This window comes from Arthrobacter sp. B0427-1-12, assembly GCF_059092905.1.
The window spans coordinates 1-45,869 of the sequence record NZ_JBNHIC010000033.1 but is presented as its reverse complement, the minus strand read 5'-3'; the positions used below and the strand labels follow the sequence as shown (position 1 = coordinate 45,869).

Genomic DNA, 45,869 nt, shown 5'->3' with positions numbered 1-45,869 from the left:
TCGGCCGCCAACACCGGTCCACCACGCCGCCAGGCGGAGGATTTCAAATGAGGCAACGTATACCGCTACGCGGAGGTTTTCTATGAGTCAACGCGGGCTCTTGACTCCAGCGTGGACAGGACTACTCTCCAAACACCGGCTGAAAGGAACAGCGCCATGACCGCTGACGAGGAGTGGGAGGACATCACTGTTGTCCGGGTGTTCGACGCACCGCGGGAGAGCGTGTTCAGGGCCTTCATCGATCCGGACCTGGCTGCACAGTGGTTCGGGCCGGACGGCAGCCGGGTGCCGCGCGAATCCGTGGAGATCAATCCCCGGCCGGGCGGGCACCACCGGATCCAGCTGTACATGGCGGAAGAGCCCCAGGTCCGCCGCGAACTCGACGCCACCTACACAGAGGTGGCGGAAAACGAGGTCCTGGCCTGGGACGAATCGTGGGCCGGACCCGGGCACGAGCAGGGCGGCATTACGAAATCCCGCTTCGAATTCACGGAGCACGGGGGCAGGACCCGGCTGGAACTGAGGAGCGGACCGTACCCCAGGAACATGGCGGACTGGGCGCGGGCGCAGTGGGAGAGTTCCTTTACCCGGCTCGAAACCCTGCTGGCAGGGTAGGGCGTTGCCTAGACTGAAGCCGTACGCGATCGAATCGAGGAGGACATCTTGGCTGAGAAGACCCCGCACCAGAACGTGACTTTCCCATCCGCCGGCGAACAGGCCCACGGCTACCTGGCCCTCCCAGAGTCCGGCAAGGGCCCGGGCATCATTGTCATCCAGGAATGGTGGGGCCTGACGGACCACATCCGGGACGTGGCCGACCGGCTGGCGGCCCAGGGATTCGTGGCGCTGGCGCCGGACCTGTTCGGCGGCTGGATCACCCACGACGGCGACGAGGCCGGCGAAATGATGTCCAAGCTTCCGGAGGAGGAAGGCGCGCGGCTGCTGGCCGGCGCGGTGGACTACCTGCTGGCCAGCGACGCGGTGACCAGCGAAACCGTGGGCGCCATCGGTTTCTGCATGGGCGGCGGTTTCGTGCTGTCGCTGGCGGCGCAGCAGGGCGAGCGGATCAGCGCCGCCGTACCGTTCTATGGCGTCGGCCAGGGGGTGCCGGATTCCTACGAGGGCGTGCGCGCCGCGATCCAGGGCCATTACGGCGAGCAGGATGGGTTCTACCCGGTGGAGCAGGCCAAGGCGCAGGAGGAGCAGATCCGCAAGGAGTCCGGCGCCGAGGTCGAGTTCTTCTACTACGACGCCCCGCATGCCTTCCACAATGACGAAAACCCGCAGGGCAACTACCGCCCGGAGGAAGCCAAGCTCGCCTGGAGCCGAGCCGTGGATTTCCTGAAGGCCAAGGTGCGCTGACCGGTCGCGGGGCCTGCTGCATGGCACGATGGTGCCATGCAGCAGGCCCAACACTCCCGGATCCGCCCATGAGCCGGACCGTCACGGCCCGGAAGCGGCGGATCGGCATTCTGGCGTTCGACGGGGTTAAACTGCTCGATGTTGCGGGCCCGGCCGAGGCTTTCAACGAGGCCAAGCTGCTGGGTGCCGACTACGAGCTGGTCTTCCTCTCCCCGGACGGGCGCGACGTAACGTCATCCGTGGGCATGACCGTCTCCGTGGCCGCAGCTGCAGCGGACCCGGATTCCTTTGACACCGTCCTCGTGGCCGGAGGCGACAGCCTGCCGCTGGGGATGGTCTCCGAAGAGCTGGTGGAGGCGGCGCGGCACCTCTCCCGGCACACCAGACGCATGGCGTCCGTCTGCACCGGCGCTTTCGTCCTTGCGGAGGCCGGCCTGCTGGAGGGCCGCCGCGCCACCACGCACTGGCAGCACACCGAGGAGCTGGCCCGGCGCCACCGAAGTATCCAAGTGCAGCCGGACGCCATCTTCATCAAGGACGGAGGCCTCTACACTTCGGCCGGAGTAACGGCGGGTATCGATCTTGCCCTGGCCCTGATCGAGGAGGACTGCGGCGCCGATCTGGCACGGAACGCGGCGCGTTCGCTGGTGGTGTACATGCAGCGCTCCGGCGGCCAGTCCCAGTTCTCCGCGCCGCTGCATGGAACGGCGCCGCCCGGTTCGCCCCTGCGGCTGGTCCTGGACACCATCCGTGCCGATCCGGCGGCCCCGCATGCGGTCACGGAACTGGCGGAGTCGGCCCATCTGAGTACCAGGCATCTGACCCGGCTGTTCCGCCAGGAGCTGGGAACTACGCCGCGCAGCTACATAGCGCTCGTCCGGTTCGACACGGCCCGGGCCCTGCTGGACGCCGGGTACAGCATTTCCGAGGCGGCGCAGCGGTCCGGCTTCGGAAACCCCGAGGCCCTCCGGCGGTCCTTCGTGGCACACATTGGCTTGCCGCCGTCGAAATACCAGCGGCGGTTCGGCTCTACTGCGTCGGGAAACGGGATCGGTCCCGGCCCGGATGTCCGGATCTGAGGGAAAGCCGTCCGTCCCGGCGGTGCCTGACGGGGCCAGCCCGGGAAAGGATGGAGGGTAGAGCCAGAACCATGTGCTCGCTGAGACGAAGGAGCTTTCCATGACAGAGGTAATCGCCGGCATCGCCATCCCCGACACCAAGCTGGTCGCGGACGCCACGGAATTGGTGCAGAAGGCCACCGATGACCTGCTGTTCCACCACTCGCGGCGCGTCTTCCTGTTCGGCTCGCTGCAGGGCCGGCGCCTCGGGCTGACCGTAGATCCCGAACTGCTGTACGTCGGCGCGCTGTTCCACGACCTGGGGCTGACCGAGAGCTACGGCAGCCAGGACCTGCGGTTCGAAGTCGACGGCGCCAACGCGGCCAAGAGCTTCCTGCTGGACCACGGGCTGTCTGAAGCGGATGCGGCGAAGGTCTGGACCGCCGTCGCACTCCACACCACCCCGGGCGTGCCCGAATTCATGGAGCCGGAGATTGCTTTGGTGACAGCCGGCGTCGAAACCGATGTGCTCGGAATCGGTTACCGGGACCTGGATCCCGCCGATATCGCAGAGGTCACGCAGGCCCACCCGCGACCGGACTTCAAGCGGCGCATCCTGCAGGCGTTCACCGATGGCAACCGGCACCGCCCGGAGACGACGTTCGGCAACGTCAACGCCGATGTCCTGGAACACTTCTGCCCGGGCTTCCAGCGCACGGACTTCGTGGAAGTCATCAAGAATTCGGACTGGGCCGAATAGCAGCACAGACCGGCACCGCTGGAAAGCGAACGACGGCGGCTCCTCAGGTTCCGTGGCAGCAGGAACCGGAGGGGCCGCCGTCGTCAGTGTCCGTCAGGCGGGGCGGATGTTTTCCGCCTGGAGTCCTTTCGGGCCGGTGGCGACGTCGAACTCGACGCGCTGGTTCTCCTCCAGGGAGCGGTATCCGCTGGCCGTGATGGCGGAGAAATGGGCGAAAACGTCAGGGCCGCCGTCGTCGGGAGTAATGAATCCGAAGCCTTTGTCCGCGTTGAACCACTTGACTGTACCTGTTGCCATGTCTGCATCCTTCTTGACGCCGCCGGACCCCGCATCTGGAGGTCCTGTCCGCCGTCATAGGACAGGCTATTGCCGACCGCGGCGCCCGGCAATAGTCCGCCGCAGATCCCCGGCGAAAAACAGGCTGGCCCCGGCTTTGGTGAGCCGGGGCCAGCCTGTTTCAGCGGACTTGGAAGCTTAGAACTTCGCGTCGAACCGGTAGATGAAGGCCGCGATGGCGTCGCGGTTCACCGCGGTGACCGGACGGTAGCTGCCGTCGTCCCAGCCGGTGGTGATCTCCTGCTCCGCCAGCCAGGCGATCTCCTTGTAGAACTGGGTCTGCGGGGTGACGTCCGTGAAGGGCGAAACCTCCGGCGCGGTGTATTCCGGGCCGCCGGCCAGCCGGTACAGGAAGGCTGCCACAGCGTCGCGGTTCACCGAATCCCACGGACGGAACGTGCCGTCTTCCCAGCCGGTGGTGATCTCCTGCTCGGCCAGCCAGGCGATCTCCTTGTAGTACTGGGTCTGCGGGGTCACGTCGGAGAACGGCGAGACCTCCGGAGCCGTGTACTCGGGGCTGCCGGCCAGCCGGTACAGGAAGGCGGCCATGGCGTCACGGTCGATCGGCTGCCACGGACGGAACGTGCCGTCCGCCCAGCCGGTCGTGATGCCCTTGGCGGCGAGCCAGGAGATCTCGTCCTCGAACTGGGTTCCGGCCGGAACATCGGCGAACTTCGGTGCCACCGTGGTAGGGATGACCGCCGTGGTGTTGGACGCGGAGGCGACCAGGTAGAGGCTGCCGCCGTCGGCCGTTTCCGGTACCGTCACGTTCACGTCCGCGGCGCCTTCAGCGACCGCGGCGGTGCCCAGGGAGATGTCCTCACCCTCGGCGGGCCGGTAGAACACCTCGACGGAGGTATTGGCCGGGCTGCCCAGGGAGGTCAGGTCCAGCTTGGAGGCCCGGAAGCTGACTTCCTGGCCGGCCACGGCGATTTCCGGAGCTCCGGTGATTGCCACACCGCGGCGCTCGAAGTTCGGCTCCAGGCCCGGGTTGTCCGTCAGGAAGGTGACCCAGGCATCCCGGTCGATCAGGCCGGAGTCCTTGGTGTCCGTGCCTTCAGTGAAGACGCGGAAGTTGTCCCCGCCCTGGGCCAGGAAGCTGAACGTGCCGATCCGGTAGCTTTCCGCAGGATCCAGCGGTTCGCCGTCGACAGTCACGGAGGTGATGTGGCTGCCCAGCGGAGCGTCCGGGTCATAGGTGTAGGAGACGTTCTGGGACAGGCCCAGGTTCAGGAACGGGCGGCTGGGGATGGTGCCGTCCGCGTTTGTCTGCCACTGCTGTTCCAGCAGGGTCTTGAACTGGGCTCCGGTCAGGGTGGTGGTCCAGAGGTTGTTCACGAACGGCAGGACCGCGTTGGCCTCGGCGTAGGTAACCACACCGTCCGGGGCGTGCAGCAGTTCGGCGCGCAGGCCGCCGGGGTTGACGACGCCGATCTGGGCGCCGCCACGCTCCGGCGCGGACAGGGAGCTGACGAGGGAATCGGCTACTAGGTTGCCCAAGGTGGATTCGGAGCTGCGGTCGTCCCGCTTGTCGCCGACGAAGGCGGTGGTGATGTCCGCCGAAACGGTGCCCACCGGCTGTTCGCCGACTTCCTCGGCGGTGGCCAGGGCGGCATCCACGATGGTCTTGACCGTGGCCACGGCCGGGAAGGCCGTCACCAGGGATTCGGCGCTCTCCGTGGTCCGGGCGACGTTCGCCGCCGTGTGGGCCACCAGGTCGTTGGTCTCGGTGTCGATGGTCAGTTCGATCTGGCCGATGTTCTCGCCGTAGCTGCCGGTCTGGACGATCGGGCGGGTGCGCTCCGGGGCGCCGGGAACCGGCACGCTCCACGCGTACTGCTTGTGCGTATGGCCGGTGAAGATGGCGTCGACCTCAGCGGAGGTCTGCGTGACGATCTCGGCGAACGCGCCGCCGTCGGTGATCTCCTCCTCGGGAGTGGAACCGTCCGGGGTGCCTTCGCCGGCGCCTTCGTGGTATTCGGCGACGATGACGTCGGCCAGATCCTGCGACTCGATTTCGGCAGCCACGCGGTTCACGGCCTCGACCGGATCGCCGAAGTCCACGGTAGCGATGCCGCCGGGGCTGACCAGCGACGCGGTTTCCTGGGTGACGGCGCCGATGACGGCGACCTTCACTCCGTTGACATCGAAGATCTCGTACTCGTCCAGGACCGGGGTCGTGGTGCCCTTTTCATAGACGTTGGCGCCCAGGTACGCGAAGTCTGCGTTGGGCTCCTCCGCGCCGATGATGCGGTCGGTCAGGTCGGACAGGCCGGTGTCGAATTCGTGGTTGCCCACAGCCGAGGCCTGCAGGCCCAGCGCGTTCAGCACGTCGATGGTCGGCTGGTCCTGCTGGATCGAGGAGGCGAAGACGGAGGCACCCACGTTGTCACCGGCGGACAGCAGCAGGCTGCTGCCCTCGGGGGCACCGGCCTTGAGCTGTTCGATGGTGCCCGCGAAGTTCACGGTGTTCGAGTCGATGCGGCCGTGGAAGTCATTGATGTTCAGCAGGTTGACTTCCGCAGTGGTTTCCGCGGCTCCGCCGAGGTTCAGCCCGACCAGGATCGGGTCGTGGTCGCTGGACCGGTACGCATCCGCCGTGTAGAAGTTGGTGGCGTTGTAGTTGTACCGGCTGTATTCCAGCGCGATGGACTCAACGGAGTTGATGTTCCAGATGTCGGCGCCGGTCACAGTGGCGTCGGCACCGGGGGAAGCCAGGATGTGGTCCAGCGAGCCGACCATGCCGCCGAAGGCATAGCTGTGCTTGCCGGTCTTGGCGCCCTGGTTGACGTAGCCGGCCTCCTCGAGGACCCGCATCGGATCCTCGGCGGCGTAGGCGTTGAAGTCGCCCATCAGGAAGACCTTGTCGGTTCCCTGCCGCTCCTGTTCGGCGTCGGCGAATTCCACCAGCGCCTCAGCCTGGGCTGTGCGGGCCAGGTTGGAGTTGCCCTGTCCCTGGTCGGTATCCTCCGGCGTCGCGGGGGAGCCCTTGGACTTGAAGTGGTTGACGATCGCGATGAACTTGTCCTCGTCACCGGCGCCGGCGGGCTTGAAGGCCTGGGCCAGTGGCTGGCGGGCGATGCCGGTGAAGGCCTCGTGGTCCAGGATGACGGACTCGCCTACCGGTTCCACAGCGTTCTTCTTGTAGATGAAGGCGGTGCGGATCACGTCCTCATCGGCGGGCAGCACGGCGGGGGAGCGGACATAGTCCCAGGTGCCGGGGGCGGCAGCGTTCAGCGCGTCGGTCAGGGCGGCGAGCGCCATGTCGCGGTCCTTGCCGAACGTCGCCGAGTTCTCGATCTCCTCGAGGGAGACGACGTCGGCGCCGAGGCTGTTGATTGCGGCGACGATCTTGTCCTGCTGGCGCTGCAGGTTCTCGGCGTTGGCCGCGCCGCGGGCGTCACAGCCGCTCTTGACGGTGATCGGATTGTTCTCGCGGTCCGTGTAGAAGGTGCAGCCGGTGAGCTGGTCGCCGGTGGTTGCGAAGTAGTTCAGCACGTTGAAGCTGGCCAGCTTGACGTTGCCGCCGACGTTGGCCGGAGCCGCCGTGCGGGTGTCGTTGAAGAATGCGGGCTGGACCGTCCCGGCGTTCGCCGGGGTCAGCTCCGCCAGCGGCTGGAACCGCCACTCGTCGTAGCGGAAGTCGAGAACGACGCCGGCAGTAAAGTCCGCTTCCGAACCTACCCGGACGTGATGCTCACCGGTGAGGTACGGCAGCGGCTTGTTCTTGTTGGCGTTGTTCATGAAGTTGGTGGTGGCACCGTCGTCGAGCGTGACGGCGCGCGCCTCATTGTCGGCGACCACGGCATCGTGCTCCGGGGTGCCAGGCAGACCGGCGACGGTCGGCTGGAGCAGCGCCGGGCCGTTGGCGGCCAGACCGATCTCGCCGTACTGGTTCAGTCCGTAGTTGTCGGAGACCGTGTACGAACCCTGCGGGTCGAGGAGCATACCCTCCAGGGCCTCACGCTCGGTGTCGGTGTCCGGGAACTCGACCGTGGCTGCCTTGACCTCTTCGGCTGCCTCATCCAGCTTGGTCAAGCCGCCGGCGGCGACGCTGAGCTGGGTCAGGCCGTAGTACTCGCCGACCGTGCCGGTGACCTCGACGTAGTCGCCGGTCTGGACTTCGCCGACCGTGTCCTTGGAGTAGACGAAGATGCCATGGGACGCGGCGTGCGACTCCAGGTCACCACCGGTGCCCGGGGTCTGGATGTAGTAGCCGTTGAAGCCACCGGTCGGGTAAGCGGCCGTGACCTTGCCGCGCGTGGTGACCGTGGTGTTCAGCAGTGGGCTGGCATCTCCGGTGCCCTGGATCTCGGCGATCGCGGTGACGTCCGCCGGGGTGGTCGGCTCAGCTGTCGGTTCTGCCGTAGGTTCCGCGGTCGGTTCAGCCGTGGGGTCCGCGGTCGGCTCTTCCGTCGGCTCCGGGGCCGGCTCGGCTGCGGAGTTCTCCGGGGTGATCTCCGGGCTGAGGGAGAAGTCTGCCTGGTTGTTATCTGTGTCCGCGAAATCGGTGCGGTTCAGGGACCGGACATCCTGGTTATTGTCCGGCGACTTGGCCGCTACGGTTTCGAACGTGTTGGACGTGCCGTAGCCCAGCAGGTCCACCACGCTTGGGTGCATGACAACGGAACCGATGCCCAGGTCAGCCACGGCCGCGGCCTGGTTGGACAGGACCAGCGTGCCCTTGGTGCCGGAGGGGCTGAGCGAAGTGACGGCGTCGGGGGCCGGCAGCTCGGCACCCGTGTCGCCGTTGCTGTTCAGCTGGACCAGGAAGGTCTCGTTCGCTGGAATGGTGCCTTCCAGCGGTGCTACGCCATTGGGTGCAGATGCGCCCTCGGCGGAACGGTACTGCAAGGACCAACCGGCCAGGTCCACCGGTGCGCCGGTGGTGTTGTACAGTTCGACGAACTTGTTCTTGAAGGCCGCGCCGGCGCTGCCGCCGGACAGATACGCCTCATTGATGATGATGCCGGAGCCGGCGGGTGCCGCGGTCCCGGTTGCCGCTGCAGGTAACGCGCTGATCGGAGCGGCCATCAGGCCGCACGACAGGGCTGTCACCAGCAGGGGCTTCCATGACGGATATGTCATTTCAGAAGTACTCCCCCTGGAGATGGCTCAAGTTGAGCCTCGAATGGATTGGTGAACCGGCCGGCGGCGCTAGCTAAATGATCGCCGCTCAGAAAGATCCCGACCAGAGCCAATCACCGGCAGATGAACGGATGTTGACCGAGTGTTTAACGGGGCCGTGGGCAGGCTGTTGGGCTGGTCACGTCCGGGCGGACCTTATTGGTATAGGCAATGAGAAATTCCTCATCGGCACCTCATCTGTTTCTCACTCCGACCTGCGAAAAATGATGCAGGAACACAAGGAAGCAAGGACCCGGGAAGCCTGAGGGCTCCGCAGCGATGGGAAGCCGGCACTGCATCCAAGGACCTGACCAAGTGCCGGAACGGGCACGCAGAAACCAGTGATAGGACAGGACAATGAAAAACGCGACCAAGAAGCTCATGGGGTCAGCGGCTCTGGCAGGGGTACTGCTGGCCGGAGCACTCGGCGGCAGCAGCGCCGCCATGGCCAAGGGCGGCCTCGACGACGGATTGGAACCCGGTGACGACCATGGTGTGCATGCGCCGGGCCACGTTGATCCCGGCGAAGTGCTGGCCAAGCATGGCGCGGATGACCTGATTCCGGAGGCTCCGCACCTGGAAGGCGCGGATGACGGCGTCGTCGTGCTGGCCAAGCATGGCGCGGATGATCTGATTCCGGAGGCTCCGCACCTGGAAGGCGCGGATGACTTCCTGATCTAGGATCAGCTGAAGCCGGATCATAACGACGGCGGTGCCTTAGGTTCCCTTTTCCTCGGAACCTGAGGCACCGCCGTCGTGGGTTACGAGGCCTTGGCCTGGACGACACCGGGATAGTGGGCCCAGCCGCCGTGGTCGACGTCCAGGACGGCGCCGTCCTCGCCATAGCAGATATTGACCGGTTCGCCGCAGTGTTCGCAGTCCGCATCCGGACAGACGTCCCGCAGGTCCCCGGCGTAGGCGTGGGCGAAGCTCCGCTCCCACTCGTCCACCTTGCACATGGCCCAGGCATCGCCCTGGTCGGCGAGCATGGTGAGTTCCTCGATGGAATAGCGCCGGCCGGGTTCCGGGTGGAGGCGGCTGCCGCGTACCGAACCGTTGGTGATCGTGCTCATATCCTCACGGTAGCTTCCGCCGGTGACGGTATTCGGGAAGCGACCCGGAGTGTGTGCCATTGCTTTCAGTTGGCCGGGAGCGAAGAATGGCCCATGGTGGGCTCCGGGCCATCAGCACTTCCCCAAACGGCAGCAGCACCTGCAGCGGAAGGAAAGCAGCATGCGCGCAATCGTGTTCGAAGACTGGAAGAAGTTCCCCGTTCTCAAGGACGTCGAGCGACCCAAGCCGGGCCCCGGCGAAGTCCTGCTCAAGGTGGCCGGTGCCGGCGCCTGCCACTCGGATGTGGCCATCTACAAGGAATTCGACGAGGGCATGCCCGGCGCCCAGAAGCCGGCATTCACGCTGGGCCATGAAAACTCGGGCTGGGTGGAGGAACTGGGCGACGGCGTCGAGGGCGTCAAAATCGGCGACGCCTACCTGGTCTACGGTCCCGTCGGCTGCGGCCGGTGCAAAGCCTGTTCGCGAGGCCAGGACACCTACTGCGAAAACGTCGCGCAGATGCCGTACCTGGGCATCGGCCTGGGGCGCGACGGCGGCATGGCGGAGTACGTGGCCGTCCCCGTCCGCAACCTGGTGCCGCTGGGCGATGCCGATCCGATCGCCGCCGCTCCGCTTTCCGACGCCGGCCTGACGCCCTACCACGCCATCAAACAGGCGCTGCCGCACCTGGCCGGCGGCGGCAGGTCCGCGCTGGTCATTGGCCTGGGCGGTCTGGGCCAGATCGGCGTGCAGATCCTCAAGGCACTGACCGGCGCCACGATTATCGCCACCGATATGAAGGAGGAGGCGATGAAGAAGGCCGAGGCTGCCGGTGCCTTGACCGTTCCCGGCGGCGACGGCCAGATCGAGCAGATCAGGGAACTGACCGGCGGCCGCGGCGTAGACGCCGCCTTCGACTTCGTCGGTGCGGCGCCGACCCTCAAGACCGCAACCTCAGTGATGGCGCAGGGGTCGCGGCTGACCGTCGTCGGAATCGCCGGCGGCACGCATGAGTGGAGCTTCTTCAATACCCCTTACGAATCGCTGATCACCAACACTTACTGGGGCACCATCGAGGACCTGCACGAGGTTGTCGCGATGTACAAGGCCGGCCAGATCAAACCGGAGATCGAAACCTTCCCACTGGAGGACGGGCTTGAGGCCTACCGCAGGCTGGAAGCCGGGGAGCTCTCCGGCCGCGGGGTCGTAGTGCCGCACGGCGCCTGAGAAGCCGTCCCCTACGGTTTCGGCCCCCGCAGCTTCTCCATATCGCGGCGGTCCTTCTTGGTAGGCCGTCCGGTGCCGCGGTCCCGCTGCGGCAGGCCGAGCGCGGGCATCGGCGGGCGCTCCGGAGTGCGGTCGGTGAAGCAGTGGGAGGCTGCCTCGGCCCCGACGCGCTTGGCGATCAGGCGGCGGACCTCGAGGATGCGTTCGAAGCCGGGCTGCCGGACCCGAATGGTGTCGCCGGGCACCACGGTCTGGGAGGCCTTGGCCGGGTTGCCGTTGAGGCGCACATGTCCGGCGCGGCAGGCTGCCGTCGCTGCTGACCGGGTCTTGTAGGCGCGGATCGCCCACAGCCAGGCATCGATGCGGACGGTCGCGGGAGGGGAGGGCAGGTTCGTCATGGCTGCCAAAGAGTATAGTGCCAGGGCCGCGGATCACGTTTTTCCGCGGATCTAGGATGGTCCTATGGATCTGGCCGCTGCCGCCGCCGAACTTTACGCCCTGCCGCCCGGGGAGTTCATCGCTGCGCGGAAGGACAAGGCCAAGGCCGCCAAAGTAGAGGGGGATGCCGAGGCCGCCCGGCAGATCGGCCGTTTGCCCAAGCCGAACGCCGCTGCGTGGGCGGTGAACATGCTTGCCCGGCACCGTCCCGGGGAAATCGCCGCCGCCTTGGAACTGGGCGAATCTTTCCGCCGGGCCCAGAAGGAGGGGGACGCCCCGGCGCTCCGGGACCTTGGCGGGCAGCGGCACCAGGTGCTGGCCGACGTCGTCCGTTCCGGGCGGGACCTGGCCGGTGAACTTGGCAACGCCCTCAGCGACGCGGCGGCCACCGACCTGGAACAGACTCTGCGTGCGGCCATCAGCGATCCGGCTGCGGCGGCCGCCGTCCGCAGCGGGCTGCTGGTGCGGGGGCTGTTCACCAGCGGATTGGAGCCGGTGGACCTGTCCGGAGCGGTTGCCGTCCCGGCGAGGGCAGATGCTGACGTCCCGACGCAGGTTAGGAGCCGCGCTGCACCGGACCGCAAAGCAGCCGAGGACCGGAAAGCTGAGGAAGAGCGGCGCCGCCGCGAACAGGCACAGGCCGACCTCGACGACGCCGAGCTCGGTCTGCGGCAGGCAGAGGCGGACGTGTCGGACGCCGAGCAGCAGCTACGCGAAGCGGAATCCAGGCGCGGGGAGATTTCCGCTGAGCTCGAGCGGCTGAAGGACCGGATCGAGGACCTGGAACGGGAGCGGTCGGCGGCCGCGAAGGACATCAGGTACGCCGAACGCAGCCGCGAACTGGCCCGCCGCCTGGCCGACCAGGAGCGGCGGGCAGTCCAGCGGGCGCGGGAGCAGCTGGAAAAGCTGGGGTAAGCGTTCGACGCCGGGACCAGCCATGGTGATCCCTTTCACATGATGGGACAGTAGTAGGGTATTTCCCCACTTCTAAGGAGACATCGATGTCATCCTCGGCCCAGGTCCCGGCGGGAAGTACTGCACCTCCCCCAGAGGCCAGGAAGAAGAAGGACAGGACCCATGTCCTCTATATAACGGTGATCGCCGCCGTCGTGCTGGGTGCCGTGCTGGGGCTGCTGGCGCCCGGCTTCGCCCGGGCGCTGGAGCCGCTGGGCGACGGCTTCATCGCGCTGATCAAGATGATGATTGCCCCGATCATCTTCTGCACCATCGTGCTGGGCGTCGGATCGATCGCCAAAGCGGCCACCGTTGGCAAGGTCGGCGGTCTGGCGCTGGGCTACTTCATGTTGATGTCCACGTTTGCACTGGCCATCGGGCTCATTGTTGGCAACCTCGTTGAACCGGGCCAGGGGCTCAACCTTCAGGGCGGCACCTTTGAAGGCGGAGGCGAAAGCGAAGCCGCGGGAACCTCCGAGTTCATCCTCGGCATCATCCCCACCACCCTGCTGTCCTCGCTGACCTCCGGGAGTATCCTGCAGACCCTGTTCGTGGCACTGCTGGTCGGCTTCGCCCTCCAGCGGATGGGCCGCTCGGGCGTACCGATCCTGAAGGCGATCGGATCCTTCCAGACGCTCGTGTTCCGGATCCTGGCCATGATCATGTGGCTGGCTCCGATCGGAGCCTTCGGCGCCATTGCCGCCGTCGTTGGCCAAACAGGCATCCAGGCGATCATCAGCCTGGCGACCCTCATGCTGGCCTTCTACATCACCTGTGCCGTCTTCATTGTGGTGGTGCTGGGAACCCTGCTTAAGTTCGTCACCGGGGTCAATATCTTCCGGTTGATGAGGTATCTGGCCCGTGAATACCTGCTCATCTTCTCCACTTCATCCTCCGAGGTCGCGCTGCCGCGGCTGATCGCCAAGATGGAGCACCTGGGTGTCGCGAAGCCGGTGGTCGGCGTCACCGTGCCGACGGGGTATTCCTTCAACCTGGACGGCACTGCCATCTACCTGACGATGGCGGCGCTGTTCGTCGCGGAGGCCCTGGGCACGCCACTGTCCCTGGGTGAGCAGATCTCGCTGCTGGTGTTCATGATCATCGCGTCCAAGGGTGCCGCCGGCGTCACCGGCGCCGGCCTGGCCACCCTGGCCGGCGGCCTGCAGTCGCACCGGCCGGACCTGGTGGACGGAGTTGGCCTGATCGTCGGGATCGACCGCTTCATGTCCGAGGCCCGCGCGCTGACCAACTTCACTGGCAACGCCGTGGCCACACTGCTGATCGGCACCTGGACCAAGGAAGTCGACCGCGGCCAGGTGGAGCGGGTCCTGTCCGGAGCCTTCCCGTTCGACGAGGTCACCATGGACGAAGACCACGGTTATGAGGGACCGGAGGAAGGGGCCAGGGAAAATGAGGAGCACGAACATGAGGAGCACGAACGGCCGGCAGCCACCGGCACAGCCGCGGCGCCGCGCAAGGAGGAACGGTGAAACTGACCGTCCACACTTTCCTGACCCTCGACGGCGTCATGCAAGGCCCGGGCGGGCCGGATGAGGATACCAGCGGCGGTTTCGACCGCGGCGGATGGCTGGTCCCGCATCTGGACGAGGACTTCGGGAGCATCGTAGACGGCTGGTTCAGTCGGGCCGATGCCATCCTGCTGGGGCGGGCCACCTACGAGATGATGCAGCCGTACTGGGAACAGGTGACGGATCCCGGCAACCCCGTGGCCACCGCCCTGAACACCCTGCCCAAGTACCTGGTTTCCACCACGGTGGCGGCGCCGACCTGGTCCAACACCTCGGTTATTTCAGGTGGGGTGGAGGACGCTGTCGCCGAGCTGAAGTCCCGTCCCGGGCGCGAGCTGCAGATCCATGGCAGCTACCGGCTGGCCCGCAGCCTGCAGGACACCGGACTGATTGACGAATATCGGCTGCTGATCTTCCCGGTGGTGGTGGGGAAGGGTAAGCGCCTTTTCGACGAGGCGACCGTACCGTCCGGCTTCATGCTGGTGGACAGCGGAACGACGGCGGCCGGCGCGGTATCGCTGACACTGCGCCCGGCGCCGTTCCGCACCGCTAATCTAGGGGTGGAAGACGGCCAGGAGGTGGTCAAGGACTTATCGGTGCCGGCACCGATTGATGCGGACAGTGATTAGCACGGGCACCGCTTAGCATGGGCACCGCTTAGTGCGGGGCCGGTGCGCCTTCCGGAACCGTGATCTCCGGCTTGCGGATGAAGAAGGCCGCGACGACGGCAAAGAGGGAGATGAACGCGCCGGTCAGAAAGGCTGCCCGTACCCCGCCCGAAACTGCAGCGGAGGTCGCCGGGGCGGCACCCGCCAGCGCCGCCGACTGGAGGGACATGACCGTCACGAACAGGGCCGTCCCCGCGGCGCCGGCCACCTGCTGCACTGTGCCGACGATGGCGCTGCCGTGTGAATACAGCTGCGGCCGGACGGCTCCCAGTCCCGCGGTGAACAGCGGAGTGAACAGCAGCGCCAAGCCCAGGCTGAGTACCAGGTGCGCGCCCAGCACGACGAACGGCGACGTCGATTCGTTCACGGTGGACAGGAACCAGAGCACGCCGCTGACGACGGCGGTCCCGGGCACCAGCAGCACCCTTGGACCATAGCGGTCGTAGAGCCGGCCGACGGTCGGCGCGAGCAAGCCCATGAGCAGGCCGCCCGGCAGCAGCAACAGCCCGACTTGGACCGGTTCCAGTTCCAGTACCTGCTGCAGGTAGATCGGCAGCACCACGATGGTGCCGAACAGCGCCGCCATGCTCACAGCCATCAGTCCCACCGCTATGGAGAACGTTGTGGATTGGAAGGTGCGCAGGTCCAGCAGCGCACGGTCCGCGCGCTGCAGCCGCAGCTGGCGCAGGATGAAGGCAGCCAGACCAACGGCCCCGACGCCCAAGGAGAGCCACATCGGCAGCGCGGTGGGGGCCGCCGTCGTTGTTCCACCGTGCCCGGCACCCGCACCGACCAGGCTGAGTCCATAAATCAGGCCGCCGAAGCCTGCGGCGGAGAGGATGACCGACGGAATGTCCAGGGGAGCGGGCCGCGGTTCGGTGACATTCTCGATCCGGCGTGAGCCGATCAGCAGCATGGCGGCGGCGATGGGCAGCACCAGCCAGAACATCCAGCGCCAGGACAGGACGTTGAGGATGATGCCGGAAATTGTGGGGCCGATGGCCGGGGCCACGGAGATGACGGTCGAGACATTGCCCATGGTCCTGCCTCGGTCCGCGGCCGGAACCAGCGTCATGAGGGTGGTCATCAGCAGCGGCATCATGATGGCGGTGCCGGTCGCCTGCACAATGCGGCCCACCAGCAGCACCTCGAAACCGGGCGCCAGCGCGGCAATCAGCGTACCGGCGGAGAAGAGGGACATCGCGGCCGTGTAGACCGGCCGGGTGTTGAAACGCTGCAGCAGGAAGCCGGTGATCGGGATGACCACCGCCATGGTCAGCATGAAGGCAGTGGTGAGCCACTGTGCGGCGATGGCCGTGATGCCCAAATCCGTCATTAGCTCGCTGAGCGCTACGCTCATGATCGTTTCGTTCAGGATGACCACGAAGGAGGCGGCCAGCAGCAGCCGAATCACGCGGCGGTTCCGCCGGGTATGGTCAGGCGCTGCGATGTCCGGCTTCCGGTTCGGGGCAGTCCCGGATGTGGTTGGTTGATTCAAAAAGGGTCCTCTTAGGATGCATCGGGACGGCATTAAAGGTTGAGCTGATCAATGCTTGGCTGAGGTAGGGAGAGGCTGGCCCTCCGAGGGCAAGCGTCAGCAGAAGCAACAGGCGGGGATGGCGGAGTATTCCGGGGGACGATTTTACCCGGCCGTGTCTGCCCGGCGTCACCGAAGTTCCAGCCCTGGCACCATCGACCTCAACTGGGCTGCCTGAATGTTCCCTAACTTGTTCCTAGGTCGGTCGGTGACGATAGAGCATATCGTCAGACGATGAGGAGGTCTTCATGTCCTCACACGCACACTCGCCCCGCACCGTGTCCCTGGTAGCCACCGGCGCTGCAGCGGTGGCCTCGCTCGCTGGTTCCCTGCTGCTGTGGATCCGCTCCAGTCCCCGTCCGGCAGCCGTCGTGATCCGGGCCGTGTCCGACCGGAATGGCCGCCGTATTGCCGTGGCGATGGGCAGGCACGTACCGGGCGCCATCGGTGAGCTGCTGGACCAGGAATACTTGGCAGATCGCCGGCGGACTCTGTTGGACGTGTTCTACCCGACGCGTGCGGAACAGGAGTCCCAGCAACTGCCGACGATCGTTTGGCTGCACGGCGGCGCATGGATCTCGGGCAGCAAGAACAACATTGCCCATTACCTGCGCATTCTGGCGTCCCACGGTTTTACGACTGTCGGGGTCGGCTATTCGCTGGCCAGCGATCATAAGTATCCGGAGCCGGTGCGCCAGGCGGCCGCTGCCCTGAGCTATCTGGAGCGTCACGCGGAGCGTCTGCACATTGATCCGTTCCGGATGGTGCTGGCCGGGGACTCGGCCGGCGCCCAGATTGCCGCGCAGCTGGCGCTGGTGGTCTCCGACCCGGACTATGCGAAGCAGTTGGGCATTGCCACCCCCATCGCCGCGGATCGGCTCCGCGCGGTGCTGCTGCACTGCGGCGGGTACGACCTGTCGCTGGTCGGGGCGCGCGGGGGCAGCGGTCAGGGATTCCTGCGCACGGTGCTCTGGTCCTACACCGGGTCCAGGAACTACCTGGAGTTGCCGTATGTCGGGCTGGCATCGGTGACGAAGTACGTGGGCAAGAACTTTCCGCCGGCCTTCATCTCCGCCGGGAACGCCGATCCGCTGCTGCCGCACTCGCTGGCGCTGGCCCGGACGCTGGCTGCGCACGGGGTGGAGGTAGAGGAGTTCTTCCCCAGCAGCAGTTCCGGATTGCGGCACCAGTACCAGTTCGAATTGGATAAGGAAGCGGCCCGGCAGGCGCTGGAGCGCAGCATCGACTTCCTGCGCAGCCATACCGGCTAGGCAAGGAGACCAGTTAGGCGAAAACCTCGGTATCCACGTCCGCATGCGCGGCGGCGCTGTACCGTGCCCCGTGGACGGTCTGCTCATTGATCAGCCCGTCCAGGTGGCCGAGCAGCTCCTCGTCCAGCCGGACGCTGTCCGCGCCCAGGTCCTCATCCAGATGCGCGATGCTGGTGGTTCCGGGCAGCGCAATGACGTGCTCGCCCCGGCCCAGGACCCACGCGAGGGCCAGCTGGGCGGGCGTGCATCCGGCCTGGTCGGCCAGCGCCGTGAAGCCGTTCAGCAGGGCCAGGTTCTTCGGGTAGTTCTCGTTTGAGAAGCGCGGCATGGTTCGGCGGATGTCCTTGGCGTCCAGCGCGGAGGTGTCCCGGAGCTTGCCGGTGAGGAAGGCGCGGGCCAGCGGACTGAACGCGACGAACGCGGTGCCGAGTTCGCGGCAGGCCTCCAGGGTGCCCAGCTCCGGGTTGCGGGTCCAGAGCGAGTATTCGGTCTGCAGCGCTGCGATGGGGTGGACCGCGTGGGCCCGGCGCAGTGTGGCGGCGGAGACCTCAGACAGGCCAACCGCGCCGATCTTGCCCTCCGCCACCAGCTCGGCCAGGGCACCCACGCTGTCCTCGATGGGGATGTTCTTGTCCCAGCGGTGCAGGTAGTAGAGGTTGATGTGGTCCGTGCGCAGCCGCCGCAGCGCATCCTCGCAGGTGGCCTTCAGCACTTCCGGCCGGCCGTCGATCACACGCGGGCCGCCGTCGCTGGTCATGCCGCACTTGCTGGCCAGGAAGTATTCGTCCCGCCGCGGGCCCAGGACCTCGCCCACCAGCGTCTCATTCGCCGTGGCACCGTAGAGGGCTGCGGTATCGAAATGCCGCACGCCGTTGTCCAGCGCATGCAGCAGCAGCTTGGCAGCATCCTCGCGCGCCGGCGGAACGCCGTAGGCGTGGCTGAGGTTCATGCACCCCAGTCCGATCGTGCCGACGTCGTGGGTGCCAATCCGGCGAGTGCGCATTTCTGCCTTCCGTTCGCGGGTCAGGTTCGCGGTCTTGCACGGCCAAGAGGGCCGGATCCTTCTTAGCACATGGGGTTTCCTTCCGCCCGCCGCAGGCGGAGACTGGTGGGCGAGCGCCTACGGAAGGACCATCATGGGCAAGCTGATCATCCAGCAGTTCACGAGCATGGACGGGTTTGCCGCCGAGCCGGACGGCGGGCTGCGGTTCATGGAGCAGATCCGGGGCTGGACCGGGATCAATGACGCCAACCGCCGGCTGCTGGAAGACTGTTCGGCGATCCTGCTGGGCCGCGTCACGTACTCGATGTTCGCCGAATACTGGCCCGGGGCGGACCCGCAGGAGGAGTCGGTGGCCGAGCCGATCAACAGGCTGCCCAAGTACGTGGTGTCCACGACGCTTGACCGCGCCACCTGGGGCTACGGCGAGGCACAGGTCATCGGCGACGACATCGCCGCACGCATCCGCGCGCTCAAAGAAAGCCGCGGGGACGTGATCGTCTGGGGCAGCCTGACCCTGACCGAGCTGCTGTTCAGTGAGCGGCTGGTGGACGAGGTGTACCTGCACGTCCTGCCCTCGGTGCTGGGGGAAGGACGGCCGGCCTACCCGCCCAGTGCCGCGGGGGCCAGGTTCTCGCTGCTCGGTGCCCAAATGATTCCGCCCGGTGACGTCGCCTCCCGCTATGCGGTGGTCACCGCGTGAACAACGGGACAAAGAACGACGCCGGTTCCCACCTGATCTTCGGCCGCATGGGTTTGGGCGGAGGCTGGGGGAACGGGGCCGCTGACCGCCGCCGACATCGCCGCGGCCCACGCCGCCGTCGACGCCGCTCTGGAAGCGGGCATCATTGACTTCGACCATGCGGATATTTACGCCCACGGCAAGGCGGAGGAGGTGTTCGGCCGGGTCCTTGCCGGGCGTCCGGAACTGCGGGAGGGGATCCGGCTGCAGACCATGTGTGGTATCCGCCTGCCCGCGGCGGACCGGGTGGGAAGGTACGACTCCTCCCGGGAGGCCATCCTCGCCCGGGTCGATGAGAGCCTGCGCCGGCTGAGTACGGAGCGGGTGGAGACGCTGCTGATCCACCGGCCGGATCCGCTGGCCCATCCGGAGGAGATCGCCGAAGCATTCCAGCAGCTCAAGGACGACGGCAAAGTACTGCACCTGGGCGTGTCCAACATGTCCGGTCCGCAGATGCGCTGGCTGCAGTCCGCACTGCCGGACCAGCTGGCGGCGAACCAGCTGGAGATGAGCCTGCACCGCAGCGAATGGCTGGAGACCGGCGTACTGGTCAACCATGCGGAAGCCGCGGACCTGGGTTTTCCACACGGCACCCTTGAGTACTGCCAGGCCAACGGGGTTGAACTCCAGGCGTGGGGATCGCTGGCGCAGGGCCGCTACAGCGGTGCGCCCGGCGCAGCGGAAACCGGACAGGATGCGGCCACTGCGGCGCTGGTGTCCGCGCTCGCCGCGGACCGGGATGCGACGCCGGAGGCCGTCGTGCTCGGCTGGCTGATGCGGCACCCGGCCAACATCCGGCCCGTGGTCGGCACCAGCAACCCGGAACGGATCCGGGCCTGCGCCGGCGCCGAGCGCGTTGCCGCTGCCATGACCAGCGACGAGTGGTATTCGCTCTGGATCACCGCGCGGGGCAGGGCGCTGCCGTAGTTTGAGGGATTGTAATCGCCGCAGGGGCCGCTGGAAATGGACTACCTGCTGGCAGCGGAAAAGTCTTGAAATAGAGTTCGATGTGCCTAATCTTTAAGCACGCAAAAGCGCAGACAATATTGGGGGTTGCTTCGTATGACACAGCGCATGAAGATCGAACTGATTTCGGACCTCGACGGCGGACACGCCGATGAAACCGTCCATTTCGGAATTGATGGAACAAATTATCAAATAGACCTGTCCACCGCAGACGCCCGCGCCCTGCGCAAAGTGCTGGAGCAATACGCTAAGGCGGGACGCAAACTGCCGGCTTCCGCATCCAAGGGCGGCAAAGCCGCATCCGCAGCCTCCACCACGTCGCGGCGCGATACGGCCAGGAAAGTGCGCGAATGGGCCAAAGACAACGGATACAGCATTTCCGCCCGCGGCCGGGTCCCTGCCGAGGTCGTCGAGGCCTATCAAAAAGCCGCTGCCTGAACCGCCTGTCCGTAAAGCCCCGCTTCCTTTTGGGAAGCGGGGCTTTTGCAAGCTATTTCCATGCCCGCCGGAAGGCATTCCTATTAAACGCCGATGGTGGCAGAATCTCAGGCAGCAGGCCGATAGGTTGCGCTGACAAAATCGGAATCCTTCGCAGAAAGGCATCACCATGACCGAGCATGCAAACGGCGAACAGGCAGGGGACAAGCGGAATGCCGCGGCAGGAGGTTACGGCACTCCGGCGCCGGAGGATGAAATTGCCGGCGATTCCTCCGCAGGTACCGATGACCTTGATGCCGGCGGCTACGGCAGCCCGGCTCCCGAAGATGAAGTGGCCTTAGGCCAGCAGTCGGAGGAAGGCGCCGAGGGCGACCGCTAAAGCCGGTTCCAATCCGCCCGGTTCTCGCCAGAGGTGACTGTCAACTTTCCCCGCGTACGGCACGGATCTGCGCACGGCTGCCGTTCAAATAGGGTCCGATGTCATGGACCTCCTCGAGTGCCACGGAGCCGGGGTGGTCCCGAGGCCTTGGAGCACCACTCCATAACCGGCATGAGTGCCGGCCGCCCACCAGCGGTCTGAATCGCGCCACACAGTAAAGGGAACGCGGACACCATCGATCGGGATCCGTATTTCGTCACTGGGTGCAGCATCCAGGACTCGCTGACGATCGACGAGATCACTACCGTTCGCGGGAGGTCCTTGGGCCATCATGCGATGAAGGACGGCTGTTTTTCGAGCGTCCTGACCCGTACTCCACACCTGAATCATGGGGCCCCTCGGCGGACCCGTGCACGAGGCTCACGGTAACCGGCGGGCGGCTGCCGAGGTCCCATTCGCCAAGGAAGATTGGCCCGGACCATCCGCTGACCCCGTAACACGGCAGTTCCCCTGCGGAAGCCCGAATCAGCCTTTCCGCACTGTCGTGCTGTTCCCAAAATTCGTCCGGGGTCAGCCAGCCCGTTAGCTCCATTCCGCCAGTATCCCACCGGCACAGAATTGCGGGTTTCGACTTCGACGCAAACGTCCATCCAGGTTCCTGCTACGCAGGACCACCGGCGCTCTCCAGATGAGAAAAGATTCACGAACTTCTCATGCTGATCTCACCAAGACGGCCAACTATGGAGACATCAGCACCACAGGAAAACTTCCCCCAGGGCGGTGCCGCTTGGCTCACCCGGACCTGTTTGGAGAGAACCATGGAACACAAGACTCGAAAGATCGCCGGCACTGTCGCTATCGCCGGGCTGCTCATGGCCGGAGGAATGGCCGGCGCCCAGGCCAAGGACGGCGTCGAAGACAGGATCGACCCGCTGACCGGTGCCATCGCCGTCGATGACCACGGCGTACACGGGCCCGGACACGTTGACCTCAATGACCAGCCGGACGACGGCGACGCAGTGGCCGGCGCTCCCGTGGCGGCAGTGCCGGAGGCCGATCCCGCAGCTGTGCCCGTCCAGAACGGGGACGATGCCGAGGCCGCGGAAGAGGCAGCCGAAGAGGCCGAGGATGAAGCCGAAGATGCGGCCAAGGACGCCGAAGACGAGGCCAAGGACGCAGCGGACGAAGCCGATATTGACGACGATGTGGTGCCGGAACCGCCGCACACCGAGGGACTTGACGACGCTCCCGGTGCACCCGACGACGGCCTGTAAACCGTAAGAACGGCGTCATAACCGCTCCGGTGCCGGATTTCCGGCACCGGAGCGGTTTGCGTGCTGCCGCGCCGGCGGGAACCTGGCGGCTCAGCCGCCGATTCCGCCGGTGCCCAAAATCCGGCGCGCCTCGTCAAGGGACTCCTGCTCAATGTCACTCATGACATCACCCTGGAGGTAGCCGAAGCGGGAGATGATCCGGCGCAGTTCGGCGGGTGTATAGGGGTCGGGCGTCCGCCGGTGGGCCATCGCATGGCAGTTGGGGCACAGCGGCACCAGATCCGTGAGCGGGTCCAGCTCATAGCCGGGACCGAGCTGGGACACCGGAACGATGTGATGGACATGGATGAAGTCCGTTCCGATGTCACCGTAAACGGACTCGAAGGAAAACCGGCAGACTGCGCAGCTCGTACCGTAATGGTTGATGCACTCCCGGCGGGCCTGCGGATTCCGCTCGTACCGGTTGGCCGGCACCCGGATCAGCGCACCGTCCGGATAGGAGCCGGGCACCGGCACCGTCGGATCCGCCTCGGCAGGTCCTACGTATTCCGCCCACAGGTTCCGGACGGCAGTCTCGTCATCGGGGCCGATGCCTGCCCCCGAGCCTCGGATCGAATCCCACCGGACCCCCGGCACACGCTGGGAGAGGATGCCCGCCGGTAGCTGGTCGCCCCGCGGCAGCAGCGCATCGAATTCCACGTCGACGTACATCGACATCCGGCCCGGATCCGAGAGGTGGACGTCCGGATAGGGACTGGACCTGATGACAGCATGGCCGATCAGCCCCCGGCCCTGGCGGCCCTGCAGCAGCAGCCAGGCATCGGCACCGGGAGAGATGTTCCGGCGCCGGCCCACGCTCCACCGGTCCGCAAACGTCCCGGTCTCACCAACCAGCTCAAGGACAGTGGGGTAATCCGGTTCCCAGCCGTCCCAGCGGTCCGGGTTCCAGCCCAGGATGATCGCGGCCATGGAGACCATTGTGCCACCGTCGGTCAGGGCAGGGGATGGCTGGTCCGGATGCGGATTTCCTCTGCGCCCTGCCGGCCCGTCCATGCGATGTCCACGAGGGCCGGTTCCTCGCCCACCACGTGGTTCAGGTGCGGCCAGACGGCTGTCTCGCCCGGGGCGAGGGCACGCGCAGGGCCTGGATCGGTGATGTCACCGGCAGCCCGCAGATCGGCCGGATGGCTCTCCTGCACGAAGGACTTGGCCGCAGCCGCGTTCCCCAGCAGGGCACGGTTGATGATGGTGCCCTTGTCCAGGGCATAGTGCAGGGCCTGGCGAACCCGCTTGTCATCGAAGGGCTTGGCGGTGCAGTTGAACATCAGGAACAGCAGGCCGAAGGACTGGACCGACTCCACATCCACCGTGGACCTCAGTCGTTCGACGTCCAGATAAGGCACATCCTCGATCGCCTGGACACGGCCGGATTCGACGGCGGTGACGCGTGCGGCAGCGTCCGAGAGCAGGAACCAGGTCATGCCGGCGGCCTGTGCCGGCATCGGACCATTGTATTCGGCGAACTTTTCGAAGACGATCTTGTCGTCCTTGACCGCGGAGATCAGTAGGACGTGTCACACGCAGCGTCAAGTGCAGCAGGGGTGCCAGACTTCTTCCGGAAGCGGCGGTTAGCAGGGAGGACAGGGATGAAAGCTGAGGCAGAGGTGCGCGCACGGTACAGCGCGCGCGTCCGGATGGAGGGGCTCCAGGAAGACATCATTGACCTGATCCTGGACCGGGGGCTGGAGCCGGGGGACCCGCTGCCGACCGAGCACGAACTGTGCGTCGAACTCGGCGTCGGACGCAATACGGTGCGGGAAGCGCTGAAGGTGCTACAGGCGGTGGGCATTATCGAGATCCGCCACGGATACGGGATGTTCGTAGCACAGAAAAGCCTCGATGCGCTGGCGCGCGGGCTGGGCTTCCGCAGCCGGCTTTCGTTGCGGCACAACGGGCATGAAGCGCTTGAACTCGTGGATGTGCGCCAGGCGCTGGAGGCGGGTCTGGTCGGCGCAGCCATTGACGCCATGACGGATGCGCATCTGGCTGCCGTCCGGGAAACAGTGGAGCGGATGGAGAAGCTGGCGGAGGCCGGCGAATCCATCACTGATGAGGACCAGCGCTTCCATCGCCAACTCTTCGAACCGCTGGAGAACGGTCTGCTCTCCAACCTGATGAGCGTATTCTGGCAGGTCTACCGCCAGCTTCACGACCATGTGGCGTCCGAGGGGATCGTCCTGGAGGAGACCGCGCGCCAGCACCGGGAGATCTACGAAGCCGTCGCCGCCCGTGACAGAGGTCAGGCTGCGAAGCTGATCGAGAGCCATTTCGATGGTATCCGTGAGCTGATCCGGGAACGCGTCAGCGGCTGAGAGCGTCCGCCCACGGGCCCGGGTGTCTTCGACTTCATCCCCGGCCAGCCAGATCCTTACCGGCCGCAGGTCCTCGTCCAGCAGGACCAGGTCCGCGGGTGAGCCGACGGCGATGGTGCCTGCATCGTCGCCCATGCCCGCGGCGCGTGCGGGTACCGAGGTGGCCGCTGCTACCGCTTCCGGCAGGCCGATTCCGGCTGCCACGGCGCGCCGCAGCGCCGCGTCCATGGTGAGCGTGCTGCCCGCGATGGCACCGCCCTGCACCAGGCGGGCCACGCCGTCGTTCACGTCCACATCGAGCGAGCCGAGGCGGTAGGCGCCGTCGCCGCAGCCGGCGGCGGCCATCGCATCGGTCATCAGGGCCACCCGGCCGGGGGCCGCCTGGAACGCCAGCCGGAGCAGGGGATCGTGGACATGGTGGCCGTCGGCGATCAGCTCGAGGGTGACGTGCGGAGAGTCGAAGGCCGCGGCGACCGGACCGGGGGCGCGGTGGTGAAGGCCGTTCATCGCGTTGAAGGTGTGGGTGAGGATGCTGGCGCCGGCGTCGAAGGCAGCCCGGACGGTGGCGTAGTCGGCTTCCGTATGGCCGACGGCGACCGCCACCCCGTGCCCGATGAGCCGCCTGGTTGCCGCGAACCCGGGGTCGAGTTCCGGCGCGACGGTGACCTGCCGGATGAGGCCGCCGCCGGCCTCGACCAGCCGGTCAACGGTGTCGATCGTGGGCGGTGCAAGGTAGGCGGGATTGTGGGCGCCGCAGTGGCCGCTGGCCAGGAAGGGCCCTTCGAGATGAAAGCCCTTGACCGTCCGGCAGCTTGCGGCCCAGGGCGCGATCCGGCGCAGGCTGGCCTCCATCGCCTCCAGCGGATTGGTGACCAAGGAGGCCAGCTGCCTGGTGGTCCCGTGCGCCAGATGCGTGTCCGGCGCGCGGTGCGTGTCGCCGTCGTCGTCAAAGGAGACGCCGCCACCTCCGTGGCAGTGCATGTCCACGAAACCGGGCGTCAGCAAGGCGCCGGCTGCATCCACCTCCCGGGTATCTGCGGCCGGGCAGCCAGCGCGGGCGGCCCCGCGCCAGGCGCCGGAGCCGACGGCGGCGATGCGGCCGTCCTCAATGCGCACCCAGGAATCCGGGAGGACGGTGGCGCCAGTGATCCGCCGGGCAGAATGGATGACAGTGCGCATGGGCCTTACAGTTCCCGGGAGACGACGAGTTCGAAGCTGTAGCGGTCGCCGCGGAAGAGGGTTTCCGTGCGTTCCACCGCCCGGCCGCGGTCCGTATAGCCGGTGCGGTCCACCCTGATGGCAGCGGCTCCGATTGGTTGATCCAGGATGTGCGCCTGATTGCGGTCCAGGTTCACGGCGCTGATGGTCTGCGTCGCACGCTCGATCCGGCTGCCGCGCGCAGCGAGCTGGTCGTAGACCGAACCTTGGGGGTCGAGGCCGTCCAGGCCGGCGGCCTCGATCGTCAGGTAGGCCGATTCGATCGCCATCGGTGTGCCCCCAGCCAGGCGCAGGCGGCGGAGGTAATGGACCGGCGCTCCCGGCTCCAGGCCCAGTTCTCGGGCAACGTTCTCGTCGGCCGGGAGGCGTTCCGCGGCGAGGACCCTGCTGGACGGGTCCAGGCCGCGCTCGCGCATGTCCTCGGAAAAGGAGGTCAGCCGCAGCGTCTTGGCGATCATGGCCGGGTCGGCCACATAGGTGCCCGAACCGTGGATGTTGTAGACGAGACCTCGGGCGGCGAGCCGCTGGATCGCCTTGCGGACCGTATCCCGGCTGACCTCGAATTCGGTCATGAGCTCACGTTCGGTGGGCAGCGGATCGTGGGCGCCAAGGGTTCGAACACGCTCCCCGAGTGCATCCGCGACCGCCTCGTATTTGGGAAGCTGCCGTCCTTCCGCCGCGGAAACCATGCCTGCTGCGTTGCCCTCCACCGCCGCTGTTCCTCCTGGGTTGGTCGAATTGGTTCGGATCTCTGACCCATTCTAGTTCTGTTTCGCACGATTTCAGCCCCACTAGAGAAAATTGGTACGTATCAATTCTGGTTTCCCGTTTACACTGGAGGCATGGAAATCATCGTCCTGCCAGACGCCGCAGCCGTCGGATCCTATGCCGCCCGCATGATCGCCAAGGTGATCAGGAACAAACCGGACGCCGTGCTCGGGGTTGCCACCGGTTCCAGTCCGCTGGCTACCTACGCCGAGCTCGCGGCCCTGGCCCGGGCCGGGCTGGACATGAGCCGCGTGGGTGCCTTCGCGCTGGACGAGTACGTCGGCCTGGCGCCGGGTCATACCGAGAGCTACCATTCTGTGATCAACCGCGAGGTCACCCGCCCGCTGGGCCTGGATGCGTCGCGGGTGCAGGTTCCGGACGGGTGCGCAGCGGACCTGCCGGCCGCATGCGCCGCGTATGAGCAGGCCATCATCGACGCCGGTGGGATCGACGTGCAGTTGCTGGGCATCGGGGCCAATGGGCATATCGGCTTCAATGAGCCCACCTCCTCCCTGGCCAGCCGCACGCGGATCAAGACCCTTTCGCCGCGCACCCGGGCGGACAACGCCCGCTTCTTCGGCGGCGAGGCCGCCCGGGTTCCGATCCACTGCATCACCCAGGGGGTCGGAACCATTCTGGAGGCGCGGTCCCTGCTGCTGGTGGCAACCGGCGCCGCCAAGGCCCGCGCCGTGGCGCAGATGGCCGAAGGGCCGATTGGAGCGTTCTGCCCGGCGACCGCGCTGCAACTGCATCCGCGGGTGACTGTCGTCGTGGACGAGGTGGCAGCGGGGGAGCTCCGTGGCAGGGAGTACTACGACCACACGCGGGAGAACAAGCCCCAGTGGCAACGGGTGTAAGGGACCAGGCGGAGACTGGCCGGGACCTCGTCTGTCCCGGTCTTCAGTAGGAGCGAGGCAAGCACAGGACTTGAATCCAGCCCTAAGTGGCCCCATGATTACCGCCATACCGGGGGGCAATCATCACTGCCCTGCTCTCGGCGTTGGTGCCTTTTGCCGCGCGGCGGGCGAAAGCCGCGGAAGCGGCATCAGGAACCGCTGGAAATTCTCAAAACGTAACCATCGGGGATATCAACGGAGACCATGCTTCGACCAGCCGGCACATCGATCGATCGCGGCATGTCCACGCTCAGCCCGCGCGCCGGGGTTCCCTTAGCGGTTCCCGCAATGTTGGGCAGAACGACGCCGGCCCCTGGGTTCCGTATATTCGGACTCAGGGGCCAGCGTCGTGGTGGCCGGGAATCAGTAGGAGCGGGGCAGGCCCAGGACCTTGGTGGCCACGAAGGCCTTGATCATGTTGTTGTTGACCGGGGCGACCTGGAACATGCGGGTTTCGCGGAACTTGCGCTCGACGTCGTACTCGTCGACGAAGCCGTAGCCGCCGTGGGTGTCCAGGCAGGCGTTGGCCGCGGCCCAGCTGGCCTCGGAGGCCAGGTGCTTGGCCATGTTGGCCTCCGCGCCGCAGGGCTCGCCGGCGTCGAAGAGCCGGGCGGCCTCGTAGCGCATCATGTCCGCGGCCCGGACCTTCATGTAGGCGTCGGTGATGGGGAACTGGACGCCCTGGTTGGTGCCGATCTTCCGCCCGAAGACTTCGCGGGAATTGGCGTAGTCCACGGCCCGCTGGGTGAACCAGTAGCCGTCGCCGATGGCTTCGGAGGCGAGCAGAATGCGCTCGGCGTTCCAGCCGTCAATGACGTAGCGGAAGCCCTTGTCCACCTGGCCGATGACGGCCGACGCCGGAACGCGCATGCCCTGGTAGAAGATCTGGTTGGTGGCGTAGTTGAACATGGTGCGGACTTTGACCACCTTCAGGGTGTCCGGCTGCTCCGCGCGGACCTGGCGCAGGTCCACCAGGAACAGGGTGATGCCGTGCGTCTTGTCCGTGCCCGGGCCCTGGGGCTTCTCGGAGGTGCGGGCCAGCACGAAGGCCAGGTCCGATTCGTCGATGCGGCTGGTCCAGCTCTTGTGCCCGGTGATGATGTAGTCGTCCCCGTCGCGCACGGCTTCGGTTTCGATGCTGGTGGTGTCCGAGCCGGCTTTGTCCTCGGTGATGGAGAAGGCCTGCAGCCGCAGCTTGCCGGCGGCGATCTGCGGCAGGTAGGCCTGCTTCTGCGCTTCGCTGCCGTGCCGCAGCAGGGCCCCCATGGTGTACATCTGCGCGTGGCAGGCCGCCGAGTGGCCGCCGGACTTGTTGATTTCCTCCATGATGACGCTGGCCTCGGCCAGGCCCAGACCCAGGCCGCCGTATTCGGTGGGGATCAGGGCGGAGAGCAGGCCGGCTTCGGTCAGGGTGTCCACGAATTCCTGCGGGTAGCGGCGGTTGCGGTCCGTTTCCCGCCAGTATTCGTCCGGGAACTGGGCGCAGAGGTCGCGGGTCTGCTGCCGCAGGTGCTCAAGGTCGGGGTTCTGGTTGGGCATCGTTGCTCCTTGACTGGGTTCCTGATGAACTGCAACCGAGAGTACATAATATATTGGAGGCAATCAAGGATCCCATAGTTGGTGTGCCCGCCTCTTTTCGCGTTGACAACTCGGCCTCGAGGGGGAAGAGTGGAGGAAAACAAAATATATTCACTGCTAGCGTGATTCACGAAGCGATCAAAGGAGACCAGCTATGAGGGATACCGTGGAACAGATCCAGGGCGGACGCGAGGTAGCAGGCTGGACCGGCCGCCTGTTCGAGGACTTCACCGTGGGGGACATCTATTACCACCCGTTCGGCAAGACCGTGACGCAGGCGGACAACCAGTCCTTTACGCTGTCGACGCAGAACGTTTCCAAGACGCATGTGGATGCGAACTTCGGCGCCAAGACCGAGTTCGGCCGCCCGCTGGTCAATTCGACGTTCACCCTGGCCTTGGTCACGGGCCAGTCCACGATCGACCTGTCCATGAATGTGTTCGCCAACATGGGCTGGGACGAGGTCCGTATGCCGAACCCGGTCTACGAGGGCGACACCATCTACTCCCGCTCCAAGGTGCTGGCCCTCCGTGAATCCAAGTCCCGCCCGAACCTGGGTCTGGTCACGGTCGCCACAGAAGGCTACAACCAGGACGGTAAAATCGTGATCACCTACCGGCGCACTTTCATGGTCTACAAGAAGGGCTTCCTGCCCTCGGTGGATTCCGCCCGCCCGGACGAGTCCTCCCTTCCGTCGGTGGAGGACTTCCAGTGAGTGCAGCCGTCGCTGAGGACACGAAGCTGACCCCGGCGGAACAGGTCGCCGGCGCGGTGACTGCATTGTTCGTCCCGGGTGACCGTCCCCAAAGGTTTGCCAAGGCAGCCGCGGCAGGTGCCGGCGTCGTCATCGTCGACCTGGAGGATGCGGTGGCCCCGGCGCACAAGGCCGAGGCGCTGGCCGCGGCGCTGCGCGCGCTGTCCCCGGCGGAGGCCGGCGGCTTCCGTGCGCTGGTGCGGGTGAACCCGCCCGGGACGCAGAATTACGACGCCGAAACCTCCGCGCTGCTGCAGCTCGCCGGAGCAGCCGGTCACGGCCTGCTGGGCCTGGTGGTGCCCAAGGCCGAGGACCCGGCTGTCCTCCGGGAACTTGCCGAACGGCTGGCACCCGCCGGCCTGGCGCTGGTGGCGCTCGTTGAGTCCGCCGCCGGCGTGGTGAACGCCGTCGAGCTGGCGCGGGTGCCGGGCGTGACCCGGCTGGCCTTCGGTGCCATCGACTACGCGCTGGACATCGATGCGGATGCCGATGCCGGCAGCGACCGGTTCCTGGACTACGCCCGCTCCGCGCTGGTGGTAGCATCCAGGGCCGCGGGAATTACCGCTCCGCTGGACTCGCCGGCCACCGATATCCGGGACGCCGAGCCGGTGGTTGCCTCCGCACGGCTGGGCCGCAGCTTCGGCTTCGGGGGCAAGCTGTGCATCCACCCGGCGCAGCTGGCCCCGGTACAGGACGCGTTTATCCCTACCGACGCCCAGGTGCAGTGGGCCCGTTCGGTGATCGGCGCCGAGGGCGGCGCCGCGCAAGTGGACGGACAGATGATCGACCGCCCGGTCACGGAGCGCGCCAAGCGGATCCTGGCACGGGCCGGAGAGGAGCAGTAATGGCACGCTTGCCGCTGCAAGGAATCACGGTCGTTTCGCTCGAGCAGGCCGTGGCCGCACCGTTTGCCACCCGGCAGCTGGCGGACCTGGGCGCCCGTGTCATCAAGGTGGAGCGGGATACCGGCGACTTCGCCCGGGGCTACGACACCAAGGTGCACGGGATGGCCAGCTACTTTGTCTGGCTGAACCGCAGCAAGGAAAGCATCGTCCTGGACCTGAAGTCGGAGTCCGGTCTGGCCGTGCTCAAGGAACTGGTGTCCCGGGCCGACGTGCTGGTGCAGAACCTGGCGCCGGGAGCCGTCGAACGCCTGGGCCTGGGACCGGACGAGGCCCTGGCCCTGAATCCGAAGCTGATCCACGCCTCCATCTCCGGCTACGGCCGCGGCGGCTCCTATGAGCAGAAGAAGGCCTACGACCTGCTGGTACAGTGCGAGGCCGGCATGCTCAGCGTGACCGGTACGCCCGAGTCACCGGCCAAGGTCGGCGTGTCGATCGCGGACATTTGCGCCGGCATGTACACCTACTCCGGCATCCTCACCGCATTGCTGCAGCGCGCCTCCACCGGGCGCGGCGACGTGCTGGAGGTTTCCATGCTGGAGGCGCTGGGGGAGTGGATGGCCCAGCCGTATTTCTTCGCCGAATACGGCGGTGCCCCGCCGGCCCGCAGCGGCGCCCAGCATGCCAGCATCGCCCCCTACGGGCCGTTCCCGGCAGCGGACGGCACCGTGTTCTTCGGCATCCAGAACGAGCGCGAGTGGGCCAAGTTCTGCTCCGGCGTGCTGGAGCAGCCCGAACTGGCGGAGGACCCGCGGTTCGCCGGCAACGCGCTGCGGGTGGACCACCGGGAAGCCCTGCATGAGGCGATCAATGCCACGCTCAGCCGGATGCCGGCGTCGGACGTGCTGGCCCGGCTGGATGCCGCAGGCATCGCCAATGCCCAGCTGCGCGATATGCATGAGTTCTCCGCGCATCCGCAGCTGGCCGAGCGCAACCGCTGGCGGGACGTGGCCTCCCCGGTGGGGCCGCTGCGCAGCCTGATTCCGCCGGTCACCTCCCGCGAGGCGGCCGTGCGGATGGATCCGGTGCCGGCGATCGGCGAGCATACGGACAAGATCCTGGCCGAACTGGGCCTGGCCGGCGTCGGGGCCTAACGGACTCTGGACGTCACGCATGCGCTCCGGGCTCCGCACAACGGTCCGGAGCGCATGCCGTATCTTAGGGGTGATCCAAGGGTGGAAATGTTACAAGAGGGAGCGTTGATGAACAGCCGCAGTCCCCGGGGCCGTGTCCGTCCGCAGCTGAGCGATGAGGCGTCCGCCTATGTGCGGGGGCTGATCATGTCCGGTGAGCTGCGTCCCGGGTCATCCGTGCGGCCGGAGACCATTGGCGAGGCACTGGGCATCTCCACCACCCCGGCGCGGGAAGCGCTGCAGGCGCTGCGCGTGGAGGGCTTCCTGGATCTGGTGCCGCGGCGCGGATTCCTGGTGGCGCCGCTGACGGGCAAGGACATCCGGGATCTGTTCCAGGTCCAGGCCCTGATCGCGGGGGAGCTCGCGGCCCGCGCCGCTGCCAATGCCACGGAGGCACAGATTGACGAACTGGATGCGCTCCACCATGAGCTGATCGCGGCGGCCCGGCGGAACAACCACGAGCTGCTCGAAGAGAAGAACCACGACTTCCACCGCCAGATCAACCTGATGGCGGATTCCCGGAAGATCATCTGGGCGCTGAGCCTGATCACCCGGTACGTTCCGCGGCAGTTCTATTCGTCCATCCACGGCTGGCCGCAGGCCACGGTCGAGGACCACGGCCGGCTGCTGGAGGGCATCCGTGCCAAGGACCCGGAGGCCACGCGGACGGCGATGACCGAGCACATCGCCCACGCGGGTGAACTGCTTGCGGCACACTTCGATGAGCGCGTCGCCGCTGCTCAGGAGGAGAAGGACGGCGCCGGCGGGCTGGCTTCCGCCTGAGCATTGGCTTGAGCGGTTGGTGTCGTCAACCGTGGTGCCGCCGGTAGGCGGCCGCCGCGCCCGGGTGGAGCGGGATGCCCGACGTGTAGATCAGGGACCGGGGGTCCAGGTACTGCACGCCCAGCGCGCCGGCCGGGACCAGTTCCGCCGAGCGCTGCACCATGACATCCACCACCCGGCCGACGACGTCGTCGGGAAGGTCGGCGCGGGCCAGCAGCAGGCTGGCGACGCCGATTGAGGCCACTTCGCCGGCGGCACCGTAGATGCCGCGCGGAATGGTCACCGGCTCATAGACCGGGCCAAACCCTTCGCGCAGGACCGCCAGTTCGTGGGACAGATCGAGCAGGCGGATGCCACTGGCAGGACCGCGGCCGGCGGCTTCCGGGTCCACCGGCGGGTTGGGTACTCCGCCGGCGAAGAGCGCCGCCTGGATGGTGCCGGCGCCCAGGGCATCCAGGATTCCGGTGAGCGGGACCTCCACTAGGTTCACCTCGTCTGCTGCCAGGCCGCTGGCTTCCAGCACCCGGTAACCGACGTGCGCGGTTCCGGATTCCGGGGCGCCGATGCTCATGGTTGCGCCGCGCAGCTCCGGCAGGGCCTGGACGGGGGAATCGGCGGGTACCACCAGCTGCACATAGTTCAGGTACACGCGTCCGACGGCGTGCAGCCCCTCTGCGTCCGCCACAGCCGCATCCGCCAGGGCCAGGGCCAGATCCGTTTCCCCGGCCCGCAGCAGCCCCATGTTCTGCAAGGTCCCGGCGGTGGGCCGCGGCGCCAGCGTGAAGGGAGCACCGGAGCGGGACGTGGCGGCGGAGAGCAGGTGGGCGAATTCGGAGAAGAAGCCGCGGTCCTCGCCGGCGCCGATGCTGTAGGCGGGGCGGGTGGGGGAGCAGGCGGCCAGGCCGGCTCCCGCAGCCAGACCGAGGAATGCCCGCCGGGTGAGTCCATGTCTGTTCATCCGGACCTCCCAGCGCCGCCGGTTTCCGGAAGACAGCGGAAGGTCGCCGTCACGGCCAGTCCGCCGCCGCCGGACCCGGCCAGCGAAAGGCTCCCGCTGTTGGCCTTCACCAGTGCCTCGACGATGGCCAGCCCCAGGCCGCTGCCCTGCGCGTGGGGGCCACTGTCCGCGGAACCCTCCGGGCCCCGGTAGAAGCGCTCGGTCAGCCTGCCGAGGTCGGCGGCGGGAACACCGGGGCCGTTGTCCGCCACCGTCACCGATACGGTTCTGTCCGTCCAGGAAGCGGCGGTGTCCTGCCCGACGCGCACTTCAGCGGTTGCTCCGGGACCGGCGTACTTGCAGGCGTTGTCCAGCAGCACATCCAGGATCTGTTCCAGATCCCTGCGGTCCACGTCCGCCGTCAGCTGCCTGCCCGTGTCCGCCAGCCGGAGGGTGACCCCGGCCGCGGCGGCGGTTTCGTGCCAGAAGTCCACCCGGTCGGCGGACACCAGATACGGCACGCATGGCTGGTCCGGCCCGCCCTTGCCCGGGCGCGGAGTTTCGGCGGAGGAGAGTGCCAGCAGGTCATCCAGGATGTCCTTCAGCCGGTCCGCCTCGGCCATTGCCTTGCCGTAGCTGGTCCGGCCGCCGTCCTGGACCTGAGGTGCCAGTGAATCGAGCCGCAGCTGCAGTGCGGCCAGGGGGTTCCGGAGCTGGTGCGCGGTATCCGCGACCAGCCGCCGCTGGGCTTCGGCGGACCGCAGGACAGCCGAGGACATGACGTCGAAGGACCGGGAGACCTCGCGGAGTTCGGGTGGCCCGCCACTGGTGGCTTCGGCATCCTCCGCCGAGCCGCCGTCGTCGTACTGGTCCCGGAACGGGAGGCTTCCGGTCAGCCGCAGGATCCGGCCGCTGAGCCGCTCCAGCGGGCGCAGGACCCAGCCGCTGACCGCGGCGGCCAGCAGCCCGAAGCCGGCCAGCGCGGCCACGACGCCCAGGCCGATGAGCAGCCAGCGCATGCCGACATCCCTCCGGGCGGATTCGGTGGACGCGGCGATCACTGCGGCGCCGTTGACCTGGGCGCCAGTGCCGATCGGCTTGGCAAAGACCACCGTGTCCCGACTCCAGGGCGCCAGGATGGACACTGCCGAGGAGCGCTCATTGCGCAGCGCCCGGCTGACGGCCTCGGCTACCTGCGGGTTATCCAGCCTGGTGCCGGCGGTGTAGGGTGCGGTGCCGCGGGTGGAGACGACGGCCAGGGCCTCGCCGTACAGCTCGTGGTACGCGTCCATTTCCTCGAACAGCAGACCCGGCTTGCCGGTGGTGACGTAGCTGTCGGCAAGCATGGTGAAGCGCTGGAGGTCGGCGTCCCGGCCCAGCACAAAGTCGCGCGTGCGGGCCTCGGCCGTGGAGACGGCGAGGGGAACGGCGAAGGCCGTCACGGCGACGGCGCCGAGGACGGCCAGCACCAGGAGCAGGCGGGTGCGCATGGCGGCGTTCAGCCGACCCAGCGGTAGCCGAAACCGCGGATGGTTTCGATCAGGCCGGGGCGTCCCAGCTTGGAGCGCAGCGCCGTCATGTGCACGTCCAGGGAGCGGGAGACCGCCACGAACGCATCACCCCAGATCTGGTCCATCAGCTGCTGCCGGCTGACCGCGGCGCCGGGGTTGTCGACCAGCGCGGCCAGCAGTTCGAATTCCTTGGTGGTCAGGGGGACCGGACTGCCCGTGATGGTCAACAACCGGGAATCCAGGTCCACGGTGATGTCGCCGAAGGTGCGGGTCCTCGATGCGGCGGCTGCCGCCGTCGTTCTGGCCGCCCGTCTGCGGACCGTCTCGATCCGGGCCAGCAGCTCCGCCATCCGGGCGGGTTTGACCAGATAGTCATCGGCGCCGCTGCGCAGTCCGCGGACCACGGACCGTTCGTCATCCCGGGCGGTCAGGATAATGACCGGCACGGCGGAGACCTGGCGCAGCTGGCGCAGGACCTCAAGGCCGTCCAGGTCCGGCAGGCCCAGGTCCAGCAGGATGACGTCGAACCCCGGATGCCGGGTGAGGATGTCCGCGCCGCGGGCGAAACGGGCCGCAGGAATCCGGTAGGCCTGAAGGCCGTCGACCAGGGCGCCGGCGACGCCATCGTCGTCTTCGACGACCGCAACCTGCATGTGGCTGATTCTCCCTCCGCGCATCCTCAGTGGCGCAGGCCACTGAGGATGAATTCTAGACCGTCCGGGACTCTCGGGCCGATTCGGCCAGAAGGCCAAGGGCCATTGGACCGGCGATATCCCGGCACTCTTCAAAATAGGCGTGGTGTCCGCGAGCATTCCTTTCGCACCGATGGCGGTGCGGGACATTCCCGCACCGACACAAGCACCTGATGGGTTAGGCTCGGCTGGACAGGCCGGCAGGCTCCTTCTCGGTGGCCGGCTCCGCTGCGGTCTCCGCCGTGGGGGTTTCCAGTGTGGAGTTCTTCGAGGGTTCCTTGAGCATGATCGAGGCGATCAGGGTCAGTGCGATGCAGCCGGTTACGTACCAGAAGAACGCCGGTTCGATGCCTGCCTGCTTCATGCCCAGGGCGATCGGTTCCAGCGTGCCGCTGAAAACCGCGGCCACGACGGCGTGGGGCAGGCCGACACCCAGGGCCCGGACGTGGGTGGGGAACATCTCCGCTTTCACGATCGCGCTCAGGGCGGTGTAGCCGGTGACGAACACCAGCCCGGTCATCATCAGGCCGAATGCCACGAACGGGTTGCTGGTGTGGCCCAGGATGGTCAGGAGCGGGACGGTCAGCAGCGTGCCGCCGATGGAGAAGAACAGCATGACCCTGCGGCGGCCGTAGCGGTCGGAGATGGCGCCGGCGATCGGCTGCAGGAACATGAAGATGAACAGCGCGACGAAGTTGATGACCGAGGCGGTTTCCTTGTCGATGCCCGAGGTGTTGACCATGTATTTCTGCATGTACGTGGTGTACGTGTAGAAAGCGACGGTGCCGCCCAGGGCCAGGCCGAACACGGCCGCCAACTGGCGCGGGTACTTCAGCAGGGCCTTCAGGCCGGTGCGGTCCTTGGACGGGGCGCCGGCGGAGCTCGCCTTTTCAGCCTTGTAGTGCTCCGATTCGTCCATGCCGCGGCGCAGGAACAGCACGACGACAGCGGCTGCCGCGCCGATGACGAACGGGATGCGCCATCCCCAGGCATACATCTGCTCGCTGGTCAGCAGTTGCTGCAGGACGATCTGGATCAGCAGGGCAGAGAGCTGACCCATGATGATGGAGACGTACTGGAAGCTGGAAAAGAAGCCGCGCCGGCCCGGCGTCGCCACTTCGGAGAGATAGGTGGCGCTGGAGCCGAATTCGCCGCCGACGGACAGGCCCTGCAGCAGGCGGGCGACCACCAGCAGGATCGGGGCCAGCAGGCCGATGGCATCATAGCCGGGGGTCAAGCCGATGATGAGGGAGCCGACACCCATCATCAGCACGGACACGGTCAGGGCGTTGCGGCGGCCGTAGCGGTCCGCGAACATGCCCAGGATCCAGCCGCCCAGCGGCCGCATCAGGAAGCCGACCGCGAAGATCGTGGCGGTGGACAGCAGCTGTGCTGTCAGGTCGCCTTCCGGGAAGAAGGTGGCGGCGAAGTAGATGCTGAAGGATGCGTAGACGAACCAGTCGTACCACTCGATCAGGTTGCCCATGCATCCTCGGACAACGTTCCGCACTACCCGGCTGCGGCCGGGTTGTGCGAGGGTCTGCTGCGACATTGATGCTCCTCTTGGTTGCTCGGCGTTGAGCTGTTGCTCGGGGTCTGCATTCAATGTGTCTTAGCTCACGGGGCTTTTGTAGGGTTGGGGCGTTTTCTTAGCAGTCCCTTAAGGCGGTCGGTGAAGGATGCTGAAATACCTTGACTCCCGACTGTGGTCTCTGACACACTTCCATAAGCAAGAACGTTCGTTCATATAGCCCGCTTTCGAAGGAGAGAGTGTCGTGGCACCTAGTAACGTTTCGACGACCCCCGCAGATGCCAAGGTTCCTCAGAGCAAGATGGGCCGTCTGGCGGCGGCCTCGATCTTTGCAACTGCATTGGAATGGTTCGACTTCCTGATCTACTCCACCGCCGCAGCCCTGGTGTTCGGCATCGTGTTTTTCCCCGAACTCGGCGGCGCAGGTGGCACCATCGCCGCCTTCGGAACCTTCGCCGTCGGATTCATCGCCCGTCCGCTCGGCGGCATCATTGCCGGCCACCTCGGCGACAAGTACGGCCGCAAGGGCCCGCTCGTCGGCTCCATGGTCGTGATGGGCTTGGCCACAGCATCCATCGGCCTGCTTCCCGGCCATGACCAGATCGGCAACTGGGGCGCGGTACTGCTCATTGTCGCCCGGCTCGTTCAGGGACTTGGCGTCGGCGCCCAGTGGGGCGGAGCCGCCCTGCTGCTCACCGAGCATTCCCCGGTCAACCGGCGCGGGTTCTACGGCAGCCTGATCCAGATGGGCACCATCCTCGGCGTAGTAATCGGCAACGGGTTCTTCCTGGTCATCGGCGTGTTCGTAGCCCAGGAAGACTTCATCGCCTGGGGCTGGCGGGTACCCTTCCTTTCCGGGCTGCTGCTCGTCATCATCGGTATCTTCGTCCAGTTGAAGATCGAAGACACTCCCGTCTTCAAGACCCTGCAGGCACGATCGCAGGCGACCGCCGCGGAGAAAGGCCTGAAGAAGGCCCCGCTGGTGGATGCCGTGCGGCTGTACTGGCGCCAGATCCTGCAGGCGGCCGGCGCGTTCTTCGTGGTCAACGCGACCTTCTACATCATGATCTCGGGCATCCTCAGCTACGGCGTCAAGCAGGTCGGCCTGGACAGCACCACCATCCTCGTCTGCGTTCTGATCGGTGTGTCTTCGCAGGTGCTGACGATTCCGTTCTTCGGCTCCCTCAGCGACAGGATCGGCCGGCGCAAGCTTTACCTGACCGGTGCCGTCCTGATGGGACTGTATGCCTTCCCCCTGTTCTGGCTCGTGGATACAGGCAATGTTGTCCTGATCACGCTCGGCCTGGTTGTTGGCTTTACGATCCACGCCATCATGTTCGGTCCGCAGGCGGCGTTGTTCGCCGAGATGTTCCCGGCCGATGTCCGCTACTCCGGTGCCTCGCTTGGATTCCAGTTGGCCTCGGTCTTCGCGGGCGGCCTGGCCCCGATCGTGATGACCTCGCTGATCGCGGCCACCGGGGTTTCCTGGTCCGTTTCGCTGTATATCGCGGGCATGGCAGCCGTCACCTGGTTCGCGGTATTCACGATCCGTGAGCGGTTCCGGACCAACCTGCACCAGACTTCCGAGGACATCAGGGAAGCGGCCTCCGCTGCCGCAGAGGAGGGTTCCCGTGTCTGAATCGCTGGAAGAGCGCATTGCGCGGCTTGAGGACCTGCATGCCATCCAGCAGCTGCGGGCCAGGTACTGCCAGTACCTGGACGACGGCCGCTGGGAGGAACTGACCGGATTGTTCACCGACGACGGCGCCTTCATTGGACTATCGACCGCGCGCGGCAAGGCCGCAATGCTGGAGTTCTTCCCGAAGCTGAACGCGTCAACTGTGACGTCGTGGTGGCACTTCAGTTCGAACGAGACCATCGATCTGGACGGCAGCACAGCAACCGGCGAGACGTGGCTGCTGCAGCCATGCGTCGTCGACGGGCAGGCCCAGATTGCGGCGGGCCGTTACCGGGACACCATGGTCAAGAACGACGACGGCACCTGGCTTTTCACGGAACGTCGGGTGAGCTTCTTCTTCTGGAGTGCGCTCGCGGAGGGATGGGACGCCGGGCGCTTCGGCTGGGAACCGGCCAGGATGGCTGCGGACCTGCGGACCATGCAGCGGATGGAGGCGGACTGAGATGGCGGTTCGGCTAACCGGCGCGGGCAATACCGAGACTGAACTCGACATACCGGGCGGTCAGCTCGTCCCGGCCCAGCGGTCCCTCCGGCCGGTACCAGTTGGACATCGCCGAACACATCGTGACGATCGCCCTGGCAGCGTCACGCGGGTAAGGGGTAGCGAACTCCCCGGCCTGCGTGCCCGCGGCGAGGATCCCGCGGAAGAGCTCCTCGGTCCGGTCACGGACCGCGGTGACATCCTGCCGGGACGGGCCCTCGAGATACCGGATCTCGCTGATGCCGATGATGGAGGCCTGCGGCCGGTCCACGATGAACCCGACATAGGCTTCGACGGCGGCTGCCAGCTGCGCGGCTGCACCCTGGCCGGCGGCCGAGACGGCGGCGTCGAGCCGATCGTACAGGTCGGTTCCGGTGTCCATCAGCAGCTGGGCCAGCAGGTAGGTCTTCGACGGAAAGTAGTTGTACAGGTTGGACAGGCTGGTGTGGGCCTCGGCCGCGATGTCGCGCATCGAAGCGCCATTGAAGCCCTTGGCGCTGAAGGCGGCCAGGCCAGCCTGGATCACGACGGATCTACTGATCCGGTTCGGGGCGGCCCGCCGGGCGGGAGTCGAGGCGTTCTTGGGCATAGCCAGAACAGTATAGGCAGCAGAAGACATCAGTTATCCATAGACGGGGAAGACGGGAAATGAGCGGCAACAGCACGGATCTGCTGACGGAACAGCAGCTGACGCATTGGGAAGATTTTGAACTGGGAAGAACTTTCACGAGTGGGCCCCGGCGCATCACGCTTGAGGATCTGGAGTCCTTCACCCGGCTCAGTGGAGATGACAATCCGATCCATCGGGCGGATGGGCAAACCGGGGGTCTGTTCGACCGCCCGGTGCTTCACGGCACCTTCGGTCTGGCTATCTTCACGGGCTTCGTTCGTCAACTGGGTCTGGATGCAGGGGCACTGGCCCTGCTCGACAGCAACTGGCGCTACCATGCCCCTATCTACGTCGGCGACGACATCAGCTGCGAAATCACCATTACCCGCAAGCGACTGTCCGGCACGCCGGGTCGGGGCGTAATCCACCGGCATGTGGTGCTCCGGAACCAGGACGGTGCCATCGTCCAGGAGGGTACCTCGGCGCTGCTGGCCGCGGCCCGGGGAACCGAGGATGTTCCCGACGCGCTGCAGTTCGGAACCGCGGCATGGGGGACTGCCCTGATTCCTTTCCTGGAAGCGGACCCGGAGTTTGTCGCAGCCATTGCTTCCTATGACGGGACCATCGGCCTGGCTGCGGGTGCCGACGAGGTCCATTTCCGGATCTACCGCGGCCGGATCATTGAGGCCGCCCGCCGCTCGCTGCGGGGCGCGGATTTCACCCTGGTGGCCCCGGAGCACGTCTGGGCGGAACTGATTCTGGGCAGCAGCAACGACTTCATGAAGCGGGCGATGCAGGGCCAGTTCTCCGTGCGGGGCAACGGCGCAGAGTACCTCCGCATGACTAAGGCCTTGGTCCTCATTGTTGATGCCGCACGCGCAGCGGCCGGAAAGGAGCCAGCAAAATGAACGGCATCGAACTGAAGGCGCAGTACCTGCCTATGGACGGAGCCCTGGCTTTCGTGGAGCAGTGGGGGACCGGGCAGCCGGTCTTCTGTATCCACACTGCGGGCCAGAGCGGGGTGCAGTACCGCCATGCTGCGGCCGGGCTGGCCCGGCTGGGTTATTCTGTGGTCGTCCCGGACCTGCCCGGACATGGGCGCTCCGAACCTGCCCTTGCGGGGCCGGTCACCAGCCTCTCGGACTATGCTGCCTGGTGCGTCCAGCTCATCGACACCCTCGGACTCGAGCGGCCTGTCGTCGTCGGCTGTTCCATCGGCGGCAAGATCGCCCTCGATATCGCGGCGCGCATGGGCGACCGCATCCATTCGGTGATCGCGATGGCAGCCAATGCGGACCGCGGCCACGCCAACATAGCGGGCCTGCGCCGCGAACTGGAGGACATTTCCGCTCCCAGCCGGTCCGACCGGACCTATTTCGGGACCAAAGCCGTGGTGGGCGGAAGCGTTGCGCCGGACCGCCGCGAACTTATCGCCCTCATGCACCGGCGCGAGGATCCCCAGGTATCCACATCCGACCTGATCGCCTGGGGCAGCCACGACATACTGGACCTGCTGCCGTCTATTACTGCACCGGCCCACCTGGTGGCCGGCAGCGACGATTTGTGGATCAATGCAACCAGTGTGGAGCTTGCGGCAGCGAAAATTCCGGGAGCACGGTATAGCTATCTGGAGGGCATCGGCCATTACCCGATGGAGGAAATGAGCGACTTCGCCGAACACGTCGACACCTGGATCCACGAGGCCGATGCGCAGCGCGGTTCCAGCCAGCTGACCCAGGCTGGCCGCGGTGTCCTGACAGGAAGCAGGTGAGCAGCGTGAATGAGCCAGCTGCAACAACGCTGTACGGTGTGCTGGCTGCAACGGTGGCCCAGGACCCGGCAGCGACCATGTTCATCGAACCGGCGGCCGGCGGATACCGGAAGGTTTCCCGGGAGGAATTCCTGCGCCGGGTGGACAGCATCGCCGTGCTGCTGCGCGATCGAGAGGTCGGCAGCGGACAGTGCGTGGCCACCTGGCTGCCGAACTGGTCCGAGGCCTATGCTTGGCAGTTCGCCGCCTCCGCCGTCGGCGCCCACGTCATCGGTATCAACACCCGGTACAACGTGGCGGAAGTGGCGCACGTCCTGCACAAGGCCCGCCCGGTGGTCCTGGCCATGGCACATGATTTCCAGCGGCTCGACCTGCTGGACCGCGCGCGTTCGGCACTCTCGCAGGATCCGGGAATTACTGTGCCGGCTGTCGTTGCGGTGCCCGGTCCGGGGGAGCCGGAACCGCAGGGTCCGTCCGCCTACGACCTCGGTGCCGGCGTCTGGACTGTACCGGCACACGACGGCGAGGGGACCGGGCGGCCGGGTGCCGGCGTCGTTCCCGAACCGCCCGCGGCCGACCGGCTGAGCGTCGCCTTCACTACCTCCGGCTCCACCGGCATGCCCAAGCTGGCCGCGCACAGTGAAGCCGGCGTCATTGCCCATGCCCGGGCCGATGCCGCCAGGATCGGATTGACCGGGTCCGATGTCCTGATCGGAGCACTGCCGTTCTCCGGGGTTTTCGGATTCAGCGCGTCGATGGCGGCGATTTTCAGCGGTGCCGCCATCCTGCTGCACCCGGTGTTCAACGAGCAGGAGCTGGTGCGGGCCATGGCCGAATTCCGCGCCAGCCATTTTGTGGGTGCCGATGACATGCTCAGCCGGATCGCCGCGGCCTGGGAGAAGGACAGGCCGGACCTGTCCGCACTTAAGTGGATGGGAATCGCGGATTTCCAGGGGCAGTCCCGGGACCTGGCGGCGTGGGCCGCCAGGGAGTTCGGCACCACGACGGTCGGAGTGTACGGATCCTCCGAGCTCTTTGCGCTCACCGCCTTCTGGGCCCCGGATACCGACGAGGACCGGCGCTGGGGCGGCGGCGGTTATCCGGTGTCCCCGGAGATCAAGGTCCGCATCGCGGATCCCTTCAGCGGGGAGGTGCTCCCGCCATCCGGGGAAGGCGAACTGCAGTTCCACGGTCCCAACGTGGTCAACGCGTACCTGGGAGACAGCGGTGAAGGTGCCGCGGCGTTCACCGCGGACGGCTGGTTCCGCAGCGGGGACCTGGGCACCATCAGCGACGACGGCGGATTCGTCTATCTCTGCCGCATCGGGGACGTGCTGCGCCTGAAGGGGTTCCTGGTCCACCCGTCCGAGATCGAATACCGGCTCGCGCAGCATCCAGCGGTCGACACGGCCAAGGTAGTGGGCCTCAAAGCGCCCAATGGAGAGGACCAGGCCATCGGCTTCGTCACGTTGCACCCGGAAGCCGGCACGGTCACCGCGACCGAACTGCAGGACTGGTGCAAAGAATCATTGGCTCGGTTCAAGGTGCCCTCGACGGTGCATGTGGTTGCCGAGATGCCCACCACAGCCGGAACCAATGGCACGAAGATCCGTGCCGCCACCTTGCGTCAATGGGCCAAGGAACGGTCCAGCCTGGGACCTGACTCAGCCGAAACCCCCACCAGCTCCGCCCCCGGCGCAAGTGCCGTGGATCCTCGAGAATTGGAGAATGTGAAGTGAGTGAAATGACCTTGACCGGACGGCTGGCCGCCCATGTGGTGTCGCACCGGAGCATGCCCGCGGATGTTGCCGAGTGGATGCGGCTGCTGCTGCTTGACTACTACGCGGTAACTGCCGGCGGCAGTCGGCGGGATTCGGCCGTGGCCGCCCGCGCCGCCGTCGCTGTCTCGCCCGAGCGGACCGAGCATTTTCCGGCGGCGCTTCACGGGGCGGACGGTTTCGCCTCGGTGGAGGACGCGGCGCTGGTCAACGGGATCACCGCTCACGGCTTGGAACTGGACGACACGTTCGAGGAAGCCTCGCTGCATCCGGCCGTCGTCGTTTTCCCAGCGGTGCTCGCGGTGGCCGATGCCCACGGACACTCCGCGGACAAGATGCTGACCGCCGCTGCGGTCGGCTACGACGTAATGTGTTCGGTCGGCACGCTGCTGGGCGCGGCGGAAGCCTACGGGCGGGGATTCCATCCGACGGCAGTGGCCGGTGCGCTGGGTGCCGCGGCCGCCGTCGCCTCGCTGGAGGGCCTGGACGAGTCCCGGACCGCGCACGCCCTGGGCCTGGCGGCCAATATGGCCGCCGGATCTTTGGAGTTCCTCTCCGATGGCTCCTGGACCAAAAGGCTGAACGCCGGACATGCCGCGGCCACCGGGCTGCGGGCGGCACGGCTGGCCGCGGCGGGTTTCACCGCGCCGGAAAAGGCGCTGGAGGGCCGAGACGGGTTCCTGCGCCAGTACGGCGCCGGGCAGGTGGACGGCCGGGAACTGCGGCTCGAATTCGGCCGCGGCGCCCTGGACACCTCGATCAAGTTCTACCCCTGCTGCCGTTACATGCACGGCAACATCGATCTGCTGCGGGACGTCCACGCCGAAAACCCGGGCCTGCGGGTAGAGGATATTGACGAGATCCGGGTCGGTGTGATCCGGGCCGGAGCCGCCCTGGTGTCCGAACCGGCCGAACGGAAGCTGACCGTCAAGACCCCGGTGGACGCCCAGTTCAATATGCCCTTCGGCGCAGCCGTGGCACTGGCCACCGGCCGGGCCACCGTGGCCCAGTTCGATGACGCCCCGGCCGTGGCCGCACTGCTGCTGCCCTGGATGGAGAAGGTCCGGTGCTATACCAGCGACCGGCTCGAAGCTGCCTTCCCCGCCCAGTGGCAGGCCGAGGTCTCGGTCCGGCTCACTGACGGAACCGTCATCGAGAAAACCGAGGACGCCTTCCGCGGAGCCCCCGAGGATCGCGCCACCTGGGCCGACATCCTGACCAAGGCCGAAGGGCTGGTCGGCGCCGAAGCGGCCGCCGTCCTGGCCCGCTCGGTCGAAAACGTCGCTGGCAACCGCCCCATCAGTGGACAAATTGCTGTGCCCGTCCCTGTGGACTGAGGCTGCGGAAGCGATCCGTCCACGATTCCAGACCGAATTCAGAAAGTAGAACCTCATGGCGAAAAACACCCGCGGCGGGTTGCCGATCCGTTCCGGCATCACCCGTGCAACCCCTGACAGCGTCCATGTCCACGGCCTTGACCTGACCGAACTGCTGGGCAAGGTGAACCTGGGCGACTTCGCCTTCCTGGAGCTGTTCAAGCGGCTTCCCGATGAGCGTGAGTCGGTGCTCATCAACGCCTTGCTGGTGTCCTTGGTGGAGCACGGCGTCACGCCCAGCGTCATTGCCTCCCGCATGACCATCATGGGCGCACCGGAGTCGCTCCAGGGGGCAGTGGCAGCCGGGCTCCTGGGGCTGGGCAACACCTTCGTCGGCACCATTGAGGGCGCTGCGAAAGTGTGCCAGCAGGAACTTCCGAACGCCGGGAGGGACGGGGTGGAGGCCAGCGAACGCCTGGGGGATGATGAGATACGAGCCCTGGCCGCGAAGATCCTCGACGAGCACAAGGCTGCCGGGCGGACGGTCGCAGGCATCGGACACCCCGTGCACAAACCCGTGGATCCCCGGGCGCAGCGGCTCTTCGCACTGGCCAAGGAACTCGGCTTTGATGACTCCGGCCCGAGGCTCATGACGGCGATTTCCGCCATTGCCAGCGAACGCTCCGGCAAGGTGCTGCCGGTGAATGTCACCGGTGCCATCGGCGCCCTGGCATCTACGCTGGGCATCCCGTGGAATGTGGCGCGCGGACTGGGTGTGATGGCCCGTGCGATCGGTCTGGTGGGACACCTGCTGGAGGAATCGGAGCAGCCGATGGCCGGTACTATCTGGACCGAAACTGAGGCGGAGGCGGTCAAGGACTGATCCAACGGCTGCCCGGCGATTGATCGACGTCGGAAAGAGCGGCGGGGGGGGGGGGGGGGGGGGGGGGGGGGGGGGGGGGGGGGGGGGGGGGGGGGGGGGGGGGGGGGGGGGGGGGGGGGGGGGGGGGGGGGGGGGGG

General features: G+C 66.7%; 42 protein-coding genes and 2 pseudogenes. 28 read left to right on the top strand and 16 right to left on the bottom strand.

What is annotated here, in order from left to right:
- Positions 1-156: 156 nt before the first annotated feature.
- The 4 genes from AC5RWU_RS17245 to AC5RWU_RS17230 all read left to right on the top strand — a co-directional run bounded on the left by AC5RWU_RS17245 (position 157) and on the right by AC5RWU_RS17230 (position 3,180).
- On the top strand, positions 157-615 hold the full coding sequence (locus tag AC5RWU_RS17245; protein ID WP_494037104.1) for an SRPBCC family protein: 459 nt from the start codon (positions 157-159) through the stop codon (positions 613-615).
- Between the two features lie 45 nt (positions 616-660).
- Positions 661-1,362: a dienelactone hydrolase family protein gene (locus AC5RWU_RS17240; protein WP_494037105.1), complete on the top strand. Its 702-nt coding sequence runs from the start codon at positions 661-663 to the stop codon at positions 1,360-1,362.
- Positions 1,363-1,430: 68 nt separating this feature from the next.
- The gene (locus AC5RWU_RS17235; RefSeq protein WP_494031608.1) at positions 1,431-2,441 is read left to right on the top strand and encodes a GlxA family transcriptional regulator; all 1,011 of its coding nucleotides are present in this window, start codon (positions 1,431-1,433) and stop codon (positions 2,439-2,441) included.
- 100 nt (positions 2,442-2,541) lie between these two features.
- On the top strand, positions 2,542-3,180 hold the full coding sequence (locus AC5RWU_RS17230) for an HD domain-containing protein (protein ID WP_494031607.1): 639 nt from the start codon (positions 2,542-2,544) through the stop codon (positions 3,178-3,180).
- A gap of 93 nt (positions 3,181-3,273) precedes the next feature.
- Here the strand turns inward: AC5RWU_RS17230 and AC5RWU_RS17225 are convergent, their stop codons facing one another.
- The gene (locus tag AC5RWU_RS17225; protein WP_494031606.1) at positions 3,274-3,477 is read right to left on the bottom strand and encodes a cold-shock protein; all 204 of its coding nucleotides are present in this window, start codon (positions 3,475-3,477) and stop codon (positions 3,274-3,276) included.
- 177 nt (positions 3,478-3,654) lie between these two features.
- The gene (locus AC5RWU_RS17220; RefSeq protein ID WP_494031605.1) at positions 3,655-8,604 is read right to left on the bottom strand and encodes an ExeM/NucH family extracellular endonuclease; all 4,950 of its coding nucleotides are present in this window, start codon (positions 8,602-8,604) and stop codon (positions 3,655-3,657) included.
- Between the two features lie 396 nt (positions 8,605-9,000).
- Between AC5RWU_RS17220 and AC5RWU_RS17215 the strand changes: the two genes are divergently transcribed.
- Positions 9,001-9,324 carry a hypothetical protein gene (locus tag AC5RWU_RS17215; protein WP_494031604.1) on the top strand — a complete coding sequence of 108 codons (324 nt, stop codon included), beginning with the start codon at positions 9,001-9,003 and terminating at the stop codon, positions 9,322-9,324.
- Positions 9,325-9,404: 80 nt separating this feature from the next.
- On the opposite strand, the gene AC5RWU_RS17210 is transcribed toward AC5RWU_RS17215, so the two are convergent.
- Entirely contained in the window at positions 9,405-9,716 is a 312-nt protein-coding gene (locus tag AC5RWU_RS17210) for a hypothetical protein (RefSeq protein WP_494031603.1), read from the bottom strand.
- Positions 9,717-9,876: 160 nt separating this feature from the next.
- Between AC5RWU_RS17210 and AC5RWU_RS17205 the strand changes: the two genes are divergently transcribed.
- On the top strand, positions 9,877-10,923 hold the full coding sequence (locus AC5RWU_RS17205) for an NAD(P)-dependent alcohol dehydrogenase (protein WP_494031602.1): 1,047 nt from the start codon (positions 9,877-9,879) through the stop codon (positions 10,921-10,923).
- Positions 10,924-10,934: 11 nt separating this feature from the next.
- Here the strand turns inward: AC5RWU_RS17205 and AC5RWU_RS17200 are convergent, their stop codons facing one another.
- On the bottom strand, positions 10,935-11,321 hold the full coding sequence (locus tag AC5RWU_RS17200; protein ID WP_494031601.1) for an RNA-binding S4 domain-containing protein: 387 nt from the start codon (positions 11,319-11,321) through the stop codon (positions 10,935-10,937).
- Between the two features lie 64 nt (positions 11,322-11,385).
- On the opposite strand from AC5RWU_RS17200, the gene AC5RWU_RS17195 reads away from it, so the two are divergent.
- The 3 genes from AC5RWU_RS17195 to AC5RWU_RS17185 all read left to right on the top strand — a co-directional run bounded on the left by AC5RWU_RS17195 (position 11,386) and on the right by AC5RWU_RS17185 (position 14,473).
- Entirely contained in the window at positions 11,386-12,276 is an 891-nt protein-coding gene (locus AC5RWU_RS17195; RefSeq protein WP_494031600.1) for a hypothetical protein, read from the top strand.
- A gap of 86 nt (positions 12,277-12,362) precedes the next feature.
- On the top strand, positions 12,363-13,805 hold the full coding sequence (locus tag AC5RWU_RS17190; RefSeq protein WP_494031599.1) for a cation:dicarboxylate symporter family transporter: 1,443 nt from the start codon (positions 12,363-12,365) through the stop codon (positions 13,803-13,805).
- Positions 13,802-14,473 (top strand): dihydrofolate reductase family protein, encoded by a 672-nt coding sequence (locus AC5RWU_RS17185; protein WP_494031598.1) that lies wholly within the window; start codon positions 13,802-13,804, stop codon positions 14,471-14,473. The genes AC5RWU_RS17190 and AC5RWU_RS17185 overlap by 4 nt, the downstream gene beginning before the upstream one ends.
- Before the next feature lie 28 nt (positions 14,474-14,501).
- Here the strand turns inward: AC5RWU_RS17185 and AC5RWU_RS17180 are convergent, their stop codons facing one another.
- Positions 14,502-16,010: a DHA2 family efflux MFS transporter permease subunit gene (locus AC5RWU_RS17180; protein ID WP_494031597.1), complete on the bottom strand. Its 1,509-nt coding sequence runs from the start codon at positions 16,008-16,010 to the stop codon at positions 14,502-14,504.
- Between the two features lie 287 nt (positions 16,011-16,297).
- On the opposite strand from AC5RWU_RS17180, the gene AC5RWU_RS17175 reads away from it, so the two are divergent.
- Positions 16,298-17,320, top strand: coding sequence for an alpha/beta hydrolase (locus AC5RWU_RS17175; RefSeq protein WP_494031596.1), 1,023 nt, complete (start codon positions 16,298-16,300; stop codon positions 17,318-17,320).
- 13 nt (positions 17,321-17,333) lie between these two features.
- Here the strand turns inward: AC5RWU_RS17175 and AC5RWU_RS17170 are convergent, their stop codons facing one another.
- Complete coding sequence (locus AC5RWU_RS17170; protein ID WP_494031595.1) at positions 17,334-18,323, bottom strand: aldo/keto reductase; 990 nt, start codon at positions 18,321-18,323, stop codon at positions 17,334-17,336.
- 133 nt (positions 18,324-18,456) lie between these two features.
- Here AC5RWU_RS17170 and AC5RWU_RS17165 point away from each other — a divergent pair, with 133 nt between their 5' ends.
- The 5 genes and pseudogenes from AC5RWU_RS17165 to AC5RWU_RS17145 all read left to right on the top strand — a co-directional run bounded on the left by AC5RWU_RS17165 (position 18,457) and on the right by AC5RWU_RS17145 (position 22,119).
- Complete coding sequence (locus AC5RWU_RS17165) at positions 18,457-19,023, top strand: dihydrofolate reductase family protein (RefSeq protein WP_494031594.1); 567 nt, start codon at positions 18,457-18,459, stop codon at positions 19,021-19,023.
- Positions 19,024-19,070: 47 nt separating this feature from the next.
- Positions 19,071-19,989, top strand: a pseudogene (locus AC5RWU_RS17160) (aldo/keto reductase).
- 135 nt (positions 19,990-20,124) lie between these two features.
- A complete protein-coding gene (locus tag AC5RWU_RS17155; protein WP_494031593.1) occupies positions 20,125-20,466 on the top strand; it encodes a histone-like nucleoid-structuring protein Lsr2 in 342 nt (113 codons plus the stop codon).
- Between the two features lie 169 nt (positions 20,467-20,635).
- Complete coding sequence (locus AC5RWU_RS17150; RefSeq protein ID WP_494031592.1) at positions 20,636-20,845, top strand: hypothetical protein; 210 nt, start codon at positions 20,636-20,638, stop codon at positions 20,843-20,845.
- Between the two features lie 818 nt (positions 20,846-21,663).
- Positions 21,664-22,119, top strand: coding sequence for a hypothetical protein (locus tag AC5RWU_RS17145; RefSeq protein WP_494031591.1), 456 nt, complete (start codon positions 21,664-21,666; stop codon positions 22,117-22,119).
- Positions 22,120-22,209: 90 nt separating this feature from the next.
- Here AC5RWU_RS17145 and AC5RWU_RS17140 read toward each other — a convergent pair whose 3' ends face one another.
- Together AC5RWU_RS17140 and AC5RWU_RS17135 are read right to left on the bottom strand one after the other, a co-directional pair.
- Positions 22,210-23,097: an HNH endonuclease gene (locus AC5RWU_RS17140; protein WP_494037103.1), complete on the bottom strand. Its 888-nt coding sequence runs from the start codon at positions 23,095-23,097 to the stop codon at positions 22,210-22,212.
- A 14-nt stretch (positions 23,098-23,111) separates the two neighbouring features.
- Positions 23,112-23,681 carry an ABC transporter substrate-binding protein gene (locus tag AC5RWU_RS17135; RefSeq protein WP_494031612.1) on the bottom strand — a complete coding sequence of 190 codons (570 nt, stop codon included), beginning with the start codon at positions 23,679-23,681 and terminating at the stop codon, positions 23,112-23,114.
- An 84-nt stretch (positions 23,682-23,765) separates the two neighbouring features.
- Here AC5RWU_RS17135 and AC5RWU_RS17130 point away from each other — a divergent pair, with 84 nt between their 5' ends.
- A complete protein-coding gene (locus AC5RWU_RS17130) occupies positions 23,766-24,491 on the top strand; it encodes a FadR/GntR family transcriptional regulator (RefSeq protein WP_494031611.1) in 726 nt (241 codons plus the stop codon).
- Positions 24,492-24,569: 78 nt separating this feature from the next.
- On the opposite strand, the pseudogene nagA reads toward AC5RWU_RS17130, so the two are convergent.
- Together nagA and AC5RWU_RS17120 are read right to left on the bottom strand one after the other, a co-directional pair.
- A pseudogene (nagA, locus tag AC5RWU_RS17125) lies at positions 24,570-25,670 on the bottom strand (N-acetylglucosamine-6-phosphate deacetylase); the annotation flags it as partial.
- Positions 25,671-25,675: 5 nt separating this feature from the next.
- Positions 25,676-26,419, bottom strand: a complete 744-nt coding sequence (locus tag AC5RWU_RS17120; RefSeq protein ID WP_494031589.1) for a GntR family transcriptional regulator — start codon at positions 26,417-26,419, stop codon at positions 25,676-25,678.
- A gap of 132 nt (positions 26,420-26,551) precedes the next feature.
- On the opposite strand from AC5RWU_RS17120, the gene nagB reads away from it, so the two are divergent.
- Positions 26,552-27,334, top strand: coding sequence for a glucosamine-6-phosphate deaminase (gene nagB, locus AC5RWU_RS17115; protein ID WP_494031588.1), 783 nt, complete (start codon positions 26,552-26,554; stop codon positions 27,332-27,334).
- 402 nt (positions 27,335-27,736) lie between these two features.
- On the opposite strand, the gene AC5RWU_RS17110 is transcribed toward nagB, so the two are convergent.
- Positions 27,737-28,912, bottom strand: coding sequence for an acyl-CoA dehydrogenase family protein (locus AC5RWU_RS17110; protein WP_494031587.1), 1,176 nt, complete (start codon positions 28,910-28,912; stop codon positions 27,737-27,739).
- 193 nt (positions 28,913-29,105) lie between these two features.
- Between AC5RWU_RS17110 and AC5RWU_RS17105 the strand changes: the two genes are divergently transcribed.
- The 4 genes from AC5RWU_RS17105 to AC5RWU_RS17090 all read left to right on the top strand — a co-directional run bounded on the left by AC5RWU_RS17105 (position 29,106) and on the right by AC5RWU_RS17090 (position 32,523).
- On the top strand, positions 29,106-29,666 hold the full coding sequence (locus tag AC5RWU_RS17105) for a MaoC family dehydratase (protein WP_494031586.1): 561 nt from the start codon (positions 29,106-29,108) through the stop codon (positions 29,664-29,666).
- Positions 29,663-30,550: an HpcH/HpaI aldolase/citrate lyase family protein gene (locus AC5RWU_RS17100; protein ID WP_494031585.1), complete on the top strand. Its 888-nt coding sequence runs from the start codon at positions 29,663-29,665 to the stop codon at positions 30,548-30,550. Before AC5RWU_RS17105 ends, AC5RWU_RS17100 begins: the two co-directional genes overlap by 4 nt.
- The gene (locus tag AC5RWU_RS17095; protein WP_494031584.1) at positions 30,550-31,701 is read left to right on the top strand and encodes a CaiB/BaiF CoA transferase family protein; all 1,152 of its coding nucleotides are present in this window, start codon (positions 30,550-30,552) and stop codon (positions 31,699-31,701) included. The genes AC5RWU_RS17100 and AC5RWU_RS17095 overlap by 1 nt, the downstream gene beginning before the upstream one ends.
- Positions 31,702-31,809: 108 nt before the next feature.
- The gene (locus AC5RWU_RS17090; protein WP_494031583.1) at positions 31,810-32,523 is read left to right on the top strand and encodes a GntR family transcriptional regulator; all 714 of its coding nucleotides are present in this window, start codon (positions 31,810-31,812) and stop codon (positions 32,521-32,523) included.
- A gap of 25 nt (positions 32,524-32,548) precedes the next feature.
- Here the strand turns inward: AC5RWU_RS17090 and AC5RWU_RS17085 are convergent, their stop codons facing one another.
- The 4 genes from AC5RWU_RS17085 to AC5RWU_RS17070 form a co-directional block, all read right to left on the bottom strand.
- A complete protein-coding gene (locus AC5RWU_RS17085) occupies positions 32,549-33,481 on the bottom strand; it encodes a TAXI family TRAP transporter solute-binding subunit (protein WP_494031582.1) in 933 nt (310 codons plus the stop codon).
- On the bottom strand, positions 33,478-34,950 hold the full coding sequence (locus AC5RWU_RS17080) for a sensor histidine kinase (protein ID WP_494031581.1): 1,473 nt from the start codon (positions 34,948-34,950) through the stop codon (positions 33,478-33,480). Before AC5RWU_RS17080 ends, AC5RWU_RS17085 begins: the two co-directional genes overlap by 4 nt.
- An 8-nt stretch (positions 34,951-34,958) precedes the next feature.
- Positions 34,959-35,624 (bottom strand): response regulator transcription factor, encoded by a 666-nt coding sequence (locus AC5RWU_RS17075; RefSeq protein ID WP_494031580.1) that lies wholly within the window; start codon positions 35,622-35,624, stop codon positions 34,959-34,961.
- Positions 35,625-35,841: 217 nt separating this feature from the next.
- A complete protein-coding gene (locus AC5RWU_RS17070; RefSeq protein ID WP_494031579.1) occupies positions 35,842-37,215 on the bottom strand; it encodes an MFS transporter in 1,374 nt (457 codons plus the stop codon).
- A gap of 223 nt (positions 37,216-37,438) precedes the next feature.
- Between AC5RWU_RS17070 and AC5RWU_RS17065 the strand changes: the two genes are divergently transcribed.
- Together AC5RWU_RS17065 and AC5RWU_RS17060 are read left to right on the top strand one after the other, a co-directional pair.
- Entirely contained in the window at positions 37,439-38,833 is a 1,395-nt protein-coding gene (locus tag AC5RWU_RS17065) for an MFS transporter (protein ID WP_494031578.1), read from the top strand.
- Complete coding sequence (locus AC5RWU_RS17060; RefSeq protein WP_494031577.1) at positions 38,826-39,335, top strand: nuclear transport factor 2 family protein; 510 nt, start codon at positions 38,826-38,828, stop codon at positions 39,333-39,335. The genes AC5RWU_RS17065 and AC5RWU_RS17060 overlap by 8 nt, the downstream gene beginning before the upstream one ends.
- A gap of 13 nt (positions 39,336-39,348) precedes the next feature.
- Here AC5RWU_RS17060 and AC5RWU_RS17055 read toward each other — a convergent pair whose 3' ends face one another.
- Positions 39,349-39,993, bottom strand: coding sequence for a TetR/AcrR family transcriptional regulator (locus AC5RWU_RS17055; protein WP_494037102.1), 645 nt, complete (start codon positions 39,991-39,993; stop codon positions 39,349-39,351).
- Positions 39,994-40,022: 29 nt separating this feature from the next.
- Between AC5RWU_RS17055 and AC5RWU_RS17050 the strand changes: the two genes are divergently transcribed.
- From AC5RWU_RS17050 to AC5RWU_RS17030, 5 genes are read left to right on the top strand one after another with little or no spacing between them, the layout of a single operon-like run.
- Complete coding sequence (locus AC5RWU_RS17050) at positions 40,023-40,892, top strand: MaoC family dehydratase (RefSeq protein WP_494031575.1); 870 nt, start codon at positions 40,023-40,025, stop codon at positions 40,890-40,892.
- Positions 40,889-41,755, top strand: coding sequence for an alpha/beta fold hydrolase (locus AC5RWU_RS17045; protein WP_494031574.1), 867 nt, complete (start codon positions 40,889-40,891; stop codon positions 41,753-41,755). The genes AC5RWU_RS17050 and AC5RWU_RS17045 overlap by 4 nt, the downstream gene beginning before the upstream one ends.
- A 5-nt stretch (positions 41,756-41,760) precedes the next feature.
- Positions 41,761-43,494, top strand: a complete 1,734-nt coding sequence (locus AC5RWU_RS17040; protein ID WP_494031573.1) for an AMP-binding protein — start codon at positions 41,761-41,763, stop codon at positions 43,492-43,494.
- A gap of 5 nt (positions 43,495-43,499) precedes the next feature.
- Entirely contained in the window at positions 43,500-44,870 is a 1,371-nt protein-coding gene (locus AC5RWU_RS17035; protein ID WP_494031610.1) for an MmgE/PrpD family protein, read from the top strand.
- Between the two features lie 55 nt (positions 44,871-44,925).
- Positions 44,926-45,732, top strand: coding sequence for a citryl-CoA lyase (locus AC5RWU_RS17030; RefSeq protein ID WP_494031572.1), 807 nt, complete (start codon positions 44,926-44,928; stop codon positions 45,730-45,732).
- Positions 45,733-45,869: the final 137 nt, after the last annotated feature.

Excerpts from the sequence above, each read along its gene's own strand:
- AC5RWU_RS17245 (WP_494037104.1), top strand. The coding sequence starts at position 157 with ATGACCGCTGACGAGGAGTGGGAGGACATCACTGTTGTCCGGGTGTTC.
- AC5RWU_RS17235 (WP_494031608.1), top strand. The coding sequence starts at position 1,431 with ATGAGCCGGACCGTCACGGCCCGGAAGCGGCGGATCGGCATTCTGGCG.
- AC5RWU_RS17230 (WP_494031607.1), top strand. The coding sequence starts at position 2,542 with ATGACAGAGGTAATCGCCGGCATCGCCATCCCCGACACCAAGCTGGTC.
- AC5RWU_RS17225 (WP_494031606.1), bottom strand. The coding sequence starts at position 3,477 with ATGGCAACAGGTACAGTCAAGTGGTTCAACGCGGACAAAGGCTTCGGA.
- AC5RWU_RS17220 (WP_494031605.1), bottom strand. The coding sequence starts at position 8,604 with ATGACATATCCGTCATGGAAGCCCCTGCTGGTGACAGCCCTGTCGTGC.
- AC5RWU_RS17215 (WP_494031604.1), top strand. The coding sequence starts at position 9,001 with ATGAAAAACGCGACCAAGAAGCTCATGGGGTCAGCGGCTCTGGCAGGG.
- AC5RWU_RS17210 (WP_494031603.1), bottom strand. The coding sequence starts at position 9,716 with ATGAGCACGATCACCAACGGTTCGGTACGCGGCAGCCGCCTCCACCCG.
- AC5RWU_RS17205 (WP_494031602.1), top strand. The coding sequence starts at position 9,877 with ATGCGCGCAATCGTGTTCGAAGACTGGAAGAAGTTCCCCGTTCTCAAG.
- AC5RWU_RS17200 (WP_494031601.1), bottom strand. The coding sequence starts at position 11,321 with ATGACGAACCTGCCCTCCCCTCCCGCGACCGTCCGCATCGATGCCTGG.
- AC5RWU_RS17195 (WP_494031600.1), top strand. The coding sequence starts at position 11,386 with ATGGATCTGGCCGCTGCCGCCGCCGAACTTTACGCCCTGCCGCCCGGG.
- AC5RWU_RS17190 (WP_494031599.1), top strand. The coding sequence starts at position 12,363 with ATGTCATCCTCGGCCCAGGTCCCGGCGGGAAGTACTGCACCTCCCCCA.
- AC5RWU_RS17175 (WP_494031596.1), top strand. The coding sequence starts at position 16,298 with ATGTCCTCACACGCACACTCGCCCCGCACCGTGTCCCTGGTAGCCACC.
- AC5RWU_RS17170 (WP_494031595.1), bottom strand. The coding sequence starts at position 18,323 with ATGCGCACTCGCCGGATTGGCACCCACGACGTCGGCACGATCGGACTG.
- AC5RWU_RS17165 (WP_494031594.1), top strand. The coding sequence starts at position 18,457 with ATGGGCAAGCTGATCATCCAGCAGTTCACGAGCATGGACGGGTTTGCC.
- AC5RWU_RS17155 (WP_494031593.1), top strand. The coding sequence starts at position 20,125 with ATGACACAGCGCATGAAGATCGAACTGATTTCGGACCTCGACGGCGGA.
- AC5RWU_RS17150 (WP_494031592.1), top strand. The coding sequence starts at position 20,636 with ATGACCGAGCATGCAAACGGCGAACAGGCAGGGGACAAGCGGAATGCC.
- AC5RWU_RS17145 (WP_494031591.1), top strand. The coding sequence starts at position 21,664 with ATGGAACACAAGACTCGAAAGATCGCCGGCACTGTCGCTATCGCCGGG.
- AC5RWU_RS17140 (WP_494037103.1), bottom strand. The coding sequence starts at position 23,097 with ATGGTCTCCATGGCCGCGATCATCCTGGGCTGGAACCCGGACCGCTGG.
- AC5RWU_RS17130 (WP_494031611.1), top strand. The coding sequence starts at position 23,766 with ATGAAAGCTGAGGCAGAGGTGCGCGCACGGTACAGCGCGCGCGTCCGG.
- nagB (WP_494031588.1), top strand. The coding sequence starts at position 26,552 with ATGGAAATCATCGTCCTGCCAGACGCCGCAGCCGTCGGATCCTATGCC.
- AC5RWU_RS17110 (WP_494031587.1), bottom strand. The coding sequence starts at position 28,912 with ATGCCCAACCAGAACCCCGACCTTGAGCACCTGCGGCAGCAGACCCGC.
- AC5RWU_RS17105 (WP_494031586.1), top strand. The coding sequence starts at position 29,106 with ATGAGGGATACCGTGGAACAGATCCAGGGCGGACGCGAGGTAGCAGGC.
- AC5RWU_RS17095 (WP_494031584.1), top strand. The coding sequence starts at position 30,550 with ATGGCACGCTTGCCGCTGCAAGGAATCACGGTCGTTTCGCTCGAGCAG.
- AC5RWU_RS17090 (WP_494031583.1), top strand. The coding sequence starts at position 31,810 with ATGAACAGCCGCAGTCCCCGGGGCCGTGTCCGTCCGCAGCTGAGCGAT.
- AC5RWU_RS17085 (WP_494031582.1), bottom strand. The coding sequence starts at position 33,481 with ATGAACAGACATGGACTCACCCGGCGGGCATTCCTCGGTCTGGCTGCG.
- AC5RWU_RS17080 (WP_494031581.1), bottom strand. The coding sequence starts at position 34,950 with ATGCGCACCCGCCTGCTCCTGGTGCTGGCCGTCCTCGGCGCCGTCGCC.
- AC5RWU_RS17075 (WP_494031580.1), bottom strand. The coding sequence starts at position 35,624 with ATGCAGGTTGCGGTCGTCGAAGACGACGATGGCGTCGCCGGCGCCCTG.
- AC5RWU_RS17070 (WP_494031579.1), bottom strand. The coding sequence starts at position 37,215 with ATGTCGCAGCAGACCCTCGCACAACCCGGCCGCAGCCGGGTAGTGCGG.
- AC5RWU_RS17055 (WP_494037102.1), bottom strand. The coding sequence starts at position 39,993 with ATGTCTTCTGCTGCCTATACTGTTCTGGCTATGCCCAAGAACGCCTCG.
- AC5RWU_RS17050 (WP_494031575.1), top strand. The coding sequence starts at position 40,023 with ATGAGCGGCAACAGCACGGATCTGCTGACGGAACAGCAGCTGACGCAT.
- AC5RWU_RS17045 (WP_494031574.1), top strand. The coding sequence starts at position 40,889 with ATGAACGGCATCGAACTGAAGGCGCAGTACCTGCCTATGGACGGAGCC.
- AC5RWU_RS17035 (WP_494031610.1), top strand. The coding sequence starts at position 43,500 with ATGACCTTGACCGGACGGCTGGCCGCCCATGTGGTGTCGCACCGGAGC.
- AC5RWU_RS17030 (WP_494031572.1), top strand. The coding sequence starts at position 44,926 with ATGGCGAAAAACACCCGCGGCGGGTTGCCGATCCGTTCCGGCATCACC.